This is a genomic window from Acinetobacter sp. HZNU-JH01 (assembly GCF_037996845.1).
Classification (GTDB): domain Bacteria; phylum Pseudomonadota; class Gammaproteobacteria; order Pseudomonadales; family Moraxellaceae; genus Acinetobacter; species Acinetobacter haemolyticus.
Map to the genome: position 1 here is coordinate 1 of NZ_JBBMZX010000001.1, position 57671 is coordinate 57671.

Consider the following 57671-nt stretch of genomic DNA (forward strand, 5'->3'; position numbering starts at 1 on the left):
ATGTATCAAAAATTATTGTTTAGTAGTTGTTTAGCCCTGTTTTCAAGTTTCGCATTTGCTCAATCACAAACACCCAAAAATCAAGCTGTTGAACGTATTGATATTCAACAATATGCCGGAAAATGGTATGAAATTGCTCATCTGCCTATGTTTTTTCAACGTAATTGCGTAGGGGATACGACTGCCGAGTATCAACTCAATTATGACAATACAGTTAATGTGGTTAATCGTTGTCGCAATAAACAAAATCAAATCGATCAGGCTGAGGGTATCGCTTACCCCCAAAATGAAGGCAAAAGTAAATTAAAGGTAAGTTTTCTACCAAAAGGTTTACGCTGGGTACCCTTCACTAAGGGGGATTATTGGATTTTACGAGTTGATCCAGATTACCAAGTGGCATTGGTAGGTGGGCCAAGCCAGAAATATCTTTGGATTTTGTCTAGAACACCAAAGCTGAATGAGCAGATTTATAATGATTATGTCGAAACAGCACGTCAGTATGGCTACGATGTAGAACATTTGGTCAAAACATCGCACAAGACACCATAACTTTCAATTAATTAAATCATTTTATTAAGCAGAGTTATGAGGTATAAGTGCTTCATAACTTGCTAAAAATATGAAATAAAATGAATGTAGAATTGAGTCTGATGCAGCATCTAGTGAAATGGCTTCACGTAAAATTCATATCAATATTATTAACATCATAAAAAGAATATTTATGATCCGAACTAGGATGCCAAAATGCTTAAATTTTTTCTGCAATGGATCGATAGTTGGTCATCGACTGCCAGTTTAAGTACAAACGTTGATTCTACAAATACAGTTAAAGACAGTAACATCCAATGGTTTAGAATTTTACCGTTCATTCTGCTGCACGTCGCTTGCTTGGCGGTGTTTTGGGTTGGTGTGTCTTGGTTTGCTGTTGTTTTTATGTTGTTCTTTTATCTGATTCGCATGTTTGCAATCACAGCTTTCTTTCATCGTTACTTATCCCATAAGACCTTTCAGACTTCTCGTATAGTTCAGTTTATCTTTATCCTAATCGGAACAATGAGTGCTCAGCGCGGTCCTTTGTGGTGGGCAGCTCACCATCGCTACCATCATCGTTATACGGATACAGCACAAGACCCCCATTCTTCGACACATGGATTTTGGTACAGCCATATTGGATGGTTTCTCAATGATCAGAATTTTGCGATCCGCAAAGAAGTCGTGAGAGATTGGCTTAAATATCCAGAACTTGTTTGGCTAGATCGTTTTAGTTTACCTGTTGTTTTGCTCACAGCCGCTTCCATTTATGGTCTGGGAGAATGGTTGGCTGCTGCATATCCGCATTTGGCAACATCTGGGTTACAGCTTTTGGTATGGGGATTTGTGATTTCTACAGTGTTGTTGATTCACGCGACTTTATGCATTAACTCGATGGCTCATTTATATGGCCGCCGTGATTTTGAAACTTCAGATAATAGTCGGAATAATTTTATTTTATCAATTATCACCTTAGGTGAGGGCTGGCATAACAATCATCATTTTTATGCAGGCAGCGTACGTCAAGGTTTTTACTGGTGGCAAATAGACATTACTTATTATTTATTAAAAATAATGAGTTGTTTAGGGTTGATTTGGGGGATGAAACCTGTTCCTCAGCGGGTATATGAGGCAAAAAAATCCTACTCTCAGCAAATAAATATCAATAAACAGAAAGTTGGACAAGGGGAGTCTTCATGAAAATCGCAATTATTGGATCGGGAATTTCTGGACTCTATGCCGCATGGAAACTTTCATCGCGCCATCAGGTCACTATATTTGAAAAGAATGATTATTTTGGTGGCCATACGGACACGCATCGTTTTTGCATCGAAAGGCAGTCACTGGCTGTAGATAGTGGTTTTATCGTATTCAATGAATACAACTATCCTTTATTTAGCGAGATGCTTGCTGAGTTAGGAGTAGAGTCGCAAAGTAGTGATATGAGTTTTTCGGTGAACAACCTTGTAACTGGCTTACAGTACAACCCGTCAAAAAAATGGTCATTATTTGCCAAGCCACAGAATTTTTTAAAAAAAGATTTTCTACACATGTTGGCAGATTTAATCCGTTTTTATGACAACAATAAAGACGTGGTTGTTGCAGATTGTGATTCGCAATTAACGCTTGATCAGTATTTAAATCGACACGCATATTCAGACGCTTTTAGACATGAACACTTGTATCCAATGTGTGGCGCATTATGGTCTAGTCCAGTCGATCAAGTTGGAAAAATTCCTTATAAATTTGTCGTAAGTTTTTTTCAGCATCATCGTATGTTACAGCTCAAGCAAAGACCACAATGGCAAACGGTGCAAGGTGGTTCAGCTTCCTATATAGAGGCGATCCGAAAATCGTGTGCAAATATCCAATGGCGAGCTATGGCAGTGAGTGCTGTGACACGTCACTCAGATCAAGTTAGTGTGAGAACCCTGCATGGTGTAGAACAGTATGATTGGGTGATTTTTGCTAGCCATGCAGATGATACTTTAGCGCTATTAACTGATGCGACGCAGTTGGAGCAAAATGTGTTAGGGCAGTTTGGTTATCAAGATAACCATATGGTGGTTCATCACGATCAGTCCATCATGCCGAAGCGTCGATCTCAGTGGGCGAGCTGGCATGTTCATGTAACGAAAAATCAAAATACAATTTCGTCGCAACATTTGCATTACGGTTTTAGTTATTGGATGAATAAGTTGCAAAACCTATCCTGTAAAACTCAAATTTTTGCAACACTGAATCCAAATTTGAACATTGCTGCGGATAAAATTTTAGTTGAACGACATTATCGACATCCCGTATTTAATGCCGAAGCGATTGACGCACAAAAACGTTGGCGCGAAATCAATGGACAATATCGTAGCTCCTTTTGCGGTGCGTATTGGGGATGGGGTTTTCATGAGGATGGAGCAAGCAGTGCTGCACGTGTTGTGGCTCAGATTGAACAGGTATCTTCAGTCGCCGAACAGCAAGGGGTTGAGCTATGCTAAACAGTTCATTTGCCATCGCTTCTGCTCAGATACGGCATCGGCGTTTTCAACCCAAGTCACATGAGTTCTCAACTGATCTCAAATATCTTTGGTTTGATCCAGAGCAACTCTCTGATTTACTCAGTCAATCAAAATTATGCTCTGAACGCCATTGGAGTTTGTTAAATCTATATCCTGAGGATTTTCTGACAGAACAATCAGGTTCAATCCGAGAAAAGATTAAGCGAATCATTCTACAGCAGACTGATAGCATATTACCTAGTCACACGAATATCCGAATACTGGCATTGCCAAGAAGTTTAGGATTTCGTTTTAACTCTGTTGTGTTCTATTTCATTTTCGATGCACAGCAGCAGCCTTTATTCATTTTAAGCGAGATTACCAATACCCCTTGGAATGAGCGTAAGGTGTACGTGCATGATTGTCGGTTACAGGCTCAACAGCGTGCAGATTTTCAAGGTTATCAATTTGACTTTGAAAAATCTTTCCATGTTTCACCTTTCATGCCGATGCAGCTTGATTATCGGTGGCGATTTCATTTTTCAATGCAGCAACACGTGATCTATATGCAGCTTTATCAACAAGAACAAAAGATATTTGATGCAAATATGCGCTTTACGCTATCTGACATCACGCAGCCTTCACAACTACGTCGATATGCTATTTATCATGTCTTTGAACCTTTCAAAATGTTAGCGCAAATTTATCTACAAGCGTTTCGTTTATGGAGGAAAAAAGTTCCATTTTATCGACACCCAAATAAAGAGAAGGACAGAAAAGAACATTATGAAAACTCTCATTTTCGGTGAACAAAATTCGCTCCCTTGGGTACTCAAAAGCTTATTTAAGCTTCGCCATGGTCAAATTACATTTCGTGGTTTATGGAATGGTACCGTGGGTGAGCAGGCTGATTTACATGTTGAGGTTGACGTTCACGACAAACAATTATTCGATCTCATTTTAAAGAACGGTGTACTCGGCGCTGCTGAAGGCTATATTCGTGGCTATTGGCATTGTGAAGATTTAGTTGGTTTGATACAGCTTCTGTCTCGAAATCGTCATTTGCTTGATAAAATCAATCAAAATGTGATCTCTCAAGCCAGCCAGTTTTTACTGAAAGCTTGGTATAAAACGCGTCATAACTCAATTTCTGGAAGCCGTAAAAATATTGCAGAGCATTATGATCTTAGTAATGATTTTTTTAAATTATTCTTAGATGAATCAATGATGTACTCGAGCGCAGTATTTCAAAATGAACAGATGAGCTTGGAGCAAGCATCTGATTATAAAAAGGAATTAATCTGCCAAAAGCTGAAATTACAACCCATGGACCATTTAGTTGAGATTGGTAGTGGCTGGGGTGGCTTTGCCATATATGCGGCACAAAACTACGGTTGTAAAGTCACAACGATTACGATTTCTGAAGCCCAGTATCAAGAAGCAAAGCAACGAATAGAAGCCGCAGGGCTATGTCATCGTGTGGATATCCAACTTAAAGATTATCGTTTACTTGAAGGAAAGTACGATAAGTTAGTTTCGATCGAGATGGTTGAAGCTGTTGGTGAGGCATATTTATCTACTTATTTTCAACAATGCCGTCAATTATTAAAGCCAAATGGTTTGGCTTTGATTCAAGCCATTACCATCGAAGATGCGCGATATTTAAAAGCCTTAACTACAGTGGACTATATTAAGCGATATATTTTCCCAGGTAGTTTTATTCCTTGCATCAGTGTGTTGACCCAGACGGCTTCCGAACAAAAACTGACACTGAAGCATCTTGAGGATATTGGACAAAGTTACGCTATAACGATTCATCATTGGCGTGAACGCTTTTTAGCAGCCCGTGAGCAAGTCTTAGCTTTAGGGTTTGATGATAATTTTATACGGATGTGGGATTTCTATCTTTGTTACTGCGAAGGTGGATTCAAAGAGGGCGTGATCAGTGATGTACATATGCTCTTTCAAGCAAACCCATATTAGGTCATTTTGTTGAATGCCTGAGGTAAATCCATGTTGACACTACTTCTGATCAATGTCTCGATCATGATTTGCTGCTGGTTATGGGCAAGTTTGAACTCCCGTGCTGGAATTGTTGATGCGGCGTGGAGTTTCTGTATCGCGCTCAACATTGGATTAACTGCGTTCATTCAAGATCAAGCACCGCTTTCGGTTCGATACTTTCTTGGAATCCTGAGTTCGATTTGGTTTTTGCGTCTAGCTGGACATTTATTGCGACGTTATCTCGATGAGCAAGTTGAAGATCGTCGTTATGCCAATATGCGTCGTGCGATGGGCAAATATCAGCATTTGGGCTTTTTTGCATTTTTTATGTTTCAAGCGGGTTTGGCGATTTTATTCTCATTACCCATGATGATTTTACTCAATATCCCTGCAGCTCAATGGAATGATTTGACCAGTTTGTCTTTATGGATTGCTGGGGCTGTGATGTTAATCGCATTTTGTGGTGAAGTGATTGCAGATCAACAACTGTATCGATTCAAGCAGAATCCTAACAATCATGCCAAAACAATGGATCAGGGTTTATGGCGTTACTCACGTCATCCTAATTATTTTTTTGAATGGTTACATTGGTTTGCTTATCCAATCATTGGTTTGGCGGCAGGACAATATTTGCTGTGGATTTACCCTGTATTGATGTGGTTATTTTTATATTACATCACGGGTATACCTTTTAGTGAACAACAAGCCCTGAGAAATAGAGGGCAGAATTATCTCGACTATCAACAACGGACTTCTATATTTATTCCGTGGAAACCCAAAAAGTAGGTGCGCACATGGACTTTATTATTCAACAATCTTTAAAATTGGTAGAAACGGGGATTGTCCCAGATCAAGCCATTCGCGCGGCAATTCGTGCGCTTAGTAAAAAACGCTTAATTCAGGAAGGGCGTTATGATCCTGAACAGTCAGCACAACGATATATGGATGTGTTGGCTATGCTGAAGCAAAGCGATATTGCAATTGCTACAGACATTGCCAATGAACAGCATTATGAATTGCCGACAGCTTTTTTCCAGGCTGTACTAGGCAAGCGTTTAAAATACAGCGCGTGTTATTTCCCGCATGAGAAAACCAGTTTAAATGATGCGGAAGAATTTGCATTGCAGCTATATTGTGAGCGTGCACAATTACATGATGGACAAGATATTCTAGAGTTAGGCTGTGGTTGGGGTTCACTCACCTTATGGATGGCAGAGCGTTATCCAAATGCCAAAATTACTGCTGTCTCAAACTCTGCAACACAACGTGAACATATTTTATCGCAAGCATCGACTAGAAAATTGAATAATATAGAAGTGCTTACTTGTGATGTGAATGTACTTGAATTGGATTCAGATCGTTTCGACCGAGTAGTTTCAGTGGAAATGTTTGAACATGTTCGGAACTATGAAAAATTGTTTGAAAAAATCCACAGATGGTTAAAAGCAGACGGTTTATTGTGGTGTCATATTTTCTGTCATCGTTTTATGCATTATCCTTTTGAGATAAAAAGTGAATATGATTGGATGTCAAAATACTTTTTTACTGGTGGTTTAATGCCAGCGACATCAACATTTTTACATTTCCAAAAACATTTAGAATTATCTCAGCAATGGCAATGGGCGGGTAGTCATTATGAAAAGACCGCAAATGCATGGCTAGAAAATATGGATCGACAACAGCAATATTTAAAACCAATCTTTGAACGTGTTTATGGACAAGATGCAGCCGCTTGGTGGCAACGTTGGCGTATATTCTTTATGGCTTGTGCTGAGCTATTCGGTTTTGAACAAGGACAGGAATGGGTGATTGGTCACTTTTTATTTAAAAATAATAAGCGATTGAAAACATCCTAATCCCTTAAATAATCGAGTTGATATGATAATAAAAACCACTGCAACCAAGAAATCGCACGCTTTAGGCGAGATATTCAGCCGCCATTATTGGTTGCAGATTGGTCTAATTGCACTATCAATTGTGATCGGGATTTCATGCAGTGCGTGGGTAATTAAAGGATCACTGCTTAAAACAGCTCTAGAGCAGGAAATGGAACATTATTGGATGCGTATAGAGCGTAATCCCAATGCAGATTTACCTGACACCAAAAATCTGTATGGTTATCGCTGGATGACTGATATTCCACCGCAACCATTTAGACAAATGTCGCTCCAATCTGGTGTGCATCGTATCTTCATTGATGGTAAAGAACGCATGACTGTTTATGGTGAACGTAATGGTCAACATGTGTTATTAGTCTTTGGCGAAAGTAATGTGAATAAACTAGTGTGGCTATTTGGTCTTGCGCCACTTATGTTTAGCTTATTTATTCTTTATAGTTTTTTATGGTGGTCGAATCGTCGCGCACGTCGCTATTTTTCACCGATTACTCGTTTGGCAAATGCACTTGAGCAAATAGATTGGGAGCATCAGAGTAAAGAGGCTTCACCATTTCAAGATATTTCAACAAATGGCAATATGGAGGCACAGTATTTAAAGCAAGCTTTGGAAAAATATCATGTGGTTTTGAGTGAGTTTATCCAGCGAGAGCGTGAGTTTACTGGAGATGTTAGTCATGAGCTGCGTACCCCACTTACGATTTTAAAAGGTAACGTGCAACTGTGTCAGGCACGATATGGACAAGATAAAGCGCTTACTCGTCTGCAAAATACCATTGAGGATATGCAGCTTTTAGTTGATACCCTATTAGCGATAGCAAGAAATACGACGAATACCTTGACGATAGAGCAAGCTAAACTCTCAGAAATCGTGCAAGATTTGGTATTTGATTTGGAGCCTGTTAGTCATTCCAAAGGAATGCAAATCCATGTAATCCAAGAACATGCTGAGCAGTTACGATGGTTATATCCTTCGATGACTAAAATGGTACTCAGTAATATATTGCGTAATGCACTTAACTATTCTGAAGGTTCAGATATTCATATCATTCAACAGAAGAATAGTATTTTGATTGCAGATAATGGCATTGGAATCAAATTGCCGGATGATTTAAAAGTACAACAACTCTCGGATCGACAATTGCAACTCAAAGCCAAAGGACACGGCATCGGATTGCAGCTTGTACAGAAGTTATGCAAACAATTGGGTTGGCGAGTAGAGTTATACGATCGTCAATTTTATCTCTTAACTCACCCACAACTGGACTTGGCTTTAACTACAGGGTTGATTGTCGTGGTGTATTTAAACTAATCAGAAGCAACAGCAACTTTAAGACCGACCCCAGATACCGTATGAATGAGTTTTTGCTCAAAGGGTTTATCAACCATTTTACGTAAGTTATAAATATGGCTTCTTAAGGCATCACTTTCAGGTTCTTCATCTCCCCAAAGTTCCATGACAATTTCTTGTTTGCTAATCACTTTAGGTGAGTTTCGCATCAGGATTTTTAATAATTTAAACTGAATAGGGGGTAAATCGATGATTTTACCAGCACGAGTAATTTGTTGAGTGGCACTATCAAGGACAAGATCATGTATTTGAAGTTTACTATTGGACACTTCACCCATTGCACGTTTGATTAAGGCTCGTATGCGTACGACTAATTCATTAAAATCAAAAGGTTTAACTAAATAATCATCTGTTCCAGAGGCAAAACCTTTGAGTTTATCATCCAAGGTATCACGTGCTGTTAGCATAAGTACCGGAATATCCAAACCACGTTCTGTTCTTAACCACTCGCATAGTTCATAGCCAGACCCATCAGGTAAGTTGATATCTAACAATAATAGGTGATAGGGCTGTTGTTTAAGGAATTGGCGAGCAGCATCTAGATTACGTGCGTGATCAATAACGAAACCGTGGTCTTCTAAAAATTCACAGACGGTTGAAGCCAGCTCGTAATGATCTTCAACCATCAAGATGAAATAACTTGTATTCGGCATTGTATTTGATTTATTCATTTAAAAGTTGTTGTTTTAATTTAGCACTAAATGGAGATTGCCCAAACCAAATTTTAAAATATTGGTTGGCTTGTGCATCCTGAATTGAGCCTAAAACTCTTTGGTTTAGACTTAGTGCAAGTGTTTTTGAGGAGGCGGTGTATTCAAGACGATAAAGATCACCTTTCCGTACAGGCCGATAAAGTTGGGTAATGCGATTGAGTGGAGAATCTGAACTATAACGATCAACATTCTTTTTGAGGAAGTGTTGAGCTGCTCGCTTAAAGGCCCATTCAGGAATGTCGTGAGTGTAGTTGAAATCTAGGCGAATACTTTGATCTTGCCAATTTTTACTACAATCTTCGGCGAGGTAACTCACAGTTCCCACATTTTTTTTGGTCACAATTAAAGGTGCTGAACCACATGATTGTAAAGAGGCATGACTTATTGTTGTTGTTACCAGTGTAAACACCCCAAATGACAATAGTGCCAAATGTCTTTTTAAGATCAGCATATCAACTCCTTAAGATTCTGTTAGGTAACTTTCTTAAACGGTGTTAACCAAGCGTAGACCCCACTGACGTATGGAAGTGAGCGATACAAACCATTGGCAGGATCCCAATAATCTTGTTGGAATACAATTTGATTTGCCGGATTTATTTTAATTTCACTGATTCCATAAGATGACATGGTTTTGTTACGACCTAAAAATTTGAAGTCGTATGTCATATGCCAGTGCACGTATGCAGAGTCTTGTTGATAAGTAGTATTTAATAACTTAACCGAGACATTACTAACGCGTTGATTCATTCCATTGAAGTGCTTTATTAAGTCTTGCTTAGATGAAAACTGAGCCAGTGTGTCATTTATAAATAATTGCTCAGCATAGAGTTGACCAGCTGTGTCAACAAACTGTGGGGTACCAAGCGTATTGAAAGCTGCAACAAATCGTTGACCTACTTCCAACGCTTGTTGATCATTCAAATTAATCCCTGCGATTTGCTGACGAGCTTGACTATAATCAGGAGTATAGCTAGGGATACTTTTGCAGGCAGACAAAGAAATGATGCTGAGTGCAGCAATCGAAAGCTTTATAACGGTAGACATCATCATTCTCCTATATTCATTGTATCCAGCTTATAGTTGGTTACGTGAAGATGTTGTGAATGATGAATACTATGGTTTTTAGGCTTCTGCTTTGGCCAATTCAGCTTCAATATAGCTAATAATCATCGTGCTTAGGCCTTTGATCATTTCATCGAAAGTGATTTGTGGATTTGGTAATATCAGATGACGAGCTACATTAAAGATACTGCTATTAATACTGATATAGGCTGTGACGCTCAAATTATTTACTTTTAAATATTTTGGATGGCGCATCATGTATTTCATCAGCACTTCCATGAGTGCCATTTCGATCTGACCAATATAACGCTCATATTTGAGCTCGGTTGCATATCGCAGACATATCAAATAACGATCATTGTCACGAGTAAGCAGATCACGAAATGTATAGAAAATCATTTCAAATAAAGGCTCTAACTCCATTTCAACAATAATAGGGGTGAGCTCTTTCACCATGTCGAGAACTTCTTTGACAAAAGTTTTGGCCATGGCATCGTAAATTTCTTCTTTATTTTTAAAATACTCATATAAAGAACCGACACTTACTCCTGCTATATCAGCAATATGACGTGTGGTTGTGCCACTTGTACCATTGGTTGCAACAGCGATAAATCCTGCCTCAATAATCGTATCTACAGTAACTTTTGAGCGAGATTGACGGGGTTTGCGAGTAACCATAATGCGTTATTATTAAAATCCGAACATATTGTCAGATTAGCATGCTGCGATCTGAAGTTAAAGACTGATTAAAATAATCCGAACAGATAGAATTACAGTTTTTAAAATTTATGTTTCATATCTGTAATATAAAATAGACTATTTGAATTTATTGAAATCTTATAAAAATTAAAATGATTTTAAGATGTTGTTATTAAACAGCTTATTCTTATTTGGTGTTTTGGATTTTTGATGTTTTTAAGCTTTATAAGTAAGTGATTTAAGATCAAAAACCAAACGATTTTACCCGAATTGAATCCGAACATAAGATCGGTTTACATTGGTTCTAGTAGGGAACTAGGTTCAATAAAATCTCCCGAATCTTTTTTCGTTACTTAATGATGAATGAGTATAACGAAATGAGATGAGCCTAATCCAAAGAATGCAAAAGGGCAAATGACGCTCAAGTGAAGTAGGTAGGTGTAGCCATGATTAGCAGCACGTTGAACAAAGGTTTGAGTTTATTTAAATCCAACCCAATAACTGAGCAAATCGATTTTGCGAGTAAAAAAAGCATACCCATTCGACACTTGGCAATCGGATTTGAAGGTAAACAGATTGATTTATCATTCTATATGAATAACCAGTTTGCAACGATTTTCTTTGCAACGCTTTCTGTTTTCTTAACTTATGGTGAAGACTTAGTGATTGAAACAGCACGTCACCATCGTGATTTGCTCAAAGATCCTATTTTAAAACAACGTGTAACATCTTTGATTGGTCAAGAAGCAATTCATTCGAAATTACACAATGAATTTAATGACGCAATTGTTGAACTAGATTATCCAGTACGTTTATACCGCTTCCTGGGTGAAAAGTTCTTTGATTATATTTTCTTGAAATTCCCACAACCATTAAAACTTTCTCTAATGGCTGGAATCGAACATTTCACGGCCGTGTTAGCAGAATACATGATGGCGCATGAGCAGAACTTCTATTTTTCTGATGATGCAAAGACACGTGCTCTGTGGATGTGGCACATGCTTGAAGAGTCTGAACATAAGGATGTTGCTTATGATGTTTATCAAACATTGAATGGTAATTATGCGTTACGTGTTACAGGATTTTTCCTTGCATATTTCACGATTCTTGGGTTGATTCCATTCTCAGCAACATTGGTTCCAGTCTTGCGTAAACCGCAAGAAATGTTAACTGCGAAATTTTGGAAAGATGCTCGACGTGGTGTGAAATTAATCTTTAGTCCAAAAGATGGCGTATTTGGTAGCACACAAGGTCGAATCTTTGATTATCTGCGTCGTGACTTTCACCCAAATGACCATGATGCCTCACATTATTTTGAATACTACGAGAAGAAATTGTTGTCAGAAGGCGGTGCCTTACATCCGTTCTTTGTGAAGGAATTTACACCGAAGATTCAAGCTGCTTAATTTAGAGTTTGAACTGAGTTGCAGTAAGTAGTGCAGGACGGATTTTATGAGTTTAGTTGGCAGAATAGCTCATTGTTATATGAGCAGTTTGGTTCTAGTCATATTTTATTCGTCCACTATGCTGTCAAGATCTTCAAGGTGTTTTTGATTTTTTACTCTTTATATGAGGGGATCAGTTATGGTCGCTCAAGTTATTCGAAATGTATTTTCAGACAAACTTAGTACTAAATATCAAGGCATTGTCCAAAATTTAGCGAACAAGGCTCCAATTCCTATTCGTCATTTTGATTTCAAATTTAATCCAGCTGAGTTGGATCAGAAGTTCTTCTTAAATAAAGAGTTGGCGACTTCTTATTTTCATGCTTTATCGATTTTCTTAACCTTTGGTGAGGATGTGGTCATTGAGACAGCTCGTCACCATCGTGAATTTATTAATGATCCGATTTTGAAACAAAGATTGACTTCATTAATTGGTCAAGAAGCAATTCACTCAAAAATTCATAATCAATTCAATGATGAAGTTCTCAAAGAGAATGGTTATCCAGTCGAATTACTTCGTGCGATTGCAGATAAAGTGTTTGAGTACGGAATTTATAAACTACCGCACTCTATGCAGCTATCTTTGATGGCAGGTATTGAGCATTACACCGCTGTACTCGCTGAATTTATGATGCAGCATGAAGAATATTTGCTTGGTTCGCAAGATGAAAGACAGCGTGCGATGTGGATGTGGCACATGCTCGAAGAATCAGAGCATAAAGATATTGCCTATGATGTGTTTCTAGAGTTATCAGGAGATTACTGGGTTCGTATCACTGGATTCTTACTTGCAAGTTTAACCATTTTAGGTGGTGTTTCTTTAGGTGGTTACTTGATGCCATTTATTCGTAAGCCAAGTAATTTGATCAATCCACGTTATATGAAAGATGTATTAGAAAGTACCGCATTGTTATTTGGTAGTGAACGAGGGGTATTTGGTAGTAGCTTTATGCATATCTTGGAATATTTACGTCCAAGCTTCCATCCAAACGACCATGACACTACAAAATACATGGAATATTACAAAGAGCGTTTATTAAATCCAGAAACAGGTTTGTTATCACCTTATTTCTTAAAAGAATTTGTACCACCTGTTCGTGCAGCATCTGCATAACTTGGTCAAGCTGAAACAATAATTTGGAATACAAATATGAAATTATTTGGAAAGAAAGCCAAACCAAGCCAAAAGGCATATGCAGTGGTAACTGGTGCGGGAAGTGGGATTGGTCGTAGTTTTGCACTTGAACTGGCAAAGCGTGGTGGGACTGTGGTTTGCTCTGATATTAACTTGGATGCAGCAAAAGAAACGGTTGCCTTAATCGAGCAATTGGGTTCAAAAGCTTTTGCAGTAAAGTGCGATGTTGGAAATGCTAAACAAGTTGAAAAGCTTGCTGACCAAGCAGAACAACTTATGCAACATCCAACAACACTTGTGATCAACAATGCAGGTGTTGGGTTGGGTGGTAAGTTTGATGAAACCTCGCTGGAAGATTGGAAATGGGTTTCAGATATTAACTTATGGGGCGTGATTCATGGTTGTCACTATTTCGTACCAAAGTTTAAACAACTTGGTCGTGGTGCAATTATCAATGTTGCTTCGGCAGCGTCTTATACTGCGGCACCTGAAATGACAGCGTATAACGTGACTAAAGCTGGGGTACGTGCTTTGTCTGAAACGCTTTCAGCTGAATTGAGAAAACATAACATCAAGGTCAATGTGTTATGTCCAACATTGGTGCCGACCAATATCATCAAAAACGGAAAAGTACCGCACAAGGGTATCTTGGACTATGCACTGACAAACTTGGCCTTCACGACCAGTGACAAAGTTGCCAAGCTGACATTAGATCGTTTGGATAAAGATCAGCTTTATACCATCCCACAGATTGACGCAAAACTATTCTGGTTAATGAAACGTACTGCTCCGAATTTATATGCAAAATTCTTGGGTACATCATACCGATTGATGAAATAAAACCTGTTTAGGAAAAAGATTTTAATTACTGAAATAAGCTTTCTTTAGGTTAATCAATGCTTATTTTAGTTAAATAAATGAAAGGATATTTTGAATGACAGCTCAAGCAAAAAAATTAAATTCTGCTGACAAAAAAGCGCTCCCACAGCATATTTACGATACATTTATCGTGGGGGCAGGGATTTCAGGTATTGCGACAGCAATTCGTCTTGATCAAGTTGGTTATAGCAACTACAAGATCATTGAAAAGGCAACACGCGTTGGTGGTACTTGGCGCGAAAACACTTATCCAGGTTGTGGTTGTGACGTACCGTCAGCTTTGTATTCATACTCATTTGCACCAAGTGCAAAGTGGAGTCACTTGTTTGCTCGTCAACCAGAAATTTTGAACTACTTAGAAGAAGTAAGTGAGAATTTTGGCGTAAGTTCAAAAATTGAATTTGGTACAGAGTTACTCAGTGCAAAATGGGATAATGAGCGTAATTTATGGGTGATGGATACTAATAAAGGGCAGTTTTTGTCACGCTCAGCGATCTTCGCAACAGGTCCAATTACAGAAGCTCAAATTCCAAAATTAGATGGTCTAGAGACCTTTACTGGCGAAATGTTCCATTCAGCAAGATGGAATCATGATTATGATTTGACTGGTAAACGTATTGCGGTCATTGGAACGGGTGCATCAGCAATTCAGTTTGTGCCACAAATTCAACCAAAAGCTAAAGAATTATATGTATTCCAGCGTACCGCGCCGTGGGTTGTTCCAAAACCTGATACGGATTTGGGTGATGTAAGTAAAAAATTAATCGAGAAATATCCATTAATTCAAAAAACTTGGCGCCAAGCGGTTGCTCAATCATTGAATGCAATTAACTTTGGTTTACGTAATCCTGCTGTGTTAAAACCAGTCGGTGAGTTAGCTAAGCTGATTTTACGCTTCCAAGTTGAAGATCCAGAATTGCGTAAAAATGTGACGCCAAACTTCACTATCGGATGTAAGCGTTTGTTGTTCGCTAACAATTATTATCCAGCTTTACAGCAACCAAATACTAAACTCATCCCTCATGGCTTAGTTAAAGTTGAAGGTAATACTGTTGTTGCTGCAAATGGTGAGCGTCATGAAGTTGATGTGATCATTTGGGGTACAGGTTTTGAAGTCTCTCATCCACCGATTGGCAAGCGTGTTGCGAATGAAAAAGGTGAGATTTTAAATGACCTTTGGAAAAGTAGCTCTCCAGAGGCATATTTAGGTACAAGCATTGAAAATGTACCAAATGCTTTCTTAGTTTTGGGGCCGAACGTTCTGGTTTATGACTCTTTTATTGGTCTAGCAGAAGCTCAACTTGATTATATCGTTGATGGTTTATTGAAAATTAGAGATCAAGGTATTGCCAAGTTGAATATCAAACCTGAAGTGATTAAAAAACATAATGAGTTAGTACAAAAGCATCTTAAAACAACTGTTTTCAATGCTGGTGGATGTAAGAGCTACTATTTAGATGCAAATGGTCGAAACTTTGCTGCTTGGCCTTGGTCATTGAAGAAGTTAAAACAACGTTTAAAACAGATGGATTTAAACGATTATCAACTGACGTATCAAACTGAAAAGACCAACTAATTTTTTAGTCGAGTGATATTAGGGCAGTAAATTTTATCTTAGGATGGAGTTTGCTGCTTATTTTTTGCAAGATACAAATAAATTAGGTAATAAATATGAAAGATGGACAATCAAGCCGAACGGCTGAAGCGGCTGCTGCATTACGAGCAAATCATTTCAAAAATGCCGAAAATCCTGTTTTTTCTGATCCATTTGCATTTGAGCTAACCAGTAAAGGTTGGCAAAAATTATTAAAAACTCCACTGACCGTTAAAGTGATGAATTCTACTGTATTTAACCGAACGTTAGGTTTACTGACAGGGCAAGTTGTTGGTCGTTCGCGTTATGCAGAAGACTTATTGCAGCAAGCGATTCAGCAAGGAACTCAGCAATATGTCTTGGTGGGTGCTGGTTTAGATTCGTTCACGTTGAGACAAGCACAGCGCTATCCTAATTTAAAAATTTTTGAAGTTGATCATCCTGATACCCAAGCGGCAAAACAGTTGAAACTCAAAGAATTTGGTGACATTCCAGCTAATGTTGAGTTTGTATCAATTGATTTTGAAAAAGAGTCGATTACAGATGCTTTGGCGAGAAGTTCCTTTCAACAAGACCAAAAAGCATTTTTTTCTTGGTTAGGCACAACCCATTATCTCGAACCACAAACGACATTACATACCTTATCCAGTATTGCTCAAATCGCGAGCGAGGGCAGTGAAGTGGTTTTAGATTATTCGATTGATTATCGTGAGTTGGATGGTGTTGAGCGTTTCGGGAGTTTGTTCGTTTCACAATTTACACGGTTTTTGAAAGAGCCATTAAAAGGTCAGTTTCGGCCGAAAGACTTACATCAAGCTGTAAATGAAATCGGCTATCAGGTCATAGAAGATTTATCAGGTGATGGTCTAAGTCAGCGGTATTTTCATCAGCGTCCAGACCATATTCGACATACCATAGCAACGCATATGCTGCATTTGTGTTTAAAATAGATTGAGAAGAACACAATTAAGAACATTAAAAAAACTAGATATGCTACGCTGGTGAGTTTTATTTAAGAAACTTGTCGCTATGAGCGCTGAACAACAACTTGAGGCCAGTAAATTTCAATGGTCTTTTTTACTGCCTAAGTATTGGGGAATATGGATTGCTTTACTGATCTTGATGGTATTCGCAATTTTACCTTGGGCAATCCAATGGCGTTTAGCGGATCTTTTATCTAAAGTTGCATGGAAAGCTTTGAAATCTCGCAGAAAAACCACAATTAGGAATCTAGAGGTTTGTTTCCCTAATAAAAGTGAGTTAGAAATACAAAAGGATGCACAACAAGTTTTCTTGAATATGATGCTTGGTTTGTTTGAAGCATTAAATGCTTGGTATAAGCCAAGTTGGTTTAAAAACCGAATTCATATCCATGGATTACAACATATTGAAAATGCACAACAGCAAGGGGTGCTATTGTTAGGAACACATACTACACTTTTAGATGCAGGTGGTTTTGTAAGTAGTCGTTTCTTTGATTTTGATGTGGTTTATCGTCCACAGAACAATCCTCTACTTGATATGTTGATTCGTAGATGTCGAGCCACGATTTATAAGAATCAAATAGGCAAAGATGATATGAAAGGCTTAATTCACAGTCTAAAAAATGGGCATGCCATTTGGTATAGTCCTGATCAGGATTTTGGATTGAAGCAAGGTGTTATGGCGCCATTTTTTGGTGTTCAGGCTGCGACATTAACAGCGCATCGACGATTGATGAAAATTACCAAAGCATTGGCTATTCCTTTATTCTTTTATCGTGAAGGAGATATAACAAATCCGCAATATCATATTTTATTAGAACCACCTTTAGAAAATTTTCCAAGTCTTGATGAGATCGAAGATGCGACGCGAGTGAATTTGATTATCGAAAATCAGATCAGAATGCAGCCAACGCAATATATGTGGTTTCATCGTAGATTTAAAACAAGAATCGAAGGACAAGCAAAAATTTATTAATTGAACACTCTTAAGTTTACTGGCATGGTCGAAACTATAGTGTAATAATTAAGCGGATTACTTTTTGGATTTTGATATAAGGCCATGATTCAGATTGATTTAAATAGCGACTTAGGTGAAAGCTATGGTGCATGGAAAATGGGCAATGATGATCAAATCCTTTCTGTGGTCAGTAGTGCTAACATTGCCTGTGGTTTTCATGCAGGTGATCCACAGAATATTTTAAAAACGTTAAAACAAGCAGCTCAACGCAACGTCGCTGTTGGTGCACATGTTTCTTATCCTGATTTGGTTGGCTTTGGCCGCCGAAACATGGATTTGTCTTATGATGAATTATTTGCAGATGTGCTGTATCAGATTTCAGCTTTACAAGGTTTGGCCCAAGTTGCGGGAACATGCGTTAAGTATGTAAAGCCACATGGGGCGTTATATAACACCATTGCTACAGATTTAGAACAAGCCCAAGCGGTGATTGATGCGATTCAACAGTATGACGCCAATCTCGTGTTGGTTGGGTTGGCTGGATCACCGTTGATTCCCTTTGCCCGTAAGCAAGGTTTAGCGGTGGTTTCAGAAGCGTTTGCGGATCGTGCTTATCACAACAATGGCACTTTGGTCTCTCGTCGGTTAGATAATGCTGTGATTCATGATACTGGGCTGGTTGCACAGCGGGTATTAGATATGGTGTTAAAAGGTGGAGTGGAATCGATTGAGGGCGAGTTCACCAAGATTCAAGCCGATACTATATGTGTGCATGGCGATACGATGGGTGCTGTACAAATGGCACAAGAGATTCGACAAACACTGTTAGCACAGCATATTCAAATACGTAATTTTGTGGGTTAAGCCTTTTTGACCATAATAAAAAGAGTGATGAGATGCGGTTTTTATCAGTTAATTTGGATTGTGTGTTAATTGAATTTCCTAGTTTAGAAGAAACAATTGCAACGTATCATTTTTTACAACATAGCCAGCATCCTTATATTCAGGAAATGATACCCGCAGCCCGAACGATATTGGTTCATTTTGATTGTTTGTGTATTGATGTAAAGAAATTAATCCAGTGGATCTCCACGCAAAAAATAAAACAAGACTTTTTCAATACAGGCAAAGAAGTTGTTCTACAGGTTAATTATCAAGGTGCTGATTTAACCCATGTTGCTGAGTATTTGGGAATCAGTGTTGATAAGGTTATCTATAAGCATACTCACAGTCATTGGCAGGTTGCATTTATTGGTTTTGCCCCAGGTTTTGCGTATTTGGTCAGTCCTGATCATCCATTCACCAGTATCCCGCGTTTGGCCTCGCCACGAAAGAAGATTGGGGCTGGATCTGTGGGTTTAGCAGGTGAATATAGTGGTGTTTATCCTAAAGATAGCCCAGGAGGCTGGCAACTAATTGGCCAAACCGATGAAAAAATGTGGGATATTCATCGTGCTCAACCTGCTTTATTGTTACCCAGTGATCAGGTTATCTTTAAAGATGTTCGTAATCATCCAACACAGATTTCTGTCCCCGATATACCCATTTCTATTCCAAAAAGGAATGAAAAATCAGCAGTATTCGAAGTTAAAAATGTCGGTTTACAAGTCTTAGTGCAAGATGATGGGCGTAGAAATATGTTCAAACTGGGTATAGGACGAGCAGGGGCGATGGATGATCGTGCTTTTAAAAGTGCGAATCTAATTGTAGGCAACCCTTCTGATGCGGCTGTCTTTGAAATATTGAATGGTGGATTGCGATTGAAAGTATTGCAATCAACAGTGATTGCAGTGACAGGTGCAGCAGCAGCGCTTTGGATAACTTATGCGAACTCGAACAAAGTTCAAGAGTCATTATACCAGCCGATTGCTTTAGACGCTGGTGATGAAATTTATATCTCGCCACCTCAAGCAGGACTTCGTAACTATTTGGCTATTCGTGGTGGGTTTGCTGTTGAGCGTGTGCTAGAAAGTGCAAGTTATGATGTTTTGGCTGAGTTGGGACCATTACCGATTAAAGTTGGTGATCAAATTTATGCTGATCAATTAAAAACACAAGCTGTAAACTTAGATCAATCGGCTATTACTTTACCAAGCAAGGGTGAGACGGTTGTGGTTGATGTCATACTCGGACCTCGAGCGGATTGGTTTAATCCACAGAGTGTGGATCTATTATTTAGTCAAGCTTGGTTAGTCACCACAGAAAGTAATCGAATTGGTCTAAGACTATTGGGAGAGCAGCCGCTACAACGACAAATAAACCAAGAGTTACCTAGTGAAGGATGTTGTACGGGTGCAATTCAAGTTCCAGCAAATGGTCAACCAGTTTTGTTTATGAATGACCATCCATTAACAGGGGGGTATCCAGTGATTGCCGCGGTAGCACCGTATCATCTGGGGCTTATTGCTCAACTTGCAGCAGGGTGTTTCATTCAATTTAGAAAAATTTCAGATTTTATGGATATCGCATCACATGAGTACACAGCATAAACTTTTAATCGCTAATCGTGGGGAAATTGCGGTTCGTATTATTCAGGCTTGTCAAGATTTAGATATTCGTTCAGTTGCAGTGTATGCAGATGATGATATTGATAGTTTATATGTCCAATATGCGGATGAAGCATGGGCGCTGTCGGGGGTGACTGCCAAAGAAACCTACTTAGACATTGATAAAATTTTATCGATTGCGCGACAGGCACAGGTAACGATGATCCATCCAGGATATGGTTTTCTGTCGGAGCGTGCGGATTTTGCTCAAGCTGTCATTGATGCTGGATTGATCTGGATTGGACCATCGCCAGAAAGCATTGAGAAACTAGGTGATAAAATACAAGCGCGTAAAATTGCTCAATCTGTTGGTGCACCTTTAGTTTATGGGACGGAACAACCGCTTAACTCTGCGGCTGAAGCAGTCACATTTGCTCAACAATATGGATTACCGATCGCAATCAAAGCTGCTTATGGTGGTGGTGGGCGTGGTTTAAAGGTGGCTTGGCGGTTAGATGAAGTTGCTCATTTATATGAGTCTGCGGTACGTGAAGCGCAAGCTGCATTTGGGCGAGGTGAATGCTTTGTAGAGCAGTATTTAGAAAAACCTAGACATATCGAAGCACAAATCATTGCTGATCAACATGGTCAAGTGGTGGTCGTTGGTACTCGTGATTGTTCTTTACAGCGTCGTAATCAAAAGTTAGTCGAAGAAGCACCTGCACCTTTTATCAGTGAACAAATTTATCAGCAAATCATTCAGTCGTCAGTCAATATCTGTCGAATGGCAAAATATGTGGGTGCAGGAACAGTTGAATATTTATTGAGTCAAGATAACAAACTTTCGTTTCTTGAAGTGAATACACGATTACAAGTTGAACATCCTGTGACAGAACAAACTACAGGCATCGATTTGGTTGTAGAGCAAATCAGAATCGCCTTGGGGCAGCCACTTTCGATTCAGACAACTCCTGAGCCTCAGGGGCATGCAATTGAGTTTAGAATTAATGCAGAAGACCCTGCACGTGGTTTTATACCTGCGTTTGGTCAAATCACTCAGTTCGATCCACCATCCGGAATCGGTATCCGTTTAGATCGAGGTGTAGGAAATGGAAGTCTGGTGTCCAGCCATTTTGATTCTTTGATGGCAAAATTGATTGTGACTGGAGCTACGCGGGAAATAGCGATTCAACGTGCTAAGAGAGCACTTGCTCATTTTAAATTAGAAGGGATTGCTTCTGTATTGCCATTCCATCAGGCGATTTTAACTGAACCTGATTTTGTGGATGAGTTTAAAATTCATACGCGTTGGATTGAGCAGGATTGTTCACATGTTTTTGCAGTACAGCCTCGCAGTCAAAGATCAGATCAAATGACATTGCAGCGCTATCATATTGAGATTGACGGTAAACTGCATGAGATTGGGTTGCCTTTAGCATTCTTTCAAATGGAGAACAAGCACCGCCCAGATGTCCATAACAATGTTAAACAAGTTTCTAAAAACGAAAAAGCTGTACTTGCACCGATCAATGGTGTCATCAGTGCTTGGAAAATTAAAGAGAATGATCAAGTGCAACAAGGTGATGTGATTGCCATGATGGAGGCGATGAAAATGGAGGTTCCTGTAATTGCTCACTGCACAGGAAGGATTCAACATCTAAGAGGTATAAATTTGACCATAAATGCAGATGAGGAAATTGCGAGAATAGAAGGATAGTAAGTGAATTATGTAAGCCATTAAATCTACTTGAGATTTAATGGCTGTAAACAGATTAACGACGGCTGTTATTATAAATCGCCATTGCAGCAGGTAAGTTCTTACGCATATCTGCAATACGTTGTGTATTTGATGGGTGAGTGGATAAGAAAGCAGAGCCGCCTTTACCATCTAAGCGGTTCATTTTTTCCCATAAAGTAATAGCCGCATTAGGATTGTAGCCCGCTTGTGCCATCAGCATTAAACCGCCGTAGTCAGCACGGCTTTCTAGGTTACGAGAGTAAGGTAAGCCGATACCAATTTGGCTACCTAGATTGATTGCTGCATTACCCGCTTCACCAATGTTTGCACCTGCATAAGAGGTACCAATACCAATTGCTAAGTTAGTCAATGCTTGAGCGCCAATTTTACTTTTCGCATGTTCTTCTAAAGCATGCGTCATCTCATGGCCCATGATTGCAGCGATTTCATCATTGGTGAGATTAAGCTTATTTACAATGCCTGTATAGAAGACGACTTTACCACCTGGAGCGACATAAGCATTGACGGTATCTGATTTCAATACAGCGAGCTGCCAGTCAAAACGTTGACCTGTTTGGTTAAGTTTATCTGCATGTGGTTTTAGACGATTAAATACCGTGTTGATTCGTTGGTAAGTTGCAGAACTTGTATCAAGTTGATTTTTTGCACGGGCTTCTTGAGTCATTTGTGCAAAGCCCTGTGCTGATTGTGCATTGAGGGTTGCAGTATCGGCACCAGCCATTTCAGCAAACGATGCGCAGCCAGAAATGGTCATCACAGTGATTGCACAAAGGCTTAAAGCGAACTTCTTCATACTTATTCTCTCCAAATCAGTATCTTATCAATATCAATATACTTAAGCCGAATTATAAAAAAAGTTGACCATTCTTTACATTCTGATTATCTCTATAATCATAGTAATTATGTAATCAAAAGCCTATTGATTTTGTTCTTTTTATTCAAAAAATAAAGCCAGTGTGAACACTGGCTTTTTATATGACGGTGATCTAAATTAATCAATCTTCATCATCATATTCATCTTCAGGAAAGGTATTTTCCTCTAAAGACGCATCAAAAATTAAAATTGCTTTACCATCAGTTTGGATCATGCCTTGGTCTTCAAGTGTTTTGAGGACACGACCAACCATTTCACGAGAGCAACCGACAATACGACCAATCTCTTGACGAGTGATACGAATCTGACGACCATTCGGTAAAATCATTGCCTCTGGTTGAGCAGATAAGTCGATTAAGCAACGTGCAATACGACCTGAAACGTCGATAAAGGCAAGGTCAGTTACTTTACGAGTTGTGTTTTTAAGACGACGCACCAGTTGAGCAAATACTGCGTAACTTAAATCAGGATACTGTTTACTTAATTCATGGAAATTGTCATAAGAAATCTCTGCAATTTCGCATACATCTCGAGTGCGTACTTCAGCAGTACGTTGAGGGTTCTTTTCAAAAAGACCCATCTCACCAAAGAAGTCCCCAGGGTTCAAATAAGCAACAACGATTTCACGTTCATCATCTTCACGTAAAATAATTGATACTGAACCTTTTAAAATTAAATACAGTGATCTTGATTCCGTTCCAGCGTCAACAATCGTGGTGCGTTTAGGGTATCTGTTAATATGAGCACGTTTTAGCAAAGCTTTTACTGATTCAGGTAGTTGGCCTGGAGACAAAGCATCAGTGCTAAGATGTGAAAAATTTGAAGTCATGCTTAAAATTTCCGAATTTGGATGAAACCGATCGCACAGGCTCGTTTGAGCTTTTTCTACACAGAAGAGATGAAATTCCTTATCAACTCATTTTATGTTAGTGTACAAGAACAGAGTAAATTTATAACGTTTTTCGGGTAGTTGCAATGCAAACAAGTGTACATTGGTTAGAGAATGTTGCTTTTGAGGCGAAATCAGAAAGTGGTCACAGTTTAGTGATGGATGGTTCTGCTGAATATGGTGGTGAAAACCGTGGCCCACGTCCTATGGAGTTGATTTTAATGGGACTTGGTGGGTGTGCTTCGTTTGATATTGTGACTATATTAAAGAAATCTCGCCAAGATGTGACAGGTGTCATATGTCAGCTAAAAGCTGAGAGGGCGGACACAATTCCAGCAGTATTCACCAAAATCCACTTACACTTTGTGATCACCGGGAAAGCGGTGAAAACCAAGCAAGTCGAAAAAGCCGTGGAATTATCAGCAGAAAAATATTGTTCAGCAAGTAAAATGTTGTCTGATGGTGGTGTAGAAATTACACATGATTTTGAAATTGTTGAAGCAGAATAGACGGAAAACTATTAAGTTTATCTAAAAAGTGATCTATTTAACACAGATCACTTTTTTATTGGCTTTATTTTAGAAACAACTGAGGATCAACACGTGCATTGTTAAGACTCATTCCCCAATGCAAATGTGCACCTGTGACTCGCCCAGTTTTACCCACTAAGCCGAGTACCTCACCTTGGCGAATAGATTGCCCTTTTTCTACATTAATTTTACTAAGGTGGCAGAACATGCTGATTAAACCTTGACCATGATCAATCAGTACGGTTTTTCCATTAAAAAAATAATCACCAGTCTGAACAACAATACCATCAGCAGGTGCTACCACTTTTTGTCCAACTGGTGCAGGAATATCTAAACCGGAGTGAGGTGCACGTTCTTCGCCATTAAAGAATCGCTTGCGACCGAAAGAGTTACTGAATTTCCCAGCTGTTGGTCGAATAAAATTTGGTATGTTTTTCCATGTACTGGTTGTAAATGACTCATAAACGCTATTCTGTTCTTTAGCTTCCTGTGCATAACGATCTAACTGTGCTTGACTAGGGTTGACATAGTCTTGATTTTTAATGGTAAGCCGTTGTTCAGCATATTTATAAGGTCGGATTTCGATTTGAATCGGTTTGCTGTTTGTGGTGAGCTGTAATTGACCAACAGGTGTAGAAAGAGGGATACCTAACACAGCATAACGTTGTGTACCTTCTTGCGTGATTAACACAGGCTTTTGTTGATAAAAGACTTCTGTAGTTTCTGCCGTTAAAGGAATAACAGCAACTCCACCAGCGCGACGAGAATCTTGTGGAAGTTGCGCAAATGCCGAATGAGTAGAGACAAGACAAGCTGCGCCAAGCAATATTGTTTTTAAATACATGAGAGCCATTTTTGATTCAAGTAAAGTGTTAAGCTAAAACGTCGGATTAAGAATCACAATAAGGATTTTGTTCAAAATGTGATAGATCGAAAAATTAAACAAAATATACTTGAAATAGATTGTTTATACACCCATATTATGACTGAGTTTTATTCATTGTTTTTTAATAAAATATTGAAAAATATATAAATTTTATTTGAAATTTTAAAAAACGTTCCCATCTAAGTGATAAGTTAAAAATTTGTTGTGAGGAATAACAAGAATGCGTTTTGAAAAATTTACAAACCGCTTACAGCAAGCGCTCTCAGATGCACAATCTTTGGCAATGGGTAAGGATCATACTGCTATCGCAGGGATTCATATCTTGACAACTTTATTAGAAGAGCCAGCCAATTTAAGTTTGCTGCAACAGGCGGGCGCTCGTTTGCCAGAATTAAAGCAAAAACTTGAGCAAGCTATACAAAATGCACCGACACTGGCAAATCCAACGGGTGATATTAATCTTAATCCCGAAGCAGTAAAGGCATTAAATCTAGCTGATCGCTATGCTCAGAAAGCAGGTGATGAGTTCTTATCAACCGATTGGGTGTTACTTGGTTTAGCTGAGACAGGAGAAACCAAGACGATTCTCAATAGTGTCGGTGTAACCTCAGAAAGCTTGCGTAAAGTTATTGAAAATATTAGAGGAAATGACAAAGTCATGAGCAATAATCACGAAGATCAACGGGACTCACTGAATAAATACACCATTGATTTAACTGAACGTGCATTAGCGGGCAAACTTGATCCTGTGATTGGTCGTGACGATGAAATTCGCCGTACGATTCAGGTGTTATCTCGCCGTACCAAAAATAATCCAGTATTGATTGGTGAACCGGGGGTAGGTAAAACTGCAATTGTTGAAGGTTTAGCCCAACGTATCGTAAATGGCGAAGTGCCAGAAGGATTGAAGAATAAACGCGTCCTTTCACTGGATTTGGGTTCTCTCCTTGCTGGTGCAAAATACCGTGGTGAATTCGAAGAGCGTTTAAAAGCAGTACTTAAAGACCTAGCTAAACATGAAGGTGAAATCATCCTGTTTATCGATGAGCTACATACACTCGTGGGTGCTGGAAAGGGTGATGGCGCAATGGATGCAGGGAATATGTTAAAACCTGCTTTGGCACGCGGTGAGTTACGCTGTGTAGGTGCAACGACTTTAGATGAATATCGTCAATATATTGAGAAGGATGCTGCACTTGAACGTCGCTTCCAAAAAGTATTGGTGGATGAACCAAGTGTTGAGGATACCATTGCGATTTTACGTGGTCTAAAAGAGAAGTATGCAACTCACCATGGCGTGCAAATTTTAGATTCTGCGATTATTGCTGCAGCGAAAATGTCGCATCGTTATATTACTGATCGTCAATTACCAGATAAGGCGATTGATTTAATTGACGAAGCAGCATCGCGTATCAAAATGGAGATTGATTCAAAGCCTGAAGCTTTAGATAAACTTGATCGTCGTTTAATCCAGTTGAAAATGCAATTGGAAGCCGTGAAAAAAGATCAAGATGATGGTAGTAAAGCTGAAGTCAACCATCTTGAACAGCAAATTGCTGAAAAGCAAAAAGAGTATAATGATCTTGAAGAGATTTGGAAAGCTGAAAAAACACTGGTTGAAGGTGATAAGAAAGCGCAAGTAGAATTGGACCAAGCTCGAGTTGCTTTAGAAAAAGCAAAACGTGAAGGTGACTTAGCTGAAGCAGCACGCTTGCAATATGGTGTGATTCCAGAGTTGCAGAAACGACTAGAGCAGGCTGAGATTGCTGAGGAAAACGAAGAACCAAAACTTATTCGTACCAAAGTGACTGAGAACGAAATTGCGGAAGTCGTAAGTGCGGCAACAGGTATTCCAGTAGCGAAAATGTTGCAAGGTGAACGTGAAAAACTTCTCCATATGGAATCATTTTTACATAACCGTGTGGTTGGTCAAGATGAGGCTGTGGTGGCTGTTTCCAATGCAGTACGTCGCTCACGTGCAGGTCTATCAGACCCGAATCGCCCTAGTGGTTCTTTCTTATTCCTTGGTCCAACAGGTGTGGGTAAAACCGAGTTAACCAAAGCGCTAGCAAACTTCTTGTTTGATAGTGATGATGCCATGATTCGAATTGATATGTCCGAATTTATGGAAAAACACTCTGTCAGTCGTTTGGTTGGTGCACCTCCAGGCTATGTCGGTTATGAAGAAGGTGGTGTTTTAACTGAAGCTGTACGCCGTAAACCTTATAGCGTCGTACTGTTTGATGAGGTGGAGAAAGCACACCCAGATGTATTCAATATCTTATTACAAGTGTTGGATGATGGTCGCTTAACAGATTCACAAGGTCGTGTGGTGGACTTCAAAAATACAGTGATTGTGATGACCTCTAATCTCGGTTCACAAGATGTACGTGAATTAGGTGAAACGGCGACAGATGATGAGGTTCGAGCTGTGGTGATGAGTGCTGTAAGCCAACATTTCCGCCCAGAGTTTATCAACCGTATTGATGAGCTGGTGATTTTCCATTCACTGAAAAAAGCTCAGATCCGCGGCATTGCCGATATTCAGTTGGATCGTTTACGTTCTCGTTTGGCCGAGCGTGACATGCGATTAACTGTGGACGATACTGCATTTGACCTATTGATAGATGCTGGTTTTGATCCTGTTTATGGTGCTCGTCCATTGAAACGAGCAATCCAACAACAGGTAGAAAATAATTTAGCTCAGAAAATTTTATCTGGCGAGTTTCAAGCAGGTGATAACATCTTGATTAAAGGTGAAAATAGTCAGCTTGTATTTGATAAGGTCAAACTGAGTTAAGCTTAAAATTTTATCAATTGAACAAAAAGATGGTGATGAAAATTGCCATCTTTTTTTGTTTATATGCTATTGATCAGTTTTTTTTAGGAATATGCTGAATAAGATTGCAGCTTGATGAAAAACTTGATAGTTTCAGAACAAATAAGAAAAAGATTCAGGATGAATTGCAATGAAAAACAAGCAACATTATTACGCAGGTATTTGTGTAATTTTGTGCATGGGTATTTTGCCTTCTTCATTTGGGTGGAGTGCTCAACCGATGCCAGAATCAACCTTAGCACTACAAACAGGATTGGCAACGAGTACCTTGCCGAATATTATTTTCAAAGCCAACCAAGATGCTTTGCAACCTGAGCAAGAGCGTTGGCGTATTCAACGTGCGTTAAGTGATCGTTTCTTACGTGAAGTGAGGATCAGTATGCTGGAAGATGGTTCACTATCACCTTACGAAGAACAAAAGAAAAATACGGTTTCAGATAGCCGTGATAAAAAGAGGGCAACCTTGAAACCACATAAAGAGTCTCCTGATCGATTTATGGTCTATGAGTTTGAATCGACGAATATACATGGTGAAATCACGATTACTGTAAAGTAATCGTGATCTGAAATGTTAACGACTTGATCATTTATTTTATTGAGGGATGCATAATTTTCCACGCTCTGTGGATCTTATGATTTCGTTTAAAATCTAAACCAATGGTTTCATTTGTAATTTCTTCAATGTCATACATGGCTTCGATTTCTTCATCCAATTCAAAACCACGATAGTTATTGGAGAAATACAACGTTCCATCGCTGGTTAAGCGGTTCATTGCACGTTTAATCAGCGATACATGGTCACGTTGAACGTCAAAGGTTCCATAAAACTTTTTCGAGTTTGAGAACGTTGGAGGATCAATAAAGATTAAATCGTATTGCTCATGTCCTTCTTTTAACCATTCAAAACAATCGCTTGCAAAGAACATATGCTGTTCATCAGCGTGATCTACAGTTAAACCATTCAGCACAAAGTTTTCTTTAGACCAGCTCAGGTAGGTATTAGATAAATCTACACTAGTTGTACTCGCTGCACCGCCCAAAGCAGCATGTAAACTTGCTGTTGAGGTGTAGCTATAAAGATTGAGGAAATGCTTTCCACGGGCTTCTTTAGCAATTCTCAAACGCATTTGGCGATGATCTAAGAATAAACCTGTGTCTAAGTAATCGGTCAAGTTAACCAAGATACGAGCATTGCCTTCTTGAACAATAAAGCGTTTAGATGCGGTACTTTGCTTTGTATATTGGTTTGATCCAGCTTGTCGTGCACGAGTTTTAATAAAGATTGCATCGCGACCTAAGCCTGTCACAGCACGTATCGCAGCAAGGGCTAAATTAAAACGTTTTTTTGCTTTTTCTGGATCAATACTTTTAGGTGGAGCATATTCTTGTACATGCAATCGATCGCCATACAGATCAACTGCAACATTGAAGTCTGGCAAGTCTGCATCATATAAACGCAAGCAGTAGACATTTTCTTTTACAGCCCATTTTTTTAGGTTCTGCATGTTCTTTTGCAAGCGGTTGGTAAAGTCTTCTGCACCTTCAATTTTTTCAAATTGTTGTGGTTGCCATGTTGCTAAAAATGGCTGTGTGACTGTGGCTGGCTTCACCATACCAAATCGCACATAAATCGGTAATTTACCATTCATCAAGCGGAGTGTTTGAGGCTCAAGAAAAGCCAGTACATCAGCTTGTTCAACTTGTGCAGCAATAATGGCTGCACGTTGATTTGGGAAATTCTTTTGTAATAGCGCTGATAAACCAAGATATAAAGAACGGTTAGATGCTTTATCGCCTAAACGCTCACCATACGGTGGGTTAGTTACAATAAAGGCTTTTTTTCCTTCAGCATGGAAGTTGTCCCAATCCGCTAAAGTACGTTCTTCAATTTGGATTTGATCAAGTAACTTTTCAAAACCAGCGGCAATGATGTTTTGACGAGTGGCTTTAACAGCTTCCCAGTCAGCATCATAAGCATATAGTTTTGGTAAGGGGTGTTCTAATGCCTTTTCATGGCGTTCCGCAGCCTCTGCTTTTAGTGATAACCAAAGCTCACGGTCATGTCCATGCCAACCGTTAAAACCGAAACGTCTAACTAGACCTGGAGCGCGATCAGTCAATATCATCAGGGCTTCGATGATAAATGTACCCGAACCACACATAGGATCAAGGATAATATCGGGTTGATATTCGGCTAATTCTGCTTTTTGTAAAATTGCTGCTGCAAGATTTTCTTTAATAGGAGCATCGGTCATGAAGCGACGATAGCCACGTTTATGCAGTGAATCGCCAGATAAATCTAAGCAGTAAGTGTGTTCTGTCTTACCAGCCAAAACATAGAGCGTAATTTCTGGTTGTTTAATATCAATGCTTGGCCGTTTACCCACAGCTTCCATAAATGAATCGACAACACCATCTTTAACACGTAAGGTTGCGAATTGAGTATTGACCTTAATTTCACGTTCGACATGTAGGCGTACTGCAAATGTGCTTTGTGGCGCAAAGATAAGTGACCAGTCAAAGCTGATTGCACCTTCATAAAGTTCTTCAGCCACATCACGTGCGTCATGGGTATGTTCAAGCTCATGAGTATGAATCGGTAAAAGTACGCGAGAAGCAAGACGTGACCACATGCAAATACGGTATGCATTTTCAAGTGTGCCTTTAAATACCAAACGTCCAGCGAAGCGTTGAATGTTTTGAATCCCTAAATTTTCCAATTCTTGTTGTAATAAGGTTTCAAGTCCATCCGCACAGGTCACCCAATAGTTTGTCAGACGTTGTGTAGAATTCATGCACATTTCCAAAAAAGCAGTTCAGCAATCGGCTATTTTAACTGATTTTTATCAATTCTGTCGGTGCTTATTTGTTTGATTGTCAGCTTTATCATCGATTAACGACTTTTTTGAATATCTGATAGCTGAGCGAGCTATCAGTTAGAAAAGAATTTTGGATAATAATTTTAATATTTGGTACATATTTTGCTAACAGTAACATTGTTCATCAGAAAATTATTTTTCTTAAAGTTGATGAAATTAAAGAAATTTAGTGGGGGAATTATGAAAGATAATCTGAATAATGATGTGGTTGTCAATGCAGATGCTTTTGCGATCGCAACTCAAATGTATGTTCGTATGCGACGTGTATCAGGTCGAGTTATTGATGTGATGTATTTAGTGCATAATAAAGATTACGCTCGACATATTGCAGACCTTGCTTTGGCAACTGAAGATCAGGAATTAGAGCGATATGTTGCTCGCTTAAGTTCATTAATTGATTTGTTGCCTGAAAACAGTGTAGAGAAAGCAGCAAAAATCGAAAAAGTCGAACAGCCAGAGGTGTCAGAGCTCTATTCAACAGAGGTTACAGAAGAAGAGATTTATCAGGCTCAAGTGCATCATCACTATATTGGTGCATTACGATAGCGGAATTTTGTTGCAAAGCTCTAATTTATTGCAACATATCGATGAAAAGTTGTGCTACTAAAATAAAAGAATTGGGCTACACTATGCAAGTTTTGGTGATTCGACCCATAGGAATCCATTATGCATATTGCAGCCCTGCATCAACCGAGTCAGGTTCAATTGAATCAACAAGGAAATTTAAAACACTTTTTAACAATTGAGGGTCTTTCCAAGGAAAGCCTGACCAAAATTTTAGATACTGCGCAAAGCTTTTTAGATGAAAATAATAATTTGATTAACCGTCCCTTACTGGAGGGATTAACGGTAATGAATCTGTTTTTTGAAAACTCTACTCGTACTCGCACTACATTTGAAGCAGCAGCGAAACGCTTATCTGCCAATGTCTTGAATATCGATATTGCACGTTCCAGCACATCCAAAGGTGAAACCTTACGAGATACACTTTGGAACTTGGAAGCGATGGCTGCTGATATTTTTGTGGTACGCCACTCGTCATCTGGTGCAGCGCATTTTATTGCCAAAGATGTTTGTCCCAATGTTGCGATTATCAATGCTGGGGATGGTCGTCACGCACATCCAACTCAAGCGATGTTGGATATGTTGACCATTCGTCGCGAAACTAAAAAACCTTTTGAAGCGTTATCGGTTGCCATTATTGGTGATATTAAACATTCACGTGTCGCACGCTCAAATGTTGCAGCACTACAAACTCTCGGCTGTAAGGATATTCGTGTGATTGCGCCGAATACATTATTGCCAGTGGGCTTTGATGAATACGGTGAACATGTTCGTTTGTTTAATAAAATGGATCAGGGCGTGAAAGACTGTGATGTGATTATCGCATTGCGTATTCAAAATGAACGCATTGACTCGCCAGCCTTATCATCACAAGCTGAATTTTATAAAATGTATGGCTTAAACAAAGAGCGTTTAGCATTGGCTAAACCTGATTGTATCGTGATGCATCCTGGTCCTATGAATCGTGGTGTGGAGATAGATTCGAGTGTCGCTGATGGAGATCAATCGGTGATTTTAAAACAAGTGACCAATGGTATTGCAGTTCGAATGGCGGTACTTGCACTTGCGATGCAAGGGCAGTTACAAGAACAAGGTTTAATTGAAGCGATTGCACTGTAAAGGATAGATCACATGAGTATTGTAAAAATTGAAAATGTCCGTGTGCTCGATCCAATTCAAAAAACTGATCAAGTCAAAACGGTTTATATCGAAAACGGCAAGTTAAACGATGCTGTCGAGCATGTTGATGAAGTTATCAATGGTCAGGGTAAATGGTTAATGCCGACCATGGTTGATCTTTGTGCACGTCTACGTGAACCAGGACAACAACAACACGGTACCTTAAAATCTGAAGGTAAAGCAGCTCGTGCCAATGGTATTCTTCACGTTATTACTCCACCAGATTCTAAGCCAATTGTTCAAGACAATGGCGCCTTGATTCATGGTTTAATCGAAAAAGCATGGTTGGATGGTGGCATTTATATGCAAATCATCGGTGCGCAAACCCAAGCCTTGAATGGCAAACAACCTGCAAATATGGCAGGTCTAAAAAAAGGTGGTTGTACCGCAGTTTCCAATGCCAATGCCGCTTTTGAAAATGATGATGTCGTGATCCGTACACTCGAATATGCTGCTGGTTTGGGTCTGACAGTTGTGTTTTATGCGGAAGAGGCTCAAATTGCGAAAGATGGCTGTGTGCATGAAGGCTTTATTGCATCACGCCAAGGCTTACCAATGATTCCTGCAATTGCAGAAACAGTTGCGATTGCTAAATATCTTTTGATGATTGAAGCCACTGGGGTGAAAGCTCATTTTGGTTTATTGTCATGTGGCGCGTCAGTTGAGTTGATTCGTATGGCAAAAGCCAAAGGTTTGCCTGTTACAGCGGATGTTGCTATGCATCAATTACATTTAACAGAACATTTAATTGATGGCTTTAATTCATTAGCGCATGTACGTCCACCTTTGCGTTCAGAACAGGATAAAGCATTACTGCGCCAAGGTTTAAAAGAAGGCGTAATTGATGCGATTTGTACCCATCATGAACCATTAAGCAGCTCCGCTAAAATCGCCCCATTTGAAGAAACGCAACCAGGAATTACAGCATTTGATACCTATGTTGCTCTGGGTGTTCAACTGATTCAAGAAGGTGTATTTGAGCCTTTGGAATGGGTTGAAAAAGTAACCATTATTCCAGCTGAGGTTGCCAATATGCGTGAACGTTGGTTGCAAGAAGCAGGGTGGGTGTTGCTTGATCCAGAACAACAATGGACGGTATCAAAAGAGAGCATCCTTTCTCAAGGCAAAAATACGCCATTATTGGGACAACAGCTTACTGGTAAGGTTGTTCATACATTTGCCTAAGATTTAGTCCAAGTTGTTGAGTGGAATAGAGTTTTGGCTTAAAGCTCTATTCCGCAGTCTGTAGCTGATATGTTTATATTGTATTGAATTTTTTAAAAACCCATGAAAACGATAAAAAATAGATTAAAGTATCAATGAAATGAGATTTACTTTGCATAAAATTATAAAAAAGAGATATAAGTCATTTGAATTGTTGGAGTTAATACAATGTCTACAAATCCAATGGAGTTACTTAAACAAAAAGTATCAGCGGTGATCGTCAATGATCAAACCAGCTTGGTAAATGAAAAAAATGATATCTTGTCTAGATTTTACCCAATTCTTTTGTCTCAATTTTTAGTTAAACCTGATCTTGTTGATCAATTAAAGGAAAAATTAACGCCTTCGGTTTATGATTTGTTTGAAAAAAATAATCAGGTAAAAAATGCATTATTGTTACGTTTGGCTGCAGGGCGAGTTTCGGTTGCTGAAGTGGAAAAAACTTTAAATCGAGCCATTCCAAAGAGTTTAGCGGTCCTTTCAAATGAGATCGGCAATGATACCATCAGTATTATTTATTATCTTCGTGATCATAAAGAATCTATACATGCATTGCTACCAAATTGGACTCCTGAGGTTTTGAGCTTGGGGCAAACGACAGAAAAAAACTTGATGCCACCTATTTTGACCATACCAGTTACACCACAAGACTCAAAGCAACCCAAAGCTTTTCCTTTCTTTGCTTTGGTTTTTGCTAGTTTCTCACTACTTTGGTTATATCAGATAAGTAAATAATTGATTTAGATCGCGGTTCTTGGCATGCTGCCAATCAAACAACATTTAGATTGAGTTTATGCGTATTACATTTATTGGTGCTGGTCGGGTTGCTACTCATTTAGCCAAAGTTTTACATCAGCAGCATCATATTGTTCAGGTTTTTAGTCGTGATTTAGCAAATGCGGAAAATCTAGCCTCTCAAGTAAATGCTCAAGCAATTGATCAATTCGCGCAATTAGATTCACGAACCGATTTAGTGGTGATTGCTGTCAGTGATCAAGTGATTGCTGAAATTATGAATTCAATTACATCACTCGTACCTCAGAGTTTAATTGTACATACTTCGGGCAGTACGAGCTTAATCACGATAGAGCAAGCATCACAGCGAACAGGGGTGTTTTATCCACTACAAACTTTTAGTTTGGATCGCGATATCGATTGGATTGAAACACCAATTTTTGTAGAAGCATCAACACAAGCCGATTTAGAAATACTGACAGGGCTTGCTAATAGCCTAAGTAATAGAGTCTATCAATATAGTTCTAAACAACGTCAAACACTGCATTTAGCGGCAGTATTTGCATGCAATTTTAGTAATTATTGCTATGACATGGCACAGCAAATCGTTACTGCTGAACAGGTTGATTTTAGTTTGTTATACCCTTTAATTACAGAAACGGCCAGTAAGGCGGTCACTCATCAACCTAAGCAAATGCAAACAGGTCCCGCCATGCGAGGAGATCAAAATATTTTAAATATGCATCAGCAATTGCTTGCCCAATCTGAAAGAACTGACTTAGCACAGATTTACACATTAATGAGCGAAGGGATTTTCAAACGTCACCATTCATAGGATAACAGGGAGATTGAAATATTTTACTCAATATCAATAATTTGTTTGAGGAAATCGCCGTTTGAGTTAATAATTTCTTTATACATATAGTAGATATGTGTGTCTGCAAAATTCACTTCACGCAGGCTATTCTCGGTCAATTGAAGCAATTGGATATTTGGCATCAGCATTAAAATAGGTGAGTGCGTTGCAATGATAAATTGTGCACCTTGCTTACTCAGTTGAATTACTTTTTCCACAAAGTTAATTTGGTTGTTGACCGAAAGTGCCGATTCTGGCTCATCTAAAATATATAAACCTTCAGCGCGAAAGCGGTGATCAATAAGTGCTTTCATTGCTTCACCATGTGATAGCGTATGTAAATCTTTCCCGCCGTAGAAATTTCGAATGGGTGGTCCGAAACTTGGCGCATTATCGAGTTGACGCATTTCGCTTAGAAAGTTGTAGTAAGTTTCAGAGCGATAAAAAAAAGATATCTCTTATTCGACGTGGAGATTTTTGGATACGCAAATGTGAGCTATAGTCTAAATGGGTATCTTCAGTCTTATAATTAAAATTGACCGTTCCTCCTTCAGCCGAGCAGCCGAATTTTAAAGCTAAAGCTTCTAAAATCGTTGATTTTCCACTGCCGTTCTCACCAGTAATTACAGTGATATTTTTTCTAAGCTCAAGTGGATAGAGATGAAGAAATGGAAAATCATCTGGAATGGTATTTAGTAATTCGACTTTTGTGAGTAGAGGTTTCATTAAATTATCATTTAAGTCAAAGTAGCACTGTATTTATGGATAAAGAATTATAGACATTCGATACTGTAATATTGATGAATTAAATTATCATCTAACATATGTAGATAGTCTAAAAACATAATATTAAAACTACCGACTGTTTGTGCTTGGTCATAAGCAAGTTTACCAGCAATTGCAAAGTGTAAGTGCGACGCAAGTGCGGCAATTGCGGGCGAAGCAACCGCACTATAAGCTGCTGTTAAGGCACCTAGCGCGCATCCTGTAGCAGTGATTTTCGGTTGTAGATGACAGCCACCATTGACTTGAATCACCATATCAAATTGCTTTGAAATAATATAATCAGAAACACCAGAAATGGCGACACAATCAGTATGCTGCAATAAACGCCGAGCTTGCTCATAAACATCTTGGCTATTGAGTGTACTGTCTACGCCTTTAGATTGAACATGATTACCTGCTAATGCACTAATTTCTGAGGCATTTCCACGAATGATCGTTGGATGGTACTGCAATAATTGATCTACGGTTTCACTGCGCCATTTTAAGATTGGACCGTAGCCGACTGGATCGAGAACCCATGGTATTTGATGCTGTTGCGCCGTTTGAGCAGAAATCAACATCGCTTGGGTTTGTTCTGTGGTCGGTGTGCCAACATTAATACTTAAAGCAGCACTAATTTTGGTAAACTCTTCGGCTTCATATGGATTATCAATCATCGCAGGAGATGCGCCAGCTGCCAGCAGTATATTGGCGACATAGTTGTTGGCAACACTGTTGGTCATACACTGAATCAACGGTGTTTTTTGTTGCAACGCATGCCAAGCTTGAATGACTTGATCAATCAATTGTTGTTTTGATGACATGATAAGAATCCTGAAGCTTTAACGGGTGAAGTAGTGGTCTTGATGTTTGCACTGACGACAAATGAGGGAAACATAATCTGTAGCATCGTACTCAACCACGAGGTCATTAGAACCACAATACATGCAGCGTTTTACCGAATAAAAATTTAAACGAGGCTCTATTTTTCGCCATGATTTCCAAATTGGTTGAATAAAGATCTTTTCATCATAGCCTAGAAATTTAAACAGTAAAATTTCACTCATTTTACTGAAAGGAATATTATGTGGTCTGGGTAATGTTGAAGTTTCCCATCGTTCAGTCACAGAACGTTCACGGTATTGTTCCAATGTTTTCTTTAATAAATTGGTGTTAATAAATTTATCATTTCTTGGCTGTAAAGCTTTTTGTTTGTACAAATATTCGAGTGCTGTTTGAATTAGATAATAGATCTGACCGATGGCTAAACTATCCATAAGTCGAAAGCAAAAACTTTGAAAAGGGCGACTACCTGCAATTTGAATCCCCCATGTTCGGCAATAAAATTGCATAAACTGAACAATCTCTTGGTACAAAACCAAATACATTGCATCTTTTACTTCGTCAGTTGTTTTAAAGGGAATGCCTAAACTAAGATTTTCATAGAACCAGTTACGTAATTGTTGAGCAACACTATATAAACTAGGATCTGAATAACCATCTAAACGAATATTTAAATAGTAATGTCCTGTTTCAATACCTGAATCTTGTGGTTTTAAAACACCGAGTTTGAGCAAGCTTTGAAGTAAATGGTTTTGGAATAAATAGTTGGGCGTAAAATGATGGAATTTAATATTTTCCCAATGAATGGTTTCATCATGTTGTACATCTTCACGCGCATAATGGTCGAGTAAACTCAGTAAAAATAATTTATGTAAAAAACTGAGCTGATTAAGACTATAAATGACTTCATCTTTGGTGCTGTATTTACGTTGTTCTTGTAGGCGAGTTTGTTGTGTTTGTTTCTTTCTTGCAGCAGTACATTGAGCACAATGGCAATTCAGTTTACTTTCTTGCTGAAAAACGCGGTGTTGGCAGTGACTGCATTCATGAAATTGTAGCTCTTGAGTATATTGTTCAGCTTCAACCCAATACATTGATGCTTGACACAATGGGCAATGGCTACTTTCATCTAACTGTTTTTGTAGAATCTGTAAATCCATTGATTAAGTCGTCTTAGAAAAAATATATTATACATTGCTGGTACATGAAGTGGTGCAAAGAATCGTTGAGAATGAGTCTAGATGTTTAAATTTTAAGGTGGCAGATTGTGAATGTAAACCTTGTTTTGGTAATGTTTAAATGTGTGATTTAATTCAAATTTATAAAGAATAAAACTGTGAAATATACATGTTTTTTTATTGACCATATTGATGCATTGTAATAAAAATGTAGGCCCAAAGGATTGCTAGGGATAAAGGAGCCAATATGCAAAAAAAAATCCTCATGAATGGAGTCGTGGGAATCTCTCTAGGTTTATTAACTACACTTACGATTGCGTCAACACCAGAAGGCTATTGGAAGAGTATTGATGACCGTACAGGTGAACAGCTTTCAATTGTTGAAGTGAAAAAAAAGACTGACGGAACTTATACAGGTACGATTGTTTATCGATATCCTGTGCCTGGTGGTGGTACGTTGTTGACCAATTGTGTTAAATGTCCTGAACCATTTAAGAATAAACCAATTTTAGGTCTGCAAATCGCGTGGGGTTTGAAACAAGATCCTCAAAATCCAAATCAGTATATTGATGGTCGTGTTCTTGAACCAAAAACAGGAAATATTTACAAAGGTAAAGCACAACTCAGTGCAGATGGTAAACGTATGCGGATGCGCGGTTATATGGGAATTTCTGCCTTAGGACGTACGCAAGTCTGGATTCGTACTGATAGTCCAAATCCTTAAAAGATTATTTCAAAATTACACTATACGTACTTGATTACTAAAATCTTTCTATAGTCAAGTACTGGGGCGTATAGTGTAACTATATTGCTAATATGCTATTTTTTAATCATTAAATCTATAAAAGATGAAGCGTTTTTTTCTAACGGGGTAAATATAAATATGTTAAATCATGTATTCATGAAAGGAATCATGGGGCTTTCTATTGCTTTTTTAAGTGCGACGGCTTATGCAGCATCAATTGAAGGGTATTGGAAAAGTATCGAAGAGCGAACAGGAGAGCAACTTTCAATTGTTGAAATCCGAAAAGGTGATGATGGTCGCTTTAACGGTAAAATTGTCTATCGTTATCCAAATGCACGTGGTATTGCATTAACAAATTGTACTAAGTGTCCAGCTCCTCATACCAATAAACCGCTTCTAGGCTTAGAGATTTTGTCTGGATTTAGACAAGATCCACAGAATCCAAATGCATATATTGATGGTACTGTTTTGGAAGCAACTAGCGGTCGGATTTATAAAGGTAAAGGCGTCGTATCTGGTGAAGGGAAGCGTTTACGTATGCGCGGTTATATGGGGGTATCTGTACTGGGTCGTACAGTTGTTTGGATTCGTACCAATAGTGCGAATCCATAAATCCAAGCCGATTTTTTTGATATTAAATAAAAAAACCTCAGATCAGATATTGATTTGAGGTTTTTTGTGTATGGTATGAATGATTAGACAGGGCATGGTAAATTTTCATCTTCCTGTCCGATTTTTTTCGCTGCGATCAGTGCTTGTACTTTTTTACTCGGTATCTTTTCTTTTCCTAGAGCATCGTAAGTATTGACGATGTTCGTTACTTCTAAAGTTGTCAGTTCAATTCCTTCTGCTGTTAAAAAAACGGAGATGACATGATGATCAACACCAGCTTTGGCAAGATCATGGATTGCTTTGATGTTTTCTAGTCGATACAGATGTGCTTTTAATTCCATAAGAGTAACCCTCGCTTGTTATTTTATTTACCTACATTGGCATATTTGATTAAGCAATAACCGTGCACAAAATGTAAAACTCAGGAAAAAAATGTAAGTTAGGCAATAAATGAAAATGGATTCTGTAGTTTTTATTTAAAAATGGAAAACGGTGTTGTAATTTTGTCTAAACAGTAACTGAATTTATCAAGTTGGATTTGAAAATGGGTCATTTAAACCCAATAAAATTCTTAAACTCATGTTAGGTCTTAAAGACAGCTTGTATCAGTTGGCGTATGATCAGATTATTACGAGTCTTGACAACAAGACCATCTACATGAAATGACGAAAGATAAGGAATACTGATGAATATTGCGGCGCAACCTCCTGTACAGGCAGATCAGACCATTTATTTAAAAGACTATCAAAAGCCAGCATTCTTGGTTGAGTCGATTCACTTAGATATTCAGGTCTATAATGACCATACACTTGTTGATTCAACGCTGGTGATGAAGCGTCAAGCAATTGGTGAACTTATACTTTTAGGTCGTGATCTGGAACTCAAGTCGATTCAATTGAATGGGCAATTATTGAATGCAGATCAATATTGTTTAGACAGTGAACAATTAGTGATCGCAGATGCACCAGATGAGGTCATTGTCCAAACGCAGGTCATTATTCACCCAGAGTCAAATACCCAGCTTGAGGGGCTATATAAAGCAGGGGATTTGTATGTCACTCAGAATGAGCCTGAAGGTTTCCGTAAAATTACCTTCTATCCAGACCGTCCCGATGTTTTATCTGTATTCACCACACGTGTAGAAGCTGATAAAAAATATCCTGTTCTGCTTGCCAATGGTAATTTGCTCGAAACGGGGGAAGCAGGTGAAGGTCGTCATTTTGCCATTTGGCAAGATCCAACAAAAAAACCAAGCTACCTTTTTGCTTGCGTGATTGGTGATTTGGCGGTGTTGAAAGATCGCTATACCACTTCGGAAGGGCGTGATGTTGCGCTAGAAATTTATGCGATTGAAAAAGACATTCCAAAATGTCATATCGCGATGCAAGCATTAAAGCATTCGATGCGTTGGGATGAGGAACACTATGGTCGTCCTTATGATCTCGACAATTACATGATTGTAGCGGTGAGTCAGTTCAACATGGGTGCAATGGAGAATAAAGGTTTAAATATCTTTAATACGTCATGTGTCTTAGCTGATGAAGAATATACGACCGATGCCGCCATCATGCGCGTGCAGTCAGTCATTGCCCATGAGTATTTCCATAACTGGACAGGCAACCGGATTACTTGCCGTGACTGGTTCCAGTTATGTTTAAAAGAAGGCTTGACGGTTTTCCGTGATCAATCTTTCTCTGAAGATTTACAGTCTGCTGCAGTACAGCGTATTGATGATGTGGCAGTATTAAAATCACATCAATTCCCTGAAGATGCAGGTCCATTATCGCATCCACCACGTCCAGATCATTTTGTTGAAATCAATAATTTCTATACTGCAACGGTCTATGAAAAAGGTGCGGAAATTAACCGCATGATGGCAACCTTATTGGGTAAGGAAAAATACCGTCAGGGAACTGATGAATATTTCCGCCGTCATGATGGTCAGGCAGTCACGGTTGAAGATTGGGTTGCTGCACTGAGTGCGGGTTCAGGTGTTGATTTATCTAATTTCTTAATATGGTATAACCAGCCCGGTACACCAAAGTTAGAAGCCAAAGGTGAATATGATGCTGCTGCACAGACTTATCGTTTGAGTTTCAAGCAAAGTCTAAAAGCACATCCAAAATATCCGAATTTAAAAGCTGTACCTATTCCTATTGCTTTAGCCTTGTTTAATGCAAAGTCTGGTGAACAATACACCTTGCACAGTGCCGATCTATTTGTAAATGATGTAAAAGATGGCATGTATTTGTTTGAGCAAGATGAAGCAACGATTGAATTTACAGGTATTACTGAACAACCTGTAGTTTCATTACTGCGTAATTTTTCTGCGCCAGTCAATTTGGTATTTGATTACTCAAATGATGATCTTGCATTCTTGATTCAGCATGAGACCAATGGTTTTAATCAATGGCAAGCAACGCAGACATTATTAGAGCGTATTTTATTAGAGGATCATAAGGCAGATACTTATATTGATGCCATCAAAAATACACTGCCTGATTTAGTCAATAAAGATCCATTACTTGCTTCTCGATTATTTGATGTCCCAAGTGAAAATTATTTAGGTAGCCGAATTGATCAAGACTATGAGCCAGAACTCATTCGTGAAAAACGCGAAGCAGTTTTAGATCGTCTGTCCCGTGAACTGGGTTCATTCTGGAAAGAAACATATTTATCTCTTGACCCTGATATGCAAAAAGAATTTTCTTTGGCTATGGGTGTTCGTGCTTTAAAAAATATCATGTTGAGTATGTTGGCCCGTCAAGGTGATGATTCTGTTTTTGATTTAGCTTATGCGCAATATCAGCAAACAGGAAATATGTCAGAACGTTTAGGGGCATTACGTGTTCTAGTTTGGAATGATGCACCACAGGCTCAACTAGCATTAGATGACTTTTACAATCGTTTCAAAGATGAAGCCTTATCATTGGATCAATGGTTTACAATCCAAGCTTCGCATCCTTGCGCGACAGCAGAAACCATTGAATATCTAACCAAACATGCTGATTACGATTTAGGCACACCGAACCGAATTCGTTCTGTGAGCGGTGGTTTAGCAAGTAATCCTGTAAATACATGGAGTTTTGGTGTGGATCATTTCATTGAGTTAGCTGCCTATCTAGATGAAAAGAATCCAATTTTAGGTTCACGTTTATTACAGGTGCTTTCTCGTTGGTATACTTTGATGGAGCCTCAGCGCAGTCAGGTACAACAAGCGTTAAAAGCATTGCAGCCAAAGGTGAAATCGAAGAATGTGTCAGAAACTTTGAATTCATTATTAAGCATTTAAGCGTTAAAATTTTCTATAACCACAATCGTCATAGTGCGGTTGTGGTTATTCTTTTTTGATTTTATTTTTTATGGAATTTCCCATTAAATAAAAATTATAAAAACATGAAGGGATAGCAGAGGACAATAATATATGGCGCTGAGCGTATTTGATCTTTTTAAAATTGGTGTTGGACCTTCGAGTTCACATACGGTTGCACCAATGAGAGCAGCGTATCGTTTTACTCAATCACTTAAAGTTCAAGATATTTTAAACAAGGTTGCTAGAGTACAAATTTTTTTATACGGTTCATTGTCTTCTACAGGTATAGGACATGGTACAGATCGAGCAACAATATTGGGTTTGATGGGAAATGATCCTGAAACAATTGATATCCCTCACAGCCAAATACAGCTAGATCAAGTGTTGCAATCCAAAATATTGATGATAGATGGTACTCATGCGGTAAAGTTTGATCCAAATCAAGATATTATTTTTATTGATGAGGCTTTACCTTATCATCCGAATGCGATGAAGATAATAGCAGTAAATGATGCAGAAGAACTCATTTATTCCAATACTTATTACTCGATAGGTGGTGGATTTATTATCGACGAAAGTCAGGTTGATCAAGGAAGTTTTGTTGAAGATCAGACTGTTGTGCCTTATCCATTTCAAAGTGCTAAAGAATTATTGGCACTTTGTACAACACATCAATGTAGTGTTAGTCATTTGATGTTGGAAAATGAAAAAAGCTGGCGCAGCGAAACCGAAATTCGTGTCAAAATTATGCAAATTTGGCAAGTGATGCAAGACTGTATCCAAAGTGGTTTGCAACACGAAGGTGTTTTGGCAGGTGGTTTGAATGTGAAACGACGTGCCAAGAATATTCATCAACGCCTATTAAAAAAAGAAAATGAAAATTTGATTGCAACAACATTTAACGCCATGGAATGGGTGAATTTATACGCGCTCGCTGTTAATGAAGAAAATGCCGCAGGTGGTCGAGTGGTCACAGCACCTACAAATGGTGCGGCTGGAATTATTCCAGCAGTGTTATCTTATTATGTTAATTTTTCTAAAGATAAATCTGAAGATACCATTGTAAGATTTTTCTTGAGTGCCGCAGCAGTAGGTATTCTATGCAAATTGAATGCATCCATTTCTGGCGCTGAGGTTGGCTGTCAGGGTGAAGTGGGTTCTGCATGTGCCATGGCATCGGCGGGATTAGCTGAAATTTTAGAAGGTACACCTGAACAAGTTGAACATGCTGCTGAAATTGGGCTTGAACATAATTTAGGGCTGACCTGTGACCCAGTCGGTGGTTTAGTACAAGTTCCATGTATTGAAAGGAATGCCATTGCTGCTGTAAAAGCAATCAATGCGGCTCAGATGGCATTACATGGGGATGGAGATCATTTTATTTCATTGGATAAAGTCATTCAAACGATGAAAGAAACAGGCAAGGATATGTCTGATAAGTATAAAGAAACTTCAAAAGGCGGATTAGCAGTCAATTCGATTGAGTGTTAAAAGTAGTTGCACTTGTATAAATGGGTAACCCAAGAGGTATGATGGAAGGGGGATGGATGGAGCTGTTGACGTTTCACATCCCTTTTTATTTGACAACTATTATTGTCATAAATAATATGATTGAGAATTAATCAATATAGACATTAGAAAATGGAAATAAAAACAATCACATTACCAACTCGACAGATCGAGGTTGAGATTTATGCGCCAGCCGAAACGACTGATAAAGTACCTGCAATTCTGTTACTCCATGAATTATATGGTGTGATTGATGCTTATCGAGAGGATGCTCAAGACTTAGCTGATCGGGGATATCTAGTATACGTGCCGAATTTATATAGCGGCGGAGCAGTCAAATATTGCATTCGTGCAATGGTTGCAAAAGCAGGACGTACCAATGCAGCTGATAGCGAAGTAAATAAAGAAATCCATGTGTTATTGGATGAATTAAAAGTGGATCGGCGATCAAATGGTCGTTTGGGAATGTTAGGCCAATGTTTAACAGGTGGCTATGTCATTCAAATGGCAAAGCGTGAAGACATGTTAGCACCAGTAGTCTATCATCATTCTTTTGGCATCGAAGGTGCAGGTGTTCCTAAAACAGAGTCTTTGGATGAAATTAGAATTTTACAAGGACATTGGTCTGAGCAATTTGATCCATTCTGTCCAGCCAGAAAAAGGAATAAACTGATTCAACAATTAGGCGATCGTGTTGAAGCTTATACGTATCCGATGCCACATGGCTTTCGTACGGTAAGTCGTGATCGACCAGAGTCAGCATTGGTTTGGCAACGTACAGTCGATTTCTTTGACCGCGAATTAAAACAAATTTAAAGATAAATGTTATAGTTGTTGCTGAAAACAATATCTCTAAACATTGACTTTGTATAACCAAAAAGAGAGGGGAATATGTCAGATAAATACGAATATGCTGGATTCTGGATACGTGTAGGCGCGGCAATTCTTGACACAATTATTATTTTAGCAATTTTGATTCCATTAATGATGTTGTTGTCTCCAAGTGTAACGGATAATTTGACCAGAACGAGTTGGTCATGGACGGATTGGATTGGGCAGATTTTGTCAGCAGTATTTTATATATTCTGTTGGGTCAAATTTGCAGGTACACCAGGTAAGCGCTTACTACGTTTAAAAGTTCTTGATGAACAAACTGGCAATCATGTTTCAGTAGGACAAGGTATTATTCGCTATATCGGTTATATTCCTGCAACACTGGTATTGTTTATTGGTTTGATCTGGATTGCTTTTGATCGAAAGAAACAAGGCTGGCATGACAAAATGGCGAAAACCGTCGTGGTTCGTGAACTATAAATCAAAAGATCTTATGACAGACATGTGTTTGTCATAAAAAATTCATAACATTAGGGCTTGTTTATCACATAACATGCCCTACAATGTCGGCGAGTTTATGTGTTAAGGAATATTAAATGGACAGTTGTTCGAGGTTTGGATTTAAGAAACTATTAAATCAAAGCGGAAACTGAGCAAGATCGCCTTTAATATTCGCTATCTTGCAATGAGATAGCTCTGATATCATTGTTTATTTTGGCTGCCAATACGTTATTACGACCAATTGTTCATGTGATTGATCGCAGACCATTAGATGACGATACTGAGGTGCTACATGTGATTTACATCATTTGTGATCGTAGTCAAAGTAAAGCGGTGATGGATGAGTTGAATTTGACTCTTAAGCACCATAATTATCCTGCCAAAGATATTCAGGTGACACCATTTGGTGAAAAGGACGTCGAAATCGAAGTGACGTTGATTGCAACTTCGATTGAAACAGAAGAAGCACAACACATCATTAACCATCTGAATTCTATGCCACAAATTCGCCAAGCTTTTTGGGATAAGAATGCGATAAATTAAATCGAGTGTGGGCGTTTGTAATCAATACAATAAGAAGCATTGTCTCATAAATGATGTATAAGTCTTCTATTGTTTCAAATAAAATAGAAACACATTGATAACAATGAGAATAGTATGAGTTCAGACGCTCACTCAATTAGTTTAATTGCACCCGTTGTTTTATTGGCAGCCGCTGTTATTGCAGTTCCTATTTTCAAAAGAATAGGGCTGGGTTCAGTCCTAGGATATTTAATTGCAGGGCTTATCATAGGTCCATTTGGTTTTGCTTTTTTTAGTGATTCAGCTTCAATCCTACATATAGCAGAGTTGGGTATCGTGATGTACCTGTTTGTGATTGGTTTAGAAATGCAACCTTCACATTTATGGAGTCTAAGGCGAGAAATATTTGGTCTAGGCAGTTTACAAATTCTGGTAAGTTCATGTGCATTGACAGGCGTTGGAATCCTTTTTGGTTTCACATGGCAAGTAGCGTTTATCGCTGCAACAGGTTTTGTTTTGACCTCAACAGCGATTGTTATGCAGTTACTCGGTGATCGTGGAGATATAGCGCAACCACGAGGCCAAAAGATTGTCTCTATTCTATTATTTGAAGATTTATTAATTGTACCATTACTGGCACTTGTTGCTTTTATGGCACCAAACCATGTGGTGGAAAGTACTTCTGCACGATTAGAAATGATCGGTATTGGTTTGCTCGCAATAGCTGGTTTAATTGCTGCTGGCTATTGGCTGTTAAATCCATTGTTTAGACTTTTAGCCGCTGCAAAAGCGAGAGAAGTGATGACAGCCGCAGCACTTTTAGTGGTATTAGGTGCTGCATTAATCATGCAAGTGAGTGGATTGTCTATGGCAATGGGGGCTTTCCTTGCGGGTGTGTTGTTATCGGAATCCACTTTTAGACATCAAATCGAAGCAGATATTGAGCCTTTTCGAGGGATATTATTAGGGCTATTCTTCCTTGGTGTAGGGATGTCATTAGATTTGTCTGTTGTCGCTCAAAATTGGCAACTCATTTTGTGCGGTGTTTTGGCTTTAATGTTTGTAAAAGCATTGATGATTTACATCGTGGCACGTATTACCAAGAGTCCGCATACAGAAGCTCTAGATCGAGCTTTACTCATGGCACAAGGTGGTGAGTTTGCTTTTGTGTTGTTTGCTGCCGCTGTAAGTGCACAAGTTATTGACAATACGACTAGATCAAATTTGACTGCGATTGTTGTCCTTTCTATGGTCTTGACGCCGATTATTGGGATTTTATTTAAACGATTTACTGAGACTAAAGATGCAATCTCGTTAGATAATGTGAGTGTCGCTGACGGTTTAAGTGGCAGTGTTTTAATGATCGGTTTCGGGCGTTTTGGGCAAGTAACCAGTCAGTTGTTGTTGGCTCGCGGTGTAGATGTAACGATCATCGATAATGATATCGATATGATTCAAAATGCAGAAAGATTTGGTTTTAAAATCTATTATGGTGATGGTGCGCGTTTAGATATTTTGCATGCATCAGGTGCTGCAACAGCACAAGCGATCGTAGTTTGTGTTGATAGTAAGGAAACAACCAATAAGATCGTCGAACTGGTAGGACATGAGTTTCCGTTAGCAAAGTTACTTGTACGCTCTTATGACAGAGAACATTCACTCTATTTAGTGAAGCACAAAGTTGATTATATGATTCGTGAAACTTTTGAATCTGCTATTAAATTTGGTGGCGTGATCTTAAAGGAGCTTGGTGTTGATCAGGAGGAAGTAAGACGCATTGCTCATGAAATTCGTGAACGAGATGAGGAACGTTTTGAGACAGAAATAGCAGCTGATGATGTTTATGCTGGGGTGGGATTCCAATATTCACATAACCAGCCACGTCCAACAGCTCCGTTGATTCAACCACAACAAGCAGGGCGGATTTTAAATGACGATGAAGCACATAAAAATTTAGACAATAAATAACGCCCAAAGTTTATTGTATTGTGATGGATAAGCCTTAAGTTTTGACTTAAGGCTTATTTTTAAATTTGAAGATAATTAAAACAACGATTCCAAGGATTAATCCCCAAAATGCAGAACCAACCCCTAAAAATTGCACACCAGACGCGCTACATAAGAACGTAAGTAATGCTGCTTCGCGTTCTTCTACATTGGCAAAAGCAACAGCAATGTTATGGCTAATCGTTGCAAAAAGGGCGATACCTGCAAGCGCAACGATGAAAATTTGTGGGAATGACATCAGTAAACTAACTAATGTTGCCGCAAACAGCCCCATCAAAATATAAAATAAACCACAACTAATGCCTGCGATATAACGCTTACTTGGGTCAGGATGCACTTGGTCATCCAAGCTTACTGCGGCACTGATCGCTGCCAAATTTACTGAGAAACAGCCAAATGGTGCAAAAAAAGTATGTGCGATACCTGTCCAGCCTACAAGTTGATTGACGTGAGGATGATAACCATAGCTTTTAATCATCGCGATACCGGGTAGGTTTTGCGAAGTCATATTGATCACAAATAATGGTAAAGCTAAGCCCAAGATCGCAGACCAAGAAAATGAAGGCTGCATCCACACAGGCTGTGTTAATGACCAAGTGATCGGTGCGAGTTGAAAACTAATAAATAGTGGACAAATCGCAGCACCCAAAATGACTGTCAGCACAATACTATAGCGCGGAAATAAACGTTTTGAGAGTAAGTAAATCGCTAATATGCTGAGAATAAAACCTAGATGAGTTTCTAAGCTACTAAAGATTTGTATACCGAATTTTAAGAGGATTCCTGCAAGCATGGCACAGGTTAGGCTGGCTGGTATATGAGCCAATAATCTTTGAAAAACACCAGAAAAACCAACAACCGCAATCGCAATTCCGCAGATGACAAATGCACCAATGGCTTCATAGAGATCATAATGTCCTGTAGATGCAATAATTAAGGCAATACCAGGCGTTGACCAAGCTGTAGCAACAGGATATTTATATTTCCAAGATAACAATAAACCTGAAAGTCCGATCGCTAACCCTAAGGCCCAAAACCACGAACTAATTTGTGCAGTATTTGCACCGAGGGATTGTGCCCCTTGTATCACCAATACTGCAGAAACACTAATACCAATCAGAAATGTGATAAAGCCAGCGAATATAGCAGGAATCGAAAAATCTTGGATCAGACGTTGCATCTATATATATCTATTATTGATTAAAAAATTTATTGAAAAGTATACCGTTTATACAGCATAAAACGTAGTTCAAAGATGATTGAATAAATTGATCATTTGATTCAAAAAGATGGAGATGGAACATGAACAAAGGTCACAGTCCACCTTAAAAATAAAAAATACGTCTAGGTCTAATTAAATCGTCGAAGTGGCAAGTCTTAAACCAAATCCAAAAAATAAAATGCCGACTAAGAATACGCCACTTGCAGCCAGTTTATAGTTATGTCTAAAGAAGCCAGCTAATTTCACGCCCGAAAAAATAAGTGCGGTTAGATAACTAAAACTGATGATTTGTAGAACCAATGCCAATACCAAGAAACTGATCATTGGGTAGGGATAACTTGGCTCAACAAATTGCACAAAGAATGATAAGAAAAATAAAATTGCTTTTGGATTCAATAAACTAATGCCAAGTGCTGTCCGATAAGGGTGAACTTTATCTAATCGAGGTAAATCGGCCAACTCTGTATGATGAGGTGGCTTTTTCCATGTTTGATAGCCACTTTGGAGTAGTTTGAAACCTAAGTAAGCAAGATAGCAGGCCCCAGTTAATTTAAGGATTACAAACAAAATGGGAAAGGCTTTTAATAGCGATGCCGCGCCTAATACAGTACAAACGATTAAGATAAAATCGCCAGTAAATACACCACAAGCGGCAGCATAACCAGTACGTATACCATAGCGTGAGGCCACAGACATGACATAGATGGAGTTAGGGCCGGGTAATAAAATGATTAAGATCGTACCGATAATATAAGTAGCTAAATCTGTGATACCAAACACGATGAACTCAATAAAAAACCGACCCTCACTAATATAGCAAAAATCGGTTTTTAATAGGTGAAAAATCAGCTAATTATGGACTGATTTCAGCATCAACACCAAAAGACTGACGAAGTAACAAACTTAATTGATTTCGAGCTTTGATAAAGCCATCAATTCCACCTTGCAACAGTTGGAATGCCATTAAATCTTGTTCAAGTTCAGCCTTGAAGCTTTCCTTAGTTTGTTCTGAGCGCTCAATTTTTTCAGCTTGTTGTGCTGCTTCTACAGTCAGTTCAGCATTAACGTGTTGTTGATCTTGTTCTAATTGTGCCAGTAAATTTGGTGCAATTGTCAGTAAATCACAACCAGCTAAGCCCAGTACTTGTGCCGTGCTGCGGAAGCTTGCTCCCATAACTTGTGTTGGGATACCTTGTTGCTTGTAATAATTATAAATTTTCTTAACAGAGAGTACGCCTGGATCTTTCTCGATTGGATAAGCATCGACGCCTTCTGCTTTTTTGTACCAATCTAAAATACGTCCAACAAATGGAGAGATAAGCGTAACGTTTGCATCTGCACAAGCTTGTGCTTGATGTAAACCAAACAATAAAGTCAGATTACATGGAATCCCTTCAGCTTCTAAAACTTTAGCAGCTTGAATACCTTCCCATGTAGAAGCAATCTTAATGAGAATACGTGACTGTTCGATGCCATAGTCTTGATAGAGCTTTGAAAGTTCACGAGCTTTAGCAATGGTTGCCTCTGTATCATAAGAAAGTAGAGCATCGACTTCTGTTGAAACCCGGCCATCAATTAACTTTAAAATCTCAACACCAAACTTGACAGTTAAAATATCAATCGTACGTTCGATCAGTTCATCAGCTTCATAACCTTCTTTTTTTGCTTGTAAATAAGCATCTTCGATGAGTTCTTTACTTTCTGGTTGTTCAGCTGCTGCTGTGATTAATGAAGGATTTGTTGTTGCATCAAGCGGACGAAATTTTTTAATTGCTTCAAGGTCACTGCTATCAGCTACAACAGTTGTAAAATTCTTTAATTGGTTTAATGCGGTTTGAGTCATTGATATAACGTTCTTACTTAAACAAATATAGTGGTATTCTCATTTATAACACACAATTCAAGAAAGCAAAGTGTCACTTGTGATGAAATGCCTTATTGTTGCATGCTTGTTAAGGTTCGTTTTTCTGACGTTGATCTCGAATGTACTCAATCAGAAACCTTGCAGCTGCTCCAAGTTCACTTTCTCGACTCCAGACGAGGTCTACAAAATATTCAAATTTTGGTGTGAAATCATAAAGCTCCAAAATTTTTAATTTTTTCTTTAACTCAGGGTTTTCATTAAACATTTCTAAGGGGAGAACACCCCAGCCCAAATTTCGAACAATCATCATGCACGCTGAATGGTGGTTGTCGGTACGCCAGTAATCTTTAGCAAAAAGTAATTCAGGTTTAATCCTGTTATCTCGGCTCGCTACTACGATTTGACGGGTTTGAACCATTTGCTCAAAAGATACTTGTTCAAGTTGAGCCAGTGGATGAATATTCGAGATAACAGGTACTAATGCTTCTCTTTTAAGTTCAACAAACTGCTCACGACTGTCTAATTGTTCACGTTCAAACATCAAAGCCAGTTGTGCTGACTGATCCAGTAACATGTGTAAAGCATCTTCTTGCGGAGCAGATACGATATTAATCGCGAGACTCGGAAAATTTTGCTCAAGTAGGGTAATGTAGTCTGTCCAATTGGTATGCAATAGTTCGGATACAACCACGATGTTTAATGTGGATTCTAAGCCTGTACTGAGCGCATGCGCATGTTGTTTCCATTGATTCATTTCAATCAGCAACTGTTGTGTTTTTTCATATAACACCATTGCTTCAGCAGTAGGAGTTGGTTCACGTCCCACTCGCTCAAATAAGTTGAGATTTAAATCAATTTCTAGGTTAGCAATCGACATGCTTACCGCAGAAGGGACTTTGCCCAACTTGCGTGCAGCCGCAGAAAATGAGCCTGTTTCAATGACGGTTTGAAACATGATGAGTTGTTCTTGATTAATATTCATCTGTCAAAAAAACTGAAAGAACCTGATTGGATTAATCAAAATTATAAAAATAAAATGGCAAATATCCAAACAAGAGAGTGTTATAGAAATGTTGATTTCCAAAAGAAGACTCATTCATGCGATTGTCTATGAAGTGATTTTATTGGTCATCATCGCAATTGCGTTAAGTTTTATTTTTGACATGCCGATGGAAGTAACAGGAACATTAGGTGTGTTTATGGCGGTTGTTTCAGTGATTTGGAACATGATTTTTAATAATTATTTTGAGAAAATTGAGCATAAATACAATTGGGAAAGAACTGTACCAGTGCGTATTTTGCATGCAGTTGGATTTGAAGGTGGTTTGTTAATCGCAACAGTTCCAATGATTGCTTATATGATGAATATGACGATCGTTGAAGCGTTTATTTTGGATATCGGTTTGACCTTATGTATTTTGGTCTATACCTTTATCTTCCAGTGGTGTTATGACACTGTAGAAAATCGTTTCTTCCCAAATGCAAAATTTGCATCATAATAATGAGATCGTTAGGTAGCACTCTTTATCACTTGATGAAGAGTGCTTTTTTAATACTTAGATTAGTACAACGTGATTAAAGTTTGATAATTTTAATAAATTCGGTTTAATCAATATTAATTTGTTGCTAATAAATCTATAGAAAATATAAATATTCATTAATAGTACTTGCTTGGGAGAGTAAAATGCCGAGTGTTCTTATTGAGATAAGACAAAAATATACGTTAGATGTGGAGCTTGGAATTATTGAAGCGGTGCATTCTGCTTTGGTAGAGTCATTTAAAATTATGCCAAATGATCGGCATATACGTTTAGTCACGCATGAACCACATCATTTTCAGTGTCCACCAGAAAAGGAAAAACCAGAGTTTTTTACACACATTACAATTGATTGTTTTGTAGGTCGTACATTAGAAACTAAGCGTTTATTGTATAAAACGATTGTAAATAAATTAGAGCCATTTGGTATACCCAAAGATCATACCATGATAATACTTCGAGAAATTCCAACGGATAATTTTGGAATACGGGGTGGTCAAGCTGCCTCTGATATTGATTTAGGGTTTAAAATTGATGTTTAGGAAGAGTAGGATTTAATGACAATATCAAAATTGAAGATGATGACATTAAAAGCACTTTTTGTAGAAATTTACCATACTGATTACTCTCAAGATCTTACTTTAAGTAAAATCGCAGAATATATAAAAGCACATGAGGTTGTAGAGATAGAGTACTTTGAACTTTTTGATCATGATGCTGACCACAAATCTCTTTTGTTAGGGTTGATACAAAGAGTAGATGTAAATTTTTCAGTGAATTCAATTGAGGCCGAAATTTTAGCTGCTCATTACTTCTTAAATGTTCTAAAGAAATATCAAGTGGGTGAAATACGGCCCTTTGAATTATGTAAAATTTTTAACAATATAGAAGCTGGTTTTATGGGGGCTCCACGTAATCTTGATTCGAAAATTGTATATTACCCCTCATGGCTGGGTGATTTATATGATGCTTGTGACTGGTGTGATGAAACATGGACTCATGATAATAGTCCTCATCTTTTTATTGAAGTAGAAAAGCAAATCCATAACATTAAAAATTGGTTAACGAATCCTGTTTTTAAATAATTGTGACTTTGATAGCAATTCTATTTGATCTACTGAATAGATAACTTTGCATTAAGGATAAGCCAAAAAATTCCTATTCGTAAAAAACATCATGCTAAAATAAGTCACTTGTCATTATAAATTGCACGACTTTCTCTATGTTTCAGCAAGAAATTTCTCAATTAAATCTACAACAACTCAAAGCAGGCGAAAAGCGTTGGATTGGCTCATTACTGGGATCGTCGGCAGCACTATTATTTAAAGAAATTGCGACCCAAAGTTCAAATCTATACGTCATTGTGGCAAGGAATAATCAGCATTTAGCTCAACTGGAAAGTGAGCTTGAGTTTTATGGTATTAAACCTACAATTTTCCCCGATTGGGAAATCTTGCCTTATGACCGTTTGTCTCCACATCAGGATATTGTCTCAGAGCGCTTGGCTATTTTGTCCAATATGCCGCAGAAAGGTATTTTGTTGATTTCCGCAAGTACTTTAGCCCAACGTGTTGCACCTTATTCATGGGTGGTTGGTGAGCACTTTGATATTAAAGTTGGACAAAAGCTTGATTTAGAAACACAGAAAAAACAGCTCGTACAAGCAGGGTACCGTTTGGTTGATACCGTTTACGATCATGGTGAGTTTGCTGTTCGCGGTAGCATCATGGATATTTTTGCTTCGGGACAGGAACAACCGATTCGTATAGATTTATTCGATGATGAAATTGAAAGCCTAAAATTCTTTGATCCAGAAACACAACGTACGACGGAGTCTTTGAAAAACTTTACTGTTTTACCTGCCAAAGAGTTTCCACTCAAAGAAGGCCGTTCAACTTTTAGAGATCGCTATGCTGAGAGTTTTCCAACAGCAAATCCAAAGAAAAATCCCATTTATCAAGATGTCCTCGAAGGAATTGCAACCCCAGGATTAGAATTCTATTTGCCTTTGTTTTTCGATAAGAAGGTGATGGAAGCACAAAGTATGTTCACAACATACTTACCAAAAAATTGCATTGTCATTACAAATAATGAGATTGAAGATGAGCTGATCAATTTTTGGAAAGAAGTTGTACGCCGTTATGAAGACCGTCGTCACAACATTGATCAACCGATCCTACCTCCCGAAGATTTATTTTTAATGCCTAATCATGTACTACAAGCATTAAATCAATTACCTCGTATTATCGCTTCACCTGATGTTTTAGATTTAAAATCTGGGGTGTTAAATCTTGCTTCCGAGCAACCACCTAAACTTGCAGTTGATCCCAAAAAAGAACAACCGTTTCAGGCGGTCAAAGACTATATCGATCAAATCAATTTCCCTGTTTTGTTGGTGGCTGAAAGTGCAGGCCGTAGAGAAACTTTAAAAGATGCTTTGCGATCAGTTCTAGGTGAAATCCAAACGGTAGAAAGTTTTGCTCAGTTCCAAAACGATAAACTCAAAGTTGCGATTACTAGTGCTCCTTTAGATCGTGGTTTGCTCCTAACAGATCAGTTATCTGTCATTTCTGAAAATCAGTTGTATGAACATCGGGTAGTACAACGTCGCCGTAAACGTCAGCAAGAAGTTTCTGAAGAGTTTTTGATTCGCAGTTTAACCGAACTGAGCATTGGTGCACCTGTGGTTCACATTGATCATGGTGTAGGGCGCTATGCAGGATTAATCACTTTAGAAATTGATGATCAAGACCATGAGTTTTTACAACTTGATTATGCTGATGCGGCTAAGGTTTATGTACCCGTCACTAACTTGCATTTAATTAGTCGTTACAGTGGTGGTGATCCTGATCTTGCACCATTGCACAAATTAGGAACGGATGCGTGGAGTAAGGCGAAGCGTAAAGCCTTAGAACAGATCCACGATGTGGCTGCTGAATTATTACATATCCAAGCGCGTCGTCAGTCCAAACCTGGATTTGCTTTTGAACTTGATCATATTGCATATATGCAATTTGCCAGTGGTTTTGCTTATGAGGAAACTTTGGATCAGGCAAATGCGATCGAAGCAACATTGCATGATATGCAACTTGCCAAACCGATGGATCGTTTAGTTTGTGGTGATGTGGGCTTTGGTAAAACAGAAGTTGCGATGCGAGCAGCATTTGTGGCGGTACAAAATGGGAAACAAGTCGCCGTATTAGTGCCAACGACATTACTTGCACAGCAACATTATGAGTCATTTAAAGATCGCTTTGCTGATACTGCGGTACGAATCGAGGTACTTTCACGGTTCGGTAGCAATAAAACGCATTTAAAAATTATAGAAGATTTGGCGGATGGCAAAGTAGATATTGTGGTGGGTACGCACAAAATTCTACAAGAGAATATTCAATTTAATAATCTAGGCCTCATGATTGTCGATGAGGAACACCGTTTTGGTGTTCGTGACAAAGAGCGGATTAAGGCATTGCGTGCAGATGTTGATATGCTGACCTTAACAGCAACACCTATTCCACGTACCTTGAATATGGCTTTCTCTGGTATGCGTGATTTATCGATTATTGCAACACCACCTGCACGCCGCTTAGCAGTCAAAACCTTTGTGCAAGAACACACGGATGATTCAATCAAAGAGGCCATACTGCGTGAGCTGTTACGTGGAGGTCAAGTTTATTTCCTACATAATGAAGTCGAGACGATTGAGCGTGCCGCAGAAAATATCCGTCATCTAGTTCCCGAAGCACGAGTGGCAGTTGCGCATGGACAAATGCGTGAACGTGAGCTTGAACAAGTGATGCAGCAGTTCTATCACAAAGACTACAATGTATTGGTGTGCTCAACGATTATTGAAACAGGGATCGATGTCCCAAATGCCAATACGATTATCATCGAACGCGCAGATAAGTTGGGACTTGCACAATTACACCAATTACGCGGTCGTGTAGGTCGTTCACATCATCAAGCTTATGCTTACCTACTTGTCCCATCTATTAAGCATCTCAAAGGTGACGCAGAGAAACGCCTAGATGCAATTCAACGTGCTTCGACTTTAGGTGCTGGTTTTATGTTGGCGACCGAAGATTTAGAAATTCGTGGAGCAGGTGAGTTATTGGGTGAACAACAAAGTGGTTCAATGCAGGCAATTGGTTATAGCTTGTATATGGAAATGCTTGAGAAAGCGACCAAAGCCATTCAAAAGGGTAAAACACCTAATTTCGATGCGCCATTGTCATTAACTGCTGAAATCAATTTGCATATGCCTGCATTGATTCCTGATGAATATTTGGGAGATGTACACCAACGATTATTATTCTATAAGCGTATCAGTAACACCGATAGCCAAGAGAAACTTGATAATATTCGTATGGAGTTGATTGATCGTTTTGGTATTCCACCACAACCGGTGAAACAGCTGTTTAGCGTACATCAGATTCGCTTAAGAGCAGAACAGTTAGGAATCACCAAAATTGATATCAATAGTAATGGTGGTTATATCGAATTTTCACCAGATACACCAGTGCAAGCGATCAGCATCATTCAGCTTATGCAGAAAAATCCGACCTATTATCGGATGGAAGGCGGACAGCGTTTGAAAGTGACTGTGCAACTTGCAGAATATGATAAACGTATCCAGTTTATTGTCGATTTGTTGAATAAGTTGCTCAATGAATTGAATGTATAGCTTAAAAAACATGCTTTATTTTAAGTAAAGGTAAAATATCAATGATTCCTCCGATAATAAGTGAGGAAAATCATTGTTATTTGTAATCAAACG

The 57671-nt window shown here is 38.7% G+C and carries 53 protein-coding genes and 1 pseudogene; 37 read left to right on the forward strand and 17 right to left on the reverse strand.

All coding sequences use genetic code 11. The features are described 5' to 3' along the window. From AAC851_RS00005 to AAC851_RS00040, 8 genes are all read left to right on the forward strand, one after another. The coding region (locus tag AAC851_RS00005) for a lipocalin family protein (protein ID WP_017396341.1) at positions 1-549 on the forward strand (549 nt) is incomplete at its 5' end. Between the two features lie 195 nt (positions 550-744). Then, positions 745-1731 (forward strand): acyl-CoA desaturase, encoded by a 987-nt coding sequence (locus AAC851_RS00010; RefSeq protein ID WP_340600295.1) that lies wholly within the window; start codon positions 745-747, stop codon positions 1729-1731. Continuing rightward, a complete protein-coding gene (locus AAC851_RS00015; protein WP_340600296.1) occupies positions 1728-3023 on the forward strand; it encodes an NAD(P)/FAD-dependent oxidoreductase in 1296 nt (431 codons plus the stop codon). Before AAC851_RS00010 ends, AAC851_RS00015 begins: the two co-directional genes overlap by 4 nt. Next, a complete protein-coding gene (locus tag AAC851_RS00020; RefSeq protein WP_075315445.1) occupies positions 3017-3832 on the forward strand; it encodes a DUF1365 domain-containing protein in 816 nt (271 codons plus the stop codon). The genes AAC851_RS00015 and AAC851_RS00020 overlap by 7 nt, the downstream gene beginning before the upstream one ends. Continuing rightward, complete coding sequence (locus AAC851_RS00025; RefSeq protein WP_008941342.1) at positions 3810-5006, forward strand: SAM-dependent methyltransferase; 1197 nt, start codon at positions 3810-3812, stop codon at positions 5004-5006. Before AAC851_RS00020 ends, AAC851_RS00025 begins: the two co-directional genes overlap by 23 nt. Before the next feature lie 30 nt (positions 5007-5036). Continuing rightward, positions 5037-5813: a DUF1295 domain-containing protein gene (locus tag AAC851_RS00030; protein WP_008941341.1), complete on the forward strand. Its 777-nt coding sequence runs from the start codon at positions 5037-5039 to the stop codon at positions 5811-5813. 8 nt (positions 5814-5821) lie between these two features. After that, positions 5822-6883: an SAM-dependent methyltransferase gene (locus AAC851_RS00035; protein ID WP_017394996.1), complete on the forward strand. Its 1062-nt coding sequence runs from the start codon at positions 5822-5824 to the stop codon at positions 6881-6883. Positions 6884-6905: 22 nt separating this feature from the next. Further along, on the forward strand, positions 6906-8234 hold the full coding sequence (locus tag AAC851_RS00040; RefSeq protein ID WP_004639515.1) for a sensor histidine kinase: 1329 nt from the start codon (positions 6906-6908) through the stop codon (positions 8232-8234). Here AAC851_RS00040 and AAC851_RS00045 read toward each other — a convergent pair. The 4 genes from AAC851_RS00045 to AAC851_RS00060 form a co-directional block, all read right to left on the reverse strand. Beyond that, complete coding sequence (locus tag AAC851_RS00045) at positions 8231-8926, reverse strand: response regulator transcription factor (protein ID WP_017395079.1); 696 nt, start codon at positions 8924-8926, stop codon at positions 8231-8233. The two genes, AAC851_RS00040 and AAC851_RS00045, sit on opposite strands and share 4 nt — an antisense overlap. Positions 8927-8936: 10 nt before the next feature. Continuing rightward, on the reverse strand, positions 8937-9437 hold the full coding sequence (locus AAC851_RS00050; RefSeq protein WP_005082619.1) for a chalcone isomerase family protein: 501 nt from the start codon (positions 9435-9437) through the stop codon (positions 8937-8939). A gap of 20 nt (positions 9438-9457) precedes the next feature. After that, positions 9458-10030: a nuclear transport factor 2 family protein gene (locus AAC851_RS00055; protein ID WP_017395080.1), complete on the reverse strand. Its 573-nt coding sequence runs from the start codon at positions 10028-10030 to the stop codon at positions 9458-9460. A gap of 78 nt (positions 10031-10108) precedes the next feature. Continuing rightward, the gene (locus AAC851_RS00060) at positions 10109-10726 is read right to left on the reverse strand and encodes a TetR/AcrR family transcriptional regulator (RefSeq protein WP_004639509.1); all 618 of its coding nucleotides are present in this window, start codon (positions 10724-10726) and stop codon (positions 10109-10111) included. A gap of 467 nt (positions 10727-11193) precedes the next feature. Here AAC851_RS00060 and AAC851_RS00065 point away from each other — a divergent pair, with 467 nt between their 5' ends. The 9 genes from AAC851_RS00065 to AAC851_RS00105 all read left to right on the forward strand — a co-directional run bounded on the left by AAC851_RS00065 (position 11194) and on the right by AAC851_RS00105 (position 21944). Next, positions 11194-12153, forward strand: a complete 960-nt coding sequence (locus tag AAC851_RS00065; protein ID WP_005090013.1) for a metal-dependent hydrolase — start codon at positions 11194-11196, stop codon at positions 12151-12153. A gap of 178 nt (positions 12154-12331) precedes the next feature. Then, positions 12332-13306, forward strand: coding sequence for a metal-dependent hydrolase (locus AAC851_RS00070; RefSeq protein ID WP_017395081.1), 975 nt, complete (start codon positions 12332-12334; stop codon positions 13304-13306). A gap of 36 nt (positions 13307-13342) precedes the next feature. Then, entirely contained in the window at positions 13343-14167 is an 825-nt protein-coding gene (locus AAC851_RS00075; RefSeq protein ID WP_005090017.1) for an SDR family NAD(P)-dependent oxidoreductase, read from the forward strand. Between the two features lie 94 nt (positions 14168-14261). After that, positions 14262-15782 (forward strand): flavin-containing monooxygenase, encoded by a 1521-nt coding sequence (locus AAC851_RS00080; protein ID WP_340600297.1) that lies wholly within the window; start codon positions 14262-14264, stop codon positions 15780-15782. A gap of 95 nt (positions 15783-15877) precedes the next feature. Continuing rightward, on the forward strand, positions 15878-16750 hold the full coding sequence (locus AAC851_RS00085; protein WP_005090020.1) for a class I SAM-dependent methyltransferase: 873 nt from the start codon (positions 15878-15880) through the stop codon (positions 16748-16750). A 79-nt stretch (positions 16751-16829) separates the two neighbouring features. Then, entirely contained in the window at positions 16830-17759 is a 930-nt protein-coding gene (locus tag AAC851_RS00090; protein WP_075315449.1) for an LpxL/LpxP family acyltransferase, read from the forward strand. Positions 17760-17843: 84 nt separating this feature from the next. After that, positions 17844-18605 carry a LamB/YcsF family protein gene (locus AAC851_RS00095; protein ID WP_125502358.1) on the forward strand — a complete coding sequence of 254 codons (762 nt, stop codon included), beginning with the start codon at positions 17844-17846 and terminating at the stop codon, positions 18603-18605. Between the two features lie 32 nt (positions 18606-18637). Continuing rightward, positions 18638-20230, forward strand: coding sequence for a 5-oxoprolinase subunit B/C family protein (locus AAC851_RS00100; RefSeq protein ID WP_005090029.1), 1593 nt, complete (start codon positions 18638-18640; stop codon positions 20228-20230). Further along, a complete protein-coding gene (locus AAC851_RS00105; RefSeq protein WP_005090031.1) occupies positions 20214-21944 on the forward strand; it encodes an acetyl/propionyl/methylcrotonyl-CoA carboxylase subunit alpha in 1731 nt (576 codons plus the stop codon). The genes AAC851_RS00100 and AAC851_RS00105 overlap by 17 nt, the downstream gene beginning before the upstream one ends. Positions 21945-21999: 55 nt before the next feature. Here the strand turns inward: AAC851_RS00105 and AAC851_RS00110 are convergent, their stop codons facing one another. Both AAC851_RS00110 and crp read right to left on the reverse strand, forming a co-directional pair. Further along, a complete protein-coding gene (locus AAC851_RS00110) occupies positions 22000-22779 on the reverse strand; it encodes a M48 family metallopeptidase (RefSeq protein WP_005090033.1) in 780 nt (259 codons plus the stop codon). A gap of 202 nt (positions 22780-22981) precedes the next feature. Then, positions 22982-23689, reverse strand: coding sequence for a cAMP-activated global transcriptional regulator CRP (crp, locus tag AAC851_RS00115; RefSeq protein WP_005082645.1), 708 nt, complete (start codon positions 23687-23689; stop codon positions 22982-22984). 146 nt (positions 23690-23835) lie between these two features. On the opposite strand from crp, the gene AAC851_RS00120 reads away from it, so the two are divergent. Further along, entirely contained in the window at positions 23836-24258 is a 423-nt protein-coding gene (locus tag AAC851_RS00120) for an OsmC family protein (RefSeq protein WP_004639481.1), read from the forward strand. A 64-nt stretch (positions 24259-24322) separates the two neighbouring features. Here AAC851_RS00120 and AAC851_RS00125 read toward each other — a convergent pair whose 3' ends face one another. Further along, a complete protein-coding gene (locus AAC851_RS00125) occupies positions 24323-25123 on the reverse strand; it encodes a peptidoglycan DD-metalloendopeptidase family protein (protein WP_035375225.1) in 801 nt (266 codons plus the stop codon). 262 nt (positions 25124-25385) lie between these two features. On the opposite strand from AAC851_RS00125, the gene clpB reads away from it, so the two are divergent. Together clpB and AAC851_RS00135 are read left to right on the forward strand one after the other, a co-directional pair. Next, positions 25386-27965, forward strand: coding sequence for an ATP-dependent chaperone ClpB (clpB, locus tag AAC851_RS00130; protein WP_004639477.1), 2580 nt, complete (start codon positions 25386-25388; stop codon positions 27963-27965). Between the two features lie 169 nt (positions 27966-28134). Further along, positions 28135-28560: a hypothetical protein gene (locus AAC851_RS00135; protein ID WP_004639475.1), complete on the forward strand. Its 426-nt coding sequence runs from the start codon at positions 28135-28137 to the stop codon at positions 28558-28560. Positions 28561-28591: 31 nt separating this feature from the next. On the opposite strand, the gene rlmKL is transcribed toward AAC851_RS00135, so the two are convergent. Then, the gene (gene rlmKL / locus AAC851_RS00140; RefSeq protein WP_125502366.1) at positions 28592-30799 is read right to left on the reverse strand and encodes a bifunctional 23S rRNA (guanine(2069)-N(7))-methyltransferase RlmK/23S rRNA (guanine(2445)-N(2))-methyltransferase RlmL; all 2208 of its coding nucleotides are present in this window, start codon (positions 30797-30799) and stop codon (positions 28592-28594) included. Positions 30800-31063: 264 nt separating this feature from the next. Here rlmKL and AAC851_RS00145 point away from each other — a divergent pair, with 264 nt between their 5' ends. The 5 genes from AAC851_RS00145 (at position 31064) to AAC851_RS00165 (ending at position 35420) form a co-directional block, all read left to right on the forward strand. Next, positions 31064-31429, forward strand: a complete 366-nt coding sequence (locus tag AAC851_RS00145) for a hypothetical protein (protein WP_113997173.1) — start codon at positions 31064-31066, stop codon at positions 31427-31429. Between the two features lie 120 nt (positions 31430-31549). Further along, on the forward strand, positions 31550-32566 hold the full coding sequence (locus AAC851_RS00150) for an aspartate carbamoyltransferase catalytic subunit (protein WP_004639468.1): 1017 nt from the start codon (positions 31550-31552) through the stop codon (positions 32564-32566). Positions 32567-32578: 12 nt separating this feature from the next. Beyond that, a complete protein-coding gene (locus AAC851_RS00155) occupies positions 32579-33811 on the forward strand; it encodes a dihydroorotase (RefSeq protein ID WP_340600298.1) in 1233 nt (410 codons plus the stop codon). A 207-nt stretch (positions 33812-34018) separates the two neighbouring features. After that, positions 34019-34585: a hypothetical protein gene (locus AAC851_RS00160; RefSeq protein ID WP_017395270.1), complete on the forward strand. Its 567-nt coding sequence runs from the start codon at positions 34019-34021 to the stop codon at positions 34583-34585. Between the two features lie 58 nt (positions 34586-34643). Next, positions 34644-35420: a Rossmann-like and DUF2520 domain-containing protein gene (locus AAC851_RS00165; RefSeq protein WP_340600299.1), complete on the forward strand. Its 777-nt coding sequence runs from the start codon at positions 34644-34646 to the stop codon at positions 35418-35420. Positions 35421-35443: 23 nt separating this feature from the next. Here AAC851_RS00165 and AAC851_RS00170 read toward each other — a convergent pair whose 3' ends face one another. Genes AAC851_RS00170 through AAC851_RS00185 form a run of 4 tightly spaced genes read right to left on the reverse strand, consistent with a single transcriptional unit; the run spans position 35444 to position 38209 of the window. Then, the gene (locus AAC851_RS00170; RefSeq protein WP_340600300.1) at positions 35444-35848 is read right to left on the reverse strand and encodes an AAA family ATPase; all 405 of its coding nucleotides are present in this window, start codon (positions 35846-35848) and stop codon (positions 35444-35446) included. 25 nt (positions 35849-35873) lie between these two features. After that, positions 35874-36167 (reverse strand): AAA family ATPase, encoded by a 294-nt coding sequence (locus AAC851_RS00175; RefSeq protein WP_340600301.1) that lies wholly within the window; start codon positions 36165-36167, stop codon positions 35874-35876. Positions 36168-36214: 47 nt separating this feature from the next. Then, positions 36215-37030: a hydroxyethylthiazole kinase gene (gene thiM / locus AAC851_RS00180; RefSeq protein ID WP_005090060.1), complete on the reverse strand. Its 816-nt coding sequence runs from the start codon at positions 37028-37030 to the stop codon at positions 36215-36217. Positions 37031-37048: 18 nt separating this feature from the next. Then, the gene (locus AAC851_RS00185; protein WP_340600302.1) at positions 37049-38209 is read right to left on the reverse strand and encodes a hypothetical protein; all 1161 of its coding nucleotides are present in this window, start codon (positions 38207-38209) and stop codon (positions 37049-37051) included. A 265-nt stretch (positions 38210-38474) separates the two neighbouring features. On the opposite strand from AAC851_RS00185, the gene AAC851_RS00190 reads away from it, so the two are divergent. Both AAC851_RS00190 and AAC851_RS00195 read left to right on the forward strand, forming a co-directional pair. Continuing rightward, positions 38475-38951 carry a DUF2147 domain-containing protein gene (locus AAC851_RS00190; protein ID WP_005090061.1) on the forward strand — a complete coding sequence of 159 codons (477 nt, stop codon included), beginning with the start codon at positions 38475-38477 and terminating at the stop codon, positions 38949-38951. A gap of 159 nt (positions 38952-39110) precedes the next feature. Continuing rightward, positions 39111-39584, forward strand: a complete 474-nt coding sequence (locus AAC851_RS00195) for a DUF2147 domain-containing protein (protein ID WP_340600303.1) — start codon at positions 39111-39113, stop codon at positions 39582-39584. Between the two features lie 83 nt (positions 39585-39667). On the opposite strand, the gene AAC851_RS00200 is transcribed toward AAC851_RS00195, so the two are convergent. Then, positions 39668-39925, reverse strand: a complete 258-nt coding sequence (locus tag AAC851_RS00200) for a hypothetical protein (RefSeq protein WP_125502378.1) — start codon at positions 39923-39925, stop codon at positions 39668-39670. Positions 39926-40269: 344 nt separating this feature from the next. On the opposite strand from AAC851_RS00200, the gene pepN reads away from it, so the two are divergent. From pepN to AAC851_RS00230, 6 genes and pseudogenes are all read left to right on the forward strand, one after another. Further along, positions 40270-42876, forward strand: a complete 2607-nt coding sequence (pepN, locus tag AAC851_RS00205) for an aminopeptidase N (RefSeq protein WP_340600304.1) — start codon at positions 40270-40272, stop codon at positions 42874-42876. 132 nt (positions 42877-43008) lie between these two features. After that, complete coding sequence (locus tag AAC851_RS00210) at positions 43009-44388, forward strand: L-serine ammonia-lyase (RefSeq protein WP_340600305.1); 1380 nt, start codon at positions 43009-43011, stop codon at positions 44386-44388. A gap of 150 nt (positions 44389-44538) precedes the next feature. Beyond that, positions 44539-45222: a dienelactone hydrolase family protein gene (locus tag AAC851_RS00215; RefSeq protein WP_075315462.1), complete on the forward strand. Its 684-nt coding sequence runs from the start codon at positions 44539-44541 to the stop codon at positions 45220-45222. Between the two features lie 75 nt (positions 45223-45297). Next, the gene (locus tag AAC851_RS00220) at positions 45298-45720 is read left to right on the forward strand and encodes an RDD family protein (RefSeq protein WP_004639450.1); all 423 of its coding nucleotides are present in this window, start codon (positions 45298-45300) and stop codon (positions 45718-45720) included. A gap of 222 nt (positions 45721-45942) precedes the next feature. After that, positions 45943-46284: pseudogene (locus AAC851_RS00225) on the forward strand (MgtC/SapB family protein); the annotation flags it as partial. Between the two features lie 114 nt (positions 46285-46398). Continuing rightward, entirely contained in the window at positions 46399-48231 is a 1833-nt protein-coding gene (locus AAC851_RS00230; protein ID WP_125503271.1) for a monovalent cation:proton antiporter-2 (CPA2) family protein, read from the forward strand. Positions 48232-48277: 46 nt separating this feature from the next. Here the strand turns inward: AAC851_RS00230 and AAC851_RS00235 are convergent, their stop codons facing one another. The 4 genes from AAC851_RS00235 to AAC851_RS00250 all read right to left on the reverse strand — a co-directional run bounded on the left by AAC851_RS00235 (position 48278) and on the right by AAC851_RS00250 (position 52338). Beyond that, a complete protein-coding gene (locus tag AAC851_RS00235; protein WP_125503273.1) occupies positions 48278-49450 on the reverse strand; it encodes a benzoate/H(+) symporter BenE family transporter in 1173 nt (390 codons plus the stop codon). A gap of 174 nt (positions 49451-49624) precedes the next feature. Next, positions 49625-50272, reverse strand: a complete 648-nt coding sequence (gene leuE, locus AAC851_RS00240; RefSeq protein WP_075315466.1) for a leucine efflux protein LeuE — start codon at positions 50270-50272, stop codon at positions 49625-49627. 73 nt (positions 50273-50345) lie between these two features. Next, complete coding sequence (gene tal / locus AAC851_RS00245; RefSeq protein WP_075315467.1) at positions 50346-51335, reverse strand: transaldolase; 990 nt, start codon at positions 51333-51335, stop codon at positions 50346-50348. 109 nt (positions 51336-51444) lie between these two features. Continuing rightward, complete coding sequence (locus tag AAC851_RS00250; RefSeq protein ID WP_075315468.1) at positions 51445-52338, reverse strand: LysR family transcriptional regulator; 894 nt, start codon at positions 52336-52338, stop codon at positions 51445-51447. Positions 52339-52426: 88 nt separating this feature from the next. Here AAC851_RS00250 and aceI point away from each other — a divergent pair, with 88 nt between their 5' ends. From aceI to mfd, 4 genes are all read left to right on the forward strand, one after another. Then, the gene (gene aceI, locus AAC851_RS00255) at positions 52427-52855 is read left to right on the forward strand and encodes a chlorhexidine efflux PACE transporter AceI (RefSeq protein ID WP_004639441.1); all 429 of its coding nucleotides are present in this window, start codon (positions 52427-52429) and stop codon (positions 52853-52855) included. A gap of 185 nt (positions 52856-53040) precedes the next feature. Continuing rightward, complete coding sequence (locus AAC851_RS00260; protein WP_075315469.1) at positions 53041-53436, forward strand: tautomerase family protein; 396 nt, start codon at positions 53041-53043, stop codon at positions 53434-53436. Between the two features lie 39 nt (positions 53437-53475). Further along, positions 53476-53979: a hypothetical protein gene (locus AAC851_RS00265; protein WP_075316499.1), complete on the forward strand. Its 504-nt coding sequence runs from the start codon at positions 53476-53478 to the stop codon at positions 53977-53979. Positions 53980-54116: 137 nt separating this feature from the next. Next, positions 54117-57578, forward strand: coding sequence for a transcription-repair coupling factor (gene mfd / locus AAC851_RS00270; protein WP_340600306.1), 3462 nt, complete (start codon positions 54117-54119; stop codon positions 57576-57578). Positions 57579-57671: the final 93 nt, after the last annotated feature.

Bases quoted from the DNA above. Each gene is read 5' to 3' on its own strand.
- rlmKL (WP_125502366.1), bottom strand. From the start codon at position 30,799: ATGAATTCTACACAACGTCTGACAAACTATTGGGTGACCTGTGCGGAT.
- AAC851_RS00215 (WP_075315462.1), top strand. From the start codon at position 44,539: ATGGAAATAAAAACAATCACATTACCAACTCGACAGATCGAGGTTGAG.
- AAC851_RS00080 (WP_340600297.1), top strand. From the start codon at position 14,262: ATGACAGCTCAAGCAAAAAAATTAAATTCTGCTGACAAAAAAGCGCTC.
- AAC851_RS00250 (WP_075315468.1), bottom strand. From the start codon at position 52,338: ATGAATATTAATCAAGAACAACTCATCATGTTTCAAACCGTCATTGAA.
- AAC851_RS00135 (WP_004639475.1), top strand. From the start codon at position 28,135: ATGAAAAACAAGCAACATTATTACGCAGGTATTTGTGTAATTTTGTGC.
- AAC851_RS00035 (WP_017394996.1), top strand. From the start codon at position 5,822: ATGGACTTTATTATTCAACAATCTTTAAAATTGGTAGAAACGGGGATT.
- AAC851_RS00190 (WP_005090061.1), top strand. From the start codon at position 38,475: ATGCAAAAAAAAATCCTCATGAATGGAGTCGTGGGAATCTCTCTAGGT.
- AAC851_RS00145 (WP_113997173.1), top strand. From the start codon at position 31,064: ATGAAAGATAATCTGAATAATGATGTGGTTGTCAATGCAGATGCTTTT.
- AAC851_RS00195 (WP_340600303.1), top strand. From the start codon at position 39,111: ATGTTAAATCATGTATTCATGAAAGGAATCATGGGGCTTTCTATTGCT.
- AAC851_RS00100 (WP_005090029.1), top strand. From the start codon at position 18,638: ATGCGGTTTTTATCAGTTAATTTGGATTGTGTGTTAATTGAATTTCCT.
- AAC851_RS00160 (WP_017395270.1), top strand. From the start codon at position 34,019: ATGTCTACAAATCCAATGGAGTTACTTAAACAAAAAGTATCAGCGGTG.
- AAC851_RS00230 (WP_125503271.1), top strand. From the start codon at position 46,399: ATGAGTTCAGACGCTCACTCAATTAGTTTAATTGCACCCGTTGTTTTA.
- AAC851_RS00235 (WP_125503273.1), bottom strand. From the start codon at position 49,450: ATGCAACGTCTGATCCAAGATTTTTCGATTCCTGCTATATTCGCTGGC.
- AAC851_RS00170 (WP_340600300.1), bottom strand. From the start codon at position 35,848: ATGCGTCAACTCGATAATGCGCCAAGTTTCGGACCACCCATTCGAAAT.
- AAC851_RS00045 (WP_017395079.1), bottom strand. From the start codon at position 8,926: ATGCCGAATACAAGTTATTTCATCTTGATGGTTGAAGATCATTACGAG.
- AAC851_RS00010 (WP_340600295.1), top strand. From the start codon at position 745: ATGCTTAAATTTTTTCTGCAATGGATCGATAGTTGGTCATCGACTGCC.
- AAC851_RS00165 (WP_340600299.1), top strand. From the start codon at position 34,644: ATGCGTATTACATTTATTGGTGCTGGTCGGGTTGCTACTCATTTAGCC.
- AAC851_RS00060 (WP_004639509.1), bottom strand. From the start codon at position 10,726: ATGGTTACTCGCAAACCCCGTCAATCTCGCTCAAAAGTTACTGTAGAT.
- AAC851_RS00120 (WP_004639481.1), top strand. From the start codon at position 23,836: ATGCAAACAAGTGTACATTGGTTAGAGAATGTTGCTTTTGAGGCGAAA.
- AAC851_RS00210 (WP_340600305.1), top strand. From the start codon at position 43,009: ATGGCGCTGAGCGTATTTGATCTTTTTAAAATTGGTGTTGGACCTTCG.
- aceI (WP_004639441.1), top strand. From the start codon at position 52,427: ATGTTGATTTCCAAAAGAAGACTCATTCATGCGATTGTCTATGAAGTG.
- AAC851_RS00095 (WP_125502358.1), top strand. From the start codon at position 17,844: ATGATTCAGATTGATTTAAATAGCGACTTAGGTGAAAGCTATGGTGCA.
- AAC851_RS00070 (WP_017395081.1), top strand. From the start codon at position 12,332: ATGGTCGCTCAAGTTATTCGAAATGTATTTTCAGACAAACTTAGTACT.
- AAC851_RS00090 (WP_075315449.1), top strand. From the start codon at position 16,830: ATGAGCGCTGAACAACAACTTGAGGCCAGTAAATTTCAATGGTCTTTT.
- tal (WP_075315467.1), bottom strand. From the start codon at position 51,335: ATGACTCAAACCGCATTAAACCAATTAAAGAATTTTACAACTGTTGTA.
- AAC851_RS00155 (WP_340600298.1), top strand. From the start codon at position 32,579: ATGAGTATTGTAAAAATTGAAAATGTCCGTGTGCTCGATCCAATTCAA.
- AAC851_RS00260 (WP_075315469.1), top strand. From the start codon at position 53,041: ATGCCGAGTGTTCTTATTGAGATAAGACAAAAATATACGTTAGATGTG.
- AAC851_RS00110 (WP_005090033.1), bottom strand. From the start codon at position 22,779: ATGAAGAAGTTCGCTTTAAGCCTTTGTGCAATCACTGTGATGACCATT.
- pepN (WP_340600304.1), top strand. From the start codon at position 40,270: ATGAATATTGCGGCGCAACCTCCTGTACAGGCAGATCAGACCATTTAT.
- mfd (WP_340600306.1), top strand. From the start codon at position 54,117: ATGTTTCAGCAAGAAATTTCTCAATTAAATCTACAACAACTCAAAGCA.
- clpB (WP_004639477.1), top strand. From the start codon at position 25,386: ATGCGTTTTGAAAAATTTACAAACCGCTTACAGCAAGCGCTCTCAGAT.
- AAC851_RS00075 (WP_005090017.1), top strand. From the start codon at position 13,343: ATGAAATTATTTGGAAAGAAAGCCAAACCAAGCCAAAAGGCATATGCA.
- AAC851_RS00050 (WP_005082619.1), bottom strand. From the start codon at position 9,437: ATGCTGATCTTAAAAAGACATTTGGCACTATTGTCATTTGGGGTGTTT.
- AAC851_RS00085 (WP_005090020.1), top strand. From the start codon at position 15,878: ATGAAAGATGGACAATCAAGCCGAACGGCTGAAGCGGCTGCTGCATTA.
- AAC851_RS00185 (WP_340600302.1), bottom strand. From the start codon at position 38,209: ATGGATTTACAGATTCTACAAAAACAGTTAGATGAAAGTAGCCATTGC.
- AAC851_RS00200 (WP_125502378.1), bottom strand. From the start codon at position 39,925: ATGGAATTAAAAGCACATCTGTATCGACTAGAAAACATCAAAGCAATC.
- AAC851_RS00150 (WP_004639468.1), top strand. From the start codon at position 31,550: ATGCATATTGCAGCCCTGCATCAACCGAGTCAGGTTCAATTGAATCAA.
- AAC851_RS00015 (WP_340600296.1), top strand. From the start codon at position 1,728: ATGAAAATCGCAATTATTGGATCGGGAATTTCTGGACTCTATGCCGCA.
- AAC851_RS00175 (WP_340600301.1), bottom strand. From the start codon at position 36,167: ATGAAACCTCTACTCACAAAAGTCGAATTACTAAATACCATTCCAGAT.
- thiM (WP_005090060.1), bottom strand. From the start codon at position 37,030: ATGTCATCAAAACAACAATTGATTGATCAAGTCATTCAAGCTTGGCAT.
- AAC851_RS00065 (WP_005090013.1), top strand. From the start codon at position 11,194: ATGATTAGCAGCACGTTGAACAAAGGTTTGAGTTTATTTAAATCCAAC.
- AAC851_RS00105 (WP_005090031.1), top strand. From the start codon at position 20,214: ATGAGTACACAGCATAAACTTTTAATCGCTAATCGTGGGGAAATTGCG.
- AAC851_RS00025 (WP_008941342.1), top strand. From the start codon at position 3,810: ATGAAAACTCTCATTTTCGGTGAACAAAATTCGCTCCCTTGGGTACTC.
- crp (WP_005082645.1), bottom strand. From the start codon at position 23,689: ATGACTTCAAATTTTTCACATCTTAGCACTGATGCTTTGTCTCCAGGC.
- AAC851_RS00020 (WP_075315445.1), top strand. From the start codon at position 3,017: ATGCTAAACAGTTCATTTGCCATCGCTTCTGCTCAGATACGGCATCGG.
- AAC851_RS00040 (WP_004639515.1), top strand. From the start codon at position 6,906: ATGATAATAAAAACCACTGCAACCAAGAAATCGCACGCTTTAGGCGAG.
- AAC851_RS00030 (WP_008941341.1), top strand. From the start codon at position 5,037: ATGTTGACACTACTTCTGATCAATGTCTCGATCATGATTTGCTGCTGG.
- AAC851_RS00220 (WP_004639450.1), top strand. From the start codon at position 45,298: ATGTCAGATAAATACGAATATGCTGGATTCTGGATACGTGTAGGCGCG.
- AAC851_RS00125 (WP_035375225.1), bottom strand. From the start codon at position 25,123: ATGTATTTAAAAACAATATTGCTTGGCGCAGCTTGTCTTGTCTCTACT.
- AAC851_RS00055 (WP_017395080.1), bottom strand. From the start codon at position 10,030: ATGTCTACCGTTATAAAGCTTTCGATTGCTGCACTCAGCATCATTTCT.
- AAC851_RS00265 (WP_075316499.1), top strand. From the start codon at position 53,476: ATGACATTAAAAGCACTTTTTGTAGAAATTTACCATACTGATTACTCT.